This is a genomic window from Peribacillus sp. 05N428, from assembly GCF_056397085.1.
The window spans coordinates 57,672-115,342 of the sequence record NZ_JBFTMS010000013.1 but is presented as its reverse complement, the minus strand read 5'-3'; the positions used below and the strand labels follow the sequence as shown (position 1 = coordinate 115,342).

The following is a 57,671-nucleotide window of genomic DNA, read 5'->3' as shown; positions in this document are numbered from 1 at the left end:
CAATTTATTGCTTGTCGCGTTCAATCCGATTAACGCCCTTTTTCTAACCTTAATGGTGAATGCACGGCATTTGTTTTATGGCATATCCATGCTTGATAAATATAGGGGGACCGGTAAGAAAAAGCTGTATCTGATTTTTGGGCTTTGCGATGAGTCTTTTTCCATCAATTGTACCGTTGATGTACCGAAGGATGTGGATAAGGGCTGGTTCATGTTTTTCGTGACACTGCTCAACCATTGCTATTGGGTGATAGGAGCAGCGATTGGCGGCATTTTTGGCTCTTTTGTCAAATTCAATACAGAAGGACTCGATTTTGTTATGACGGCTCTCTTTGTCGTGATTTTCATTGAACAATGGATGAAAGAGAAAAACCATCATAGTGCTCTCGCTGGGCTTGGCCTGTCAGCTGTCTGCCTTATTATTTTTGGCGGAAGCAATTTCATTATCCCTGCCATGTTTGCCATTTTGGGGCTACTTACCTTACTTAGAAAGCCGTTAGAGAAAGTTGAGGTGAGAACCATATGACAATGACTTTAACGCAGCAAATCATTACAATTGCGATGGTAGTTTTAGGCACAATGCTTACAAGATTTCTTCCCTTCATCGTTTTCCCATCAGGTAAACCCACACCGAAGTATGTACAGTATCTCGGTAAAATGCTGCCATCCGCAGTAATTGGGCTTTTAATCATTTATTGTTTAAAGGACGTGAGCCTGCAATCCGGAAGTCATGGCATCCCTGAATTCATTGGGGTGGCGGTAGTTGCCCTGCTTCACGTTTGGAAGAAAATGATGCTCCTCTCGATAGCGGGGGGAACGATTGTCTACATGATGCTGATTCAATTGGTTTTTTAAATTGATAATAATTCCGTAAGGTCGATAAGTGGTAGTGGTTCAATGAATTTGATGAACAAGATTAATCAGTATAATAGTTTACGAGCAGAGCTGTCTTTAAGACAGCTTTTTCTTATGGCATTTTAGGGTAGGGTAGTTTACATGCATTTCTTTAGTTATTGAACATCAATCTATCTCCCTTCCAGTACTGATAGCTTTAGATAGAAACGTAAGAGGATTAGGCATTGATTTAAGAGAAATAGGACAGCGGCCGCTCTTTAATCTGTAGCATAATGAGGATGATTGTATTAGATGGAAATGATTCGGAAAGAAAATAGGAGGAAAATGATGAAAAAACGATTATTTATGTCCCTGGCTTTGGTCATGTCCTACACTCTTTCAGCATGCAGCAGCAATAATGACAGTAATGGGATATCCGAACAGGAAAAACAACCAGAATCCAATCGTGAATTGGTTGAATTCCCCGAAAACTACGATAAGGGCGTAAACTATACGACTGTTAATCGTGGAAATGTCAGGGAGGAACTCTACACGAGCAGGGAAGCGATCGAAGCGGTGCAGGACGGGCAGCCAATCCCTGACGGCACAATCATCACACTCGAAATCTATAGGGATGAAGATCTTGATGAAATATTCGTAATGGAAAAGCGCGCTGGCTGGGCTGATGGGAACCCATCTGAGATGCGTAATGGTGATTGGCTATACCAGGAATTCAATGGAGACAAGTCGGTGGATTACAAGGAAGAAATCGGTCGATGCTTTACTTGTCACGCGAACCAGGAACGGGATGACTTCGTGAACACGATGGATGAAATGAAAAGTTTTGACCTAGGGGAGTATACAGGATCGAAGGATGGCAATACAGAATCCCAGATCGCAGGTATCCCCACCGAACACTGGGAGGTAAATGCGGCAGATGATCTGGAGGGTTCTCAGGATATATTGCATGGAAACCGATTGATGGAAAAAGAAAAATCAGGAATTATCGAGAAGGTTCTTTTGATGGTTCATTTTAATAAAGAGACATAGGGAGTTAGCTTCGACGGAAAACCGACCTAGGAATAAATAAAAATCAGAAAGAGGAGAACTTTTTGAATCGAAATATGTTAATCCGGCTGGTGATTGATCTTTCTATGACAGTTCTGATGTTAGTAGCAATGGCTTACCAGATTACTGGAAATGCATTGCATGAACTGGCAGGAGTAATATTGTGTTTATTGTTCATTACCCACAATATTTTAAATCGACGATGGTATAGGACGATCTTTAAGGGAAAGCATAATGTACGACGTATTCTGAGCATAGTGGTCAATCTGCTTTTTCTAATATCCATGGCTGTTGTGATAATAAGTTCTGTACCCATATCTCGTGATATGATTCCTTTTATTCCTTTAACCAATGACACGGTTCTATTGCAGATACATGTAATGACTTCATATTGGGGATTTATCTTCATGGCAGTGCATATAGGAATGTCCTGGGCAACCATTATCAATTCAGTACGAAAGATGACGGGAATTACTGGCACCAACCGGATCCGAACCATTGCATTTCGTGTCATGGCGGTGTTGATTGTTGTTTATGGGGTTCAGGCTTCTTTCGAGAGAGGGATGCTTAACAAGTTAACCATCTATAATCCGTTTGGTTGGGAATCTTATGATTCCTCGATGAAGTTTTTACTAGATCATCTAGCTATCATGGGAATATATATCAGTGGGACTCATTATATTCTGAAATTTGTTCAGAAGCAGGATAAAACTAGGCTTGATACAACAGGTTTTAAAGAGAGGAATATTGAAAAAAATGAAAATCTCCAAAATAAAGAAGTGCATTAATCCATAATCGATTAATGCACTTCTTTATTCATATGTTGCCTTCAGGCGGTTAATATCTTCTTTTGGCGGTAAACCAAACAAGCGGGAATATTCACGGCTGAATTGGGAGGGGCTTTCGTACCCTACGCGGAATGCTGCTTCAGTGGCATCTGTTGACTCGGATAATAATAGGCGCCGGGCTTCCTGAAGCCTCAGTTGTTTTTGGAACTGAATAGGACTCATTGCTGTTACCTCTTTAAAGTGCCTATGAAGCGATGAAACGCTCATATTTGCAATTTCCGCAAGGTCATCAATCCGAAAAGACTGGTCATAATTATTCATTATATGGTCGACAACGTCGCCGATTTGATAGGCAGAACTTCCTTCTATCGCAATTTGGCCCAGAGTGGCTCCATGCTCCCCTTGTAAAACCCTATAGATGATTTCCTTCGTGATAAGAGGTGCGAGTACCGGTATATCATCAGGATTGTCCAGCAAACGAGCCAATCTGGTTACCGCATCCAACAGAGATAACTCTATTTGGCATACATACATGCCTCTTTTAGCATGTTCCTTCTGGTTAACAGCAAGTTGAGTATCCTGTAATACCTCCAAGATCTGGTTTGGTGTAAATTCGAGTTTGAGTGCCAAATAGGGGTTTTCGGAAGTGGCTTCTGTGACTATTCCGGTAATTGGCAAGTTAACAGAGGCAATAAGGTAATCGGCTGGACCGTATACATAGCGATCCTGTGCAAGTAATACCTCCTTCATGCCTTGAACGATAATGCATAAGGAAGGCTTGGAAACTCCGTAATTTGGTCCGGTAACAGTAGAGAATCGAGAGTAAAATAAAGAAGGAATAGCAGTCGGATGAGACCCGTCCTTACCTGTGTGACTTTCAATGAGTTGGGTGAGCTCAGCCCGCTGTTTATAGATTTGTTCAGACATAAAAACCTCCTGATTTCCTTATTCTTTCTAGTTCCATTCTAATACATATCGCTCTGGAGTTTAAGTGTTGTGAGAGGATTAGGCAATGATCTGGCAGGAATGGTATAAGAGTTTCTTATTTATTTATTGCATAATAAGGGAGTAGATGAAGGAGTTGAAGCGCACCATGACTAACTCTTATCAGTTTTTTAATTCGACTTTGTTAGTTCAGGCAAAGCAGCTGCTTCTGTGGGCGTAACGAGTTCTGCAGTCTTTGTTCTCCAAACCAGCGCATGATTAATCTTTTCTTCCATTATGATAACACAATCAGATTTTCTTAATGACACCAATGTGAACTTAACACCACATCGGCTGCGGATCAAATATAAAAGCAAAGTGACAATCAAAAAGAGGGGGGAATATAAGTAATGCAAAAACGCAAATTAGGAAGACGTGACTTAGAAGTTTCTTCTATCGGACTTGGATGCATGGGCATGAGCCATGGTTACGGTCCTGCTTCGGATAGGAAGTTGATGATTTCGCTGATTCATGAGGCAATTGACCGAGGTGTAACTTTTTTCGATACTGCCGAAGTATATGGTCCATATGTTAATGAGGAGTTGTTAGGAGAAGCGCTTGCTCCATTCAAGGGAAAAGTGGTTATCGCGACTAAATTTGGTATCCAAATGGAAAATGGCAAGCAGGTGCTCGACAGTAAGCCGGAACGTATTAGGCAATCCATAGAAGGCTCACTTAAACGGCTTAAGGTTGACACCATTGACCTTTACTATCAGCATCGGGTGGACCCAAGTGTTCCAATTGAGGAGGTTGCCGGAGTAATACAAGACCTAATCAAGGAAGGTAAGATTAAGCATTGGGGACTTTCTGAAGCAGGGGTGGAAACGATTCGTCGTGCACACTCGGTTTATCCACTCACTGCCATACAAAGTGAATACTCAATGATGTGGAGAAACCCTGAAGAAGAACTGCTGCCTGCCCTTGAAGAGCTTGGAATTGGATTTGTTCCTTTCAGTCCGTTGGGGAAGGGATTCCTTACTGGGAAGATCAATAAGGATGCAACGTTCGCCAGTTCCGATTTCCGCCATGTTGTTCCTCGCTTCAAACCTGAGAATATCGAAGCAAATCAGGTATTGGTCGAACTGATAAAGAAGATTGCTGCAGGAAAAGATGCAACGCCCGCTCAAATCGCACTAGCATGGGTACTTGCTCAGAAGCAATGGGTTGTTCCGATTCCAGGTACACGGAAGTTGGAACGCCTCGAAGAAAATCTTGCTGCAGCAGATATTGAAATGACCCATGAGGAATTGAATGATTTGAATGATGCGCTCTCGAAAATCGAGATTTCGGGAGATCGCTATCCGTCAGAGTATGCAAATAGAGTAGGGAAATAACAGATATTATTTGAGAACAGGAGGATTTCATATGCAAAAAGTAATGTTGAACAATGGTGTTGAGATGCCGATACTAGGTTTTGGGGTTTTTCAAATACAAGATGAAAATGAATGTGAACAAAGCGTTTATGACGCTATTATGGCAGGATATCGCCTTATAGATACCGCTGCCTCTTATCTAAATGAAGAAGCAGTCGGCAGAGCAATCAAGCGGAGTGGTGTGCCACGAGAGGAATTGTTTATTACTACAAAACTCTGGGTCCAGGATGCTGGTTATGAGAGCACCAAGAACGCATTCGCAAATTCGCTGAAAAGACTACAATTGGATTATTTGGATTTGTATCTAATCCATCAGCCATATGGGGACGTATATGGTTCTTGGCGTGCAATGGAGGAATTGTACCGTGAGGGGAAAATTAGGGCAATTGGAGTTAGTAACTTTCAGATGGACCGTCTAGTGGATTTGATTATCCACAATGAAGTAAATCCTGCGGTAAACCAGGTTGAAACTCATGTTTTTAACCAACAAATAGAAAGTGCGAAACTTATGCAAGAGAACAATGTTCAGATAGAATCGTGGGGTCCATTTGCTGAAGGAAAAAATAACATGTTCCAAAACGAAATATTAGTATCCATCGCCGAAAAGTATAATAAATCTGTGGCACAGGTGATTTTACGATGGTTGACACAAAGAGGAGTCGTTGCGATTCCAAAGTCTGTTCGTAAGGAAAGAATCATCGAAAACTTCAAAATCTTTGACTTCGAATTGGAGCAAGAAGATATGGAGAAGATTGCTGCGTTAGATACGAAAGAGAGCTTGTTCTTTTCTCATAGCGATCCTGAAATCGTGAAATGGCTCAGTACACGTAAACTTGATATTTAACGCTCTCTTCCAAAATGAAGCGAAGAAATAGCCGATTTCCTTTTTAGGAATATCGGCATTTCTTCGTTATAAACATCATGATGGGGATTGTAGAAAATTGGAATGGGATTTATGTACAAAAAGGAATACTGATTCTGAATCGCTGAAACGGCTAGGCAGTGGGCATGCCTAGCCTTTTCATACTCAAGAAAGTTGTTGTGTAGGAGTAAACCTGTAGTTTCTTAGGAAAATCATCAACGAACTTAATAACAATGATAGTAAACCCACGAATACCACGTATTGTGTCCCCAGCTCTGATATGAATAATCCACCTGCTGCAGCACCAATTGTCGTTCCCAAGTTAACCGCTGTTAAAAATAGTCCATTAGCGAAATCAGGAGATTCAGGGGCTGAAGACATGATCCAGTATTCTTCATTGGACTTACTAACGGGGGCGTTAGCTGAAGAAAAGGGGTGTCTTTAAGGCATCTCTTTTTTTATGGAACAAAAGGGATAGATTGGGTGTAGAAGGACTATTACAGGAATAGTGGAATTATAATAAATGGAATATATTTTTAACTGTAGTCCAAGGTTCCTTAAAAGTTGCTTGATTTTAAATCAATTGCATAGTAAGGAGAATTTTAATATGAAAATAAAATGGTTTGGACATTCTGCCTTTTTACTAACATCCGAAAGAGGAACCAGGATTCTTATTGATCCATATTATCGCTTCATCCGTTACCGTATGCCAAGCGTTGAACCAGATATAGTGGCCGTTACCCATAATCATTTCGATCACAATAAAATTAAAGCTGCAACAGGTGATTACTTGCTTGTGAATGAGCCGAAGGAATACATCCGCGAAGATGTAAGAATTAAAGGATTTAAGACATTTCACGACAAGGTAAATGGCGAGAAGAGAGGCCCCAATATTATATATCGTTTCCAAATGGACGATCTGACCATCTGTCATTGCGGAGATTTAGGGCATCTATTATCAGAAGAACAAATAAATGAAATTGGAAAAGTGGATATTCTCATCATTCCTGTAGGAGGTACAGTCACGATTAATGCCTTAGAAGCCACTCAAGTAATGCGTCAATTGAAATCTACTATTACGATTCCCATGCATTACAGAACAAAGTCATTGTCGGTTGTTGGCTTGATGTTTTCAAAGGTAGATAAGTTTCTTCAGATTTCCGGACAGCGAATAACCGAAGTCAAGACATTGGATATTTCCAAAGAAAATTTGTCGGAATATGCTGGTGTCGTTACCATGCGCTATGAATGAATATAAGGCTGCGATGTCTAAAAAATGGATAAGAAATCCTGTTAATAAAGAAAGGGCAGGTTAGTTCAAGAACAAAAAGGGAAGATACTAATCAATGAATTAAATCAATTAAGCTTCCTCTTTACGTTAGAAGGGGATAGAATATAAATAAAAAGGTGATGACAATAAAAAAAGTAAAAAGTATCCTATTCTTTCTTCTTGGGGCCATATCTCTTTTGATTGGTATCGCAGGGACTGTTTTACCAGTTCTGCCAGGCGGTCCGTTTTACTTATTTGCTGCCTTTTGCTTTGCCAAAAGCTCCAAGTCGATTGAAAACTGGTTCAAGAGCACCTCATTATATGAAAAATACGTTGAAGCATTCCTGCAAAAAAAAGGGATGACCCGAAGAGAGAAAATAAGAATCAATTTAATTGCCGATTTCTTCATCGTGATTTCTGTATTTTATGTGGACATCCTATTGGTGAAAATCTTATTGGTCGTACTCGCCCTCTACAAACATTATTATTTCATTAAAAAAATTAAGACAATTGATCGAAACGGTACGGAAAAAAGAGCGTTTTGAACCTTCAAATAACGGAGTTGCTTCGGCAGCTCTTTTTCTAATGGTTCTAAAGAAGTAGGATATTTCAATAATAAAAAATACATATATATAAATTTGGTAAAGAAGGGTGGGGAAGCATGAAAAAATATTTAGGGGTTATATCGTTTGCTTTAATGAGACTGGTATTCCAAGGTAATGGATTTTAAAAAGTTTATTCAACAAACAGGTACATAAGTTGGGAACCAGATCTTCCAAATGGTGGCTTTTTTTGCTAATAATGGGTGCGTTAGCTGAAGGTTAGAGCGTCTTTAAGGCAGCTTTTTCTTATGGAACTATCGGGACAGTTTAGTTAAACAAGCTATGATGAACCAACTGAATACTTAATGGAAAAAGGAATTTTTGACGGTTGTGTGAACAGGTAGGATTAGCAACTAGACATAAAGAATACCTATTTATAAAAGGGGGCTTCTTTAATGGAAAAAGAAAAATTACTAGCTGTGAAATGTTCGTGCTGCAAAAAAGAATTAGACGCAATAGACTTGGTCATCATAAATGAATCACTTCAGCTGACGCATATTCAATGCCCTTATAAAGGAGAAAAAGCAATTATTGATGTAGGATATTTTAATGATGTATTCCGAAAATACCTGACCTGTACTCATGAAAAAGCCCCTATAAGTGGGGGGATGTAAAGTCCATGGCTTTGCATTTTTAGCAAAAACCTTGTTAATTCGGTTCTATAAAGAGCTATGTCGATCAGTTATTATGGAACAAAAGGGGCAGGATAGTTCAACAAACGTAGTGGCTGGAACAGTGAAACGATGAAGATGACGTAACCAAAAGATGTTTGAGGTTAGAGGAGGAATTAACATAAAACTTCTTCCAGAATAGGGCGCGTTTCTGGAAGAAGTTTCGCTTTTCTTATATAGTACTATCATCAATATAGGTTCTTTGCGATTCATGGATGGCTAACGGGTGCGTTAGCTGAAGATCGGAGCTGTCCTTTAAGGCAGAATTTTTCTTCTGGGGTACCGCCAAAAAGGTCGGGCAAATACTGCCCGACCTTTCAACTATACTCCACGACATAGATAATGGGATATTAATAATTCGAAACTATAAATATCATTCCTCAATATGTATGTAGATTAGTTTTACTTTGCAAATAAGTGGTTGCCTATTCTAATGACTGTTTCCCTTGTGAAAATCCATTCATCTGTTGCCGACAACGGATTATAATAATAAACAGAACCATGAGTAGGATCCCAACCTTGTAATGCATCAATAACAGCTCGATAAGAATGGCTATTTGGGGTCAAATAATATTGCCCATCATGTACAGCTGTAAAAGCATTTGTCTGGAAAATAACATCGTAAGTATTTTTAGGAAAACCTGACGCTGACATTCGGTTCAAAATTACTGCAGCGACAGCTACTTTTCCTTCATAAGTTTCTCCTCGAGCTTCTCCATGAACAACCCTGGCCATCATTTCAATACTATTTAATTTTTGTTGTGTTTGGTATCCAAAAACTCCATCTGGCAATATTCCAGAATCTAGTTGAAGTTGTTTCACTGCATGATCAGTAATGGAACCATAATACCCTGTTGGTTGCCTGTTAAAGTAACCCATTTCCTTTAAATTTTCTTGTAAGTCATAAACTGCTTGTCCTTGACTTCCATTGTGTAAAACTTCTTGAGCAAAGATTGAATTGGGTATAAAAAACATGAAACAAATAAAAATAACAACCGACATTTTTTTTACATTTACCATCAAGTAATACCACCCTTCGATTCATTTTCCTACTATTCTACCTTATCATACAAGAAAAATAGATTTATCTTACATTATTCCTATTTTAAACCAAAGATTTGGGGAATTTTCAGACAAATTCATCTGTTTATTGGGTACCGCCTATCGCCATCAAGCTTAGTAAAAGGATTATACCCAAAACGAAAAATTAAGCTATATGCTGCTGAAGATAGCTTTTTTCGTTTTGGGGTGTAAAGAAATTTTAACTTGATGGGGTGCGACAAGACCCCTTATGGAACTATCGAGGCAGGATAGTTCAACAAAACATCGAGAGTTATAAAGTTTACAAGTGGATTCCTGCGTAACACTCATGTGCTTAGACGGTGCTGACAAATGGCAGTCTGTTATAGGATAATGGTATATATTTGGTGGGCAAAATAATAGGAGGAAACTCCCTATAGAAGGATGTGCTTAACGATGAATGTAGAAATGGTCATGCAGGAGCTTGAAGCCCTTGGCAAGGAACGAACTAAAAAAATGTACATATCCAATGGTGCGCATGAGCCGCTTTTTGGCGTGGCGACAGGCGCCATGAAACCAATTGTAAGGAAAATAAAAATAAATCAGGATTTAGCTGAAGAGCTTTATTCGACAGGCAACTATGATGCAATGTACTTCGCAGGCATCATTGCAGACCCAAAAGCCATGACTGAGTCTGATTATGATCGCTGGATGGATGCTGCGTATTTTTATATGCTGTCCGATTATGTAGTGGCTGTAACTTTATCGGAGTCAGATATTGCACAAGAAGTATCCGATAAATGGATTGCAAGCGGTGAAGAACTGAGAATGTCAGCAGGCTGGAGTTGCTACTGTTGGCTTTTAGGGAATCGAAAAGACGTTGAATTTTCAGAAAGCAAAATTTCCGATATGCTGGACCTTGTGAAACATACGATTCACGATTCGCCAGAACGAACGAAATCCGCTATGAATAATTTTCTTTACACCGTGGGGATTTCCTATTTGCCGCTCCATGAAAAGGCAGTCGAGACCGCAAAGGCAATAGGAATCGTAGAAGTCAAACGGGACAAGAAAAAAACCAGTTTTCTAAATGCATACGAAAGTATTCAAAAAGAAGTCGGTAAAGGAAAGCTCGGTTTTAAACGCAAGCATGTAAGATGTTAAAATTGGTTTTGCAAAATTGAAGGGTAATCCAGGAAAATCAATGTGTAAAGCTTCATTATTTTTCATGTTCACCAAGTTGAATACTATTTTGTTTGCAACCTGGTAAAGGGAAAAAATAATAAAGTGCCTACCAATCCAGATAGTCACCAAGTAGGGGTAGAATGGATACATATTAATGATTTACTTCAGTATAGGATATATCCTAAAGAACTAAGGAAATATATCATACAGCATGTTAATCATCAAAAGTCTCCAGTTTATTTAGGGGATATTAATTGAAGCCTTGTTCAACGAACGGGCGCGATGAATCAGCTAAAAGAGTGAATAAATTAAGCCATATTCTTTCGAAAAGGATATGGCTATTTAAATTGATTCGGTAGTTTTGAAAGATTGTTTTGCAGGATTTCCTTTAGCGGGACACTTCGCCGGAAGCAAATCATACACCTATTAATCTCGTCATAATACACTATTTTCATCTTATTCCATCTGTAGTATCGTTGTTTCACAGAATACATAAATGGGGAGAGTCCCACACAAAAGGAGGTCTTCCAAATGAATAAAGAATCAGTACTGATCGTGGAAGACGAAGAAAAGATCTTAAGACTGCTTGAATTGGAGCTTGAAATCGAAGGGTATCAAGTCGGAAAGGCAATGGACGGCAAGGAAGCCCTTGAAGCATACCAATCAAGAAAGTGGGATTTGATCTTATTGGATGTGATGCTTCCGGGCATAAGCGGGATCGAGCTGCTTCGGAAAATTCGAACGAAGAATACTATCACTCCTGTCATCCTGTTAACGGCAAAAGGCTCGGTTGAAGATAAAGTTTCCGGTCTTGATCTCGGCGCGAATGACTATATCACCAAACCTTTCCAAATTGAGGAATTGCTTGCCCGAATTCGTGCGGTTTTAAGAATGCGGCCTGCAGCACCTTCAATGGAAGCTGAAATCGGTGGATGGCTAAATACTGCCGATTTAAAAGTGAATGTCAAAACACGCGAGGTCATTAGAGGTGATAGTCATATTGAACTAACGCCAAAGGAGTATGATTTACTTCTTTATTTACTGAAGAATAAGCGTCAGGTGCTAAGCCGTGATCAAATTCTGGGAGCGGTTTGGGGGTATGATTTCCAGGGAGAAACAAACGTGGTGGATGTGTATATCCGATATGTTCGCAAAAAGCTCGAACATGGCTTTGAAACGCCGCTCATTCATACGGTAAGAGGCGTTGGCTACGTCATGAAGGAAGCAAAATGAGACTTCGCAAGAAAATAAACTTATATACAGCGGTGTTATTCATTTTCCTGCTGCTTTTGATGAATGTTTCCATTTATTTTGTTTTCAGTAATCTGATGATGGTGAATGAAATGAATCGTGCGAAAGCGGAGACAGGGAAAATTGCCTTTGATGTTAGTGAAAATGTTAATAATATATCTCCAAATGATTTACTTCGAGCCTATCTGCCTATAGATGGCATGATTGGTATCGTAATCGAAGGTCAACGAAAAGGAACAGCTGTTACATCCAATTCCGAAAAACAATTAAGCAATCGAAATAGCAGCTTTTACCCCGGTGAGAAGAGCGAAATCATCACTTATCAGCAGAAAAAGTATGTATTCGTTTCAAACCCGATCGTTTGGGGGGATGGAAGTGTAGTTAATCTTCAAATCACCAAAAGCATGTCAGCAACCGAAGAAATGCTCGCTGTTCTGCGCATCGTATTAATCGCTGTAACCATCATTGCCATGATACCTGTTCTGATATCAAGCACTATTCTTAGTAACTTCATCGCCCGTCCGATTCGATCGATGATCGATACGATGAAGGAAATTCAAACTAGCGGCCAATTTAAGCGACTTAGCCTAGAAGAAAAATCAAAGGATGAGCTTGTGGAAATGGGAAAAACATTTAATCACATGATCGATTTACTGCAGGCCAACTTCGAAAAACAGGAGCAATTCGTATCGAATGCTTCACATGAATTAAAAACACCGCTAACTGTCATCGAAAGCTATGCAAGCCTTTTGAAGAGAAAAGGGTTGGAGCGTCCTGATTTGTTTGATGAATCCATAGAAGCCATTCATTCTGAAGCCATTAGAATGAGAGAGATGACAGAGCAAATGCTCCTGCTTGCAAAGCATCAGGAAAAATGGAATATAGAGAAGGAAAACGTCAATCTGACTGATATCATGACAGAGTTAGCGAAAGTATATAAAAATGCGTACAATCGGACAGTGGAGATTTATAGTGGCGATGTAATTGAAGCAGTAACGGATGTTCAAAAGTTAAAACAGCTTTTGTTTATTTTTTTAGACAATGCCAGAAAGTATAGTGACGAGCTAATCTCCGTCTACATAGGACAAACAAGTAATGAAGCATATATCCGCATCGAAGACAGAGGGGATGGAATTCCAAAGGCTGAATTGCCAAAAGTGTTCGATCGTTTTTATCGTGTAGACAAAGCTAGAAACAGAAAGCAAGGCGGATCAGGATTGGGGCTTTCCGTGGCAAAGGAAATTGCTGATGCAATAGATGTGCGGATTGAAATGGACAGTCTCGAAGGCAGGGGAACGATCGTTACTCTTTTATTTAATTAAGCCAGAATGATGTTGGATGGGGGATACGATGAAGATTAGAAAAGTGCTGATAACAGCCGGATCGACTCTCGTTTTTGGTCTGCTATCATTCGTCGGATTTCAATGGTGGGCTCCATCATTATCCGCGGAAAGTTTGACGAAAGAAGAAGTGAACCAGACAGCAAAGGATAAATTTCCTGGAACCATTATAAAGACAACGAAAAGTGAAGGTGAAGAATATAAGATTGAAATGCAGCTTGAAACCGGGGTCTATCAAATTAGGATGGATGCGAAAAGCGGGGAAGTCCATTCTATAAAAAAAGAAACCATAGGTCATACAGCTGAAGCGACTACGGAAAAAATACCTCAAAAGCAACTGACCCAAAACGAAATAAAGGCGCGAATTTCCTCACAAGGTGACCTGGAACAAATTGATTTTGTACAGGAGAAAGACAACTCCTTTTATAAAGCAGTGGTAAATAAGAATAACGAAAAAATCACCTTAATACTCGATCCACATACAGGAGCTATAATTGACTCGACAATGGTGGCAGATAGTATCATTACAGAAAGCGAAGCAATTGCGATTGCCGAAAAACATGTAAAAGGAACAGGTGACGATACAGAATTTTATCAACCTCTAGATCAGACACCTTATTATTTGGTCGAAGTTGAATTGGAGAACGATCGAGACGCAGTCGTTCAAGTGGACGGCTACACGAAGGAGGTAAAAACAATCACATGGGAAGATGACGAAGAGAACGATAATGATGGCCCTGAATAAAATATTGGCTCATAAGGGTTTACTAATCTAGACGTAAATTGAATAAAGCATAAAAAGGGTGATGCTATTAGCTGTCTAATATGCATCACCCTTTTTGGCTTTAGTGAGTAAGAGAAATGCAAAAAAAAAAGAGAAGGAACTGTAATAATTCTCACCAATTTCTAATCCTTCTATCATTTAACTCTAATTAACTATCTCTAACATGGAATAAAGCACCAAATGATAAAACAGAGCCAAAGAAGTTAAGTGGATGAAAGGCATCTGGATTATTGTACATAAAACATTCCATCATATTTCAACACCTTAACAAAGTTTTGCAAAGAGAAAGGAGAATCAGTAATGTCAGTTATTTCTAGCATTCTGGATTACAACAAGACGTTTGTCGATCAAAACAAATATGAAAGGTTTCAAACGACAAAGTATCCAGATAAAAAGATCGTCATCATAACGTGCATGGATACCCGTCTGTTGGAATTGCTTCCAAAGGCGATGGGGTTAAGAAATGGAGATGCGAAAATCATTAAAAACGCCGGAGCTATTGTTTCTCATCCATTTGGCAGCATTATGCGCAGTATCCTTGTCGCCATTTATGAGCTGAAAGTGGAGGAAGTGTGTGTAATCGGACATCACGGATGCGGTATGGTGGGGCTTCAATCCTCTTCGCTGCTTGATGCCGCAAAGGAGAAGAAAATCAGCCAGGAGCAAATTGATATCCTTACAAACTCTGGTATTGATTTAACAAAGTGGCTGACAGGCTTTCAATGCGTTGAGGAGAGTGTAAGGAATAGTGTCCATTTGATCAAAAACCATCCATTATTACCGGATTCCATTGCCGTCCACGGTATGGTCATCCATCCCGAAACGGGTAAACTGGATCGAATCATAGATGGATATAGCAACATTGTCAGCAAGGACGAAATGCATATTCAATAAAAGAAGGAGCGATAAAATGAAGGGTTCTAGCAGGTTTGAAGGATATAACTTAGGCCATTTTCAGAAAGACCTGGTTGCCGGGGTGGTAGTTGGGATAGTAGCGATTCCTTTAGCGATGGCTTTTGCCATTGCATCTGGAGTAAGGCCGGAATACGGACTGTACACATCGATTATTGCAGGAATCATGGTCTCCCTTTTTGGCGGATCAAAATATCAAATTGCAGGCCCGACTGGAGCCTTTGTCCCGGTCTTGTTAGGGGTGGTCATGCAGTACGGATATGAAAAACTCTTAATCGCCGGTTTCCTGGCAGGTATCATGATTTTTCTTTTAGGCGTCTTCAAACTGGGAAGATTCATCAAGTTTATTCCGCGTCCAGTTACCATCGGCTTTACAGCAGGAATTGCCGTGATCATCTTCTCGGGGCAGATTGCCAATTTCTTTGGACTCAGTAACTTAAAAAAAGAAGAAGTCTTTCTTTTAAATATGAAAGAAATCTTAGTGAACTTCAATACAGTGAATATCTATAGTGTCCTGGTAGCTAGCATAAGTCTGACTCTCGTCATATTAACTCCCAAATATTTACCGAAAATCCCTGGAGCATTGCTGGGATTGATTGTATCAACCCTAGTCGCCAGCTTATTCTTTCCAGGTCAGGTAGCGACCATAGGATCGGCATATGGCGCCATTCCTAATGCATTGCCCCATTTTCAGCTTCCCCATATCACTGGCGGTCTCGTGATTGAACTCCTACCGGCCGCTTTGGTCATTGCCATGCTTGGAGGAATTGAATCACTCTTATCCGCTGTAGTGGCAGACGGCATGACCAACAGTAAACATAACAGCAATAAAGAGCTGATGGGACAAGGATTGACCAATATGATTACGCCTTTATTTGGAGGCATTCCGGCTACAGGTGCCATAGCCCGTACCGCGACGAATATTAAAAACGGTGCAGTCTCCCCCATATCAGGCGTGATTCATGGGTTGGTGGTATTGCTGGTGTTAGTCAGCTTGGCTCCTTATGCTTCGGCCATTCCTTTGGCCAGCATGGCCCCGATTCTTATGTTTGTCGCATGGAACATGAGCGAGCGCAAAGAATTTTCGCATATCTTAAAAGCCAAAACCATGGACTCGGTCGTATTGCTCGTTACCTTCGTGTTAACCGTAGTGATTGACCTGACAACAGGCGTCGGGATCGGATTACTATTAGCCATTCTATCGTTCGTTAAACTGATGAGCGGTACATTGAAATTATCAAAGGTATTACCAGATCCAGCTGATAAACTAGTTAAACCAGAAATGGTGCAACAAGGTTCAAGCTGCCCGCAGATTAACATTTATACGATAGAAGGACCTTTATTCTTTGGCACAATCGAAAGGCTGCAAGAAGAAATCGAGGAAATAATGCGATCAAAACCAAAAGTCCTCCTATTAAGAATGAGCAATGTGTCATTTATCGATACATCGGGGGAAGCACTGCTAACCGACATCGTGAAGCAATTCAAGTTTCATAACCTACAAGTGCTGATTTCAGGAATTCAACAGGAACCTAAAGAAATGCTGAGAAAAACCGGATTTATTGAACTGGTTGGTGAGGAACAGTTCTTTTCCAGTACGGGTGATGCCATCAATAAAGCTTTATCCAAACTGGATGAGAACCGTTGTAAAGGGTGTAAACAGTTTTCATTTGCTGAATGTACCGCACTCTCACAGCAAGTTCAAAAGCCTGCGTTATTAAAACAGAGCAGAAAACGGGAGATAGGGTTAACTTGACTCCTGTCAAGAAGAAAAGGCATCTGCTTTTGGCGGATGCCTTTCTCTTCAACTTCTTTTATTTTCGCTGCAAGATGGCGGATTATTGAAATCATTAACACATCGAGCTTGTTCGCTCAGGGATTTATCCTGACTATGCATGCGTGAACGTTTATTCCTCAATGATATCCAACTCTTTCAGGGCTTCAAGCGTAATCGTTTTGGCTTTGCTTCCGCTGCCGTCCATGTTCGTTGCGAAGGCCCATTTCCCTTTGTCCGTTTCGATGTACCCCACATACCAGCCCAATCCCATATCAGAAAGGCGTGTACCGGTTTTTCCATGGAGGACATATGAGTCAGCTTCTTCATTGATCATGATTCTCTTTACGGTTCTCATATGCTGCTTATCGATAGGCAGCTTTTCCTCTACAAGCTTTTCGATGAATTGGACTTGTTCCCGGGCAGAAATCTTTATGCTACTGTCCAGCCAGAACTGATCAATCCCGCCGGAGATATCACGATTGCCGTAATCGAGCAGGTTTACATACTGCTGCATGTTTGCCGCCCCGATATCGCGGGCCATTGCTTGATAATACCAAATCACGGAATGCCGCATGGCTGAAGCAAGCGTATGATCTCTGTTCCAATCTTCAAATTCCCTGATTACGCCATCCCAGCGCTTCACTTCATATTCATCGCTTACCGCTTTTGTCTGTAAACCGATTAATGCATTCGCCACTTTGAATGTCGATTCTGGAGTGTAGCGTACTTTACTTCTCTGTTTATTATAGATAAATATCTTATCATTTTTTAAGTTTTGGAGTACCATCGTGCCTTCCGCACCATCGAAGGAATCCCCGATATCCAGTTCTTTCACCTTTTGATCGTTAGCACTTGCATGAATCGTGCCCATGGAACCAGTGACTAGCAGGACAAGAATGAAACATAACGTTTTGATTTTCATTACACACTCTCCTTTAAGGCATGGATTGATCGATCATCAAATAATTTCCAAAAAATAGGTTGATAGCTAAAGTATACCTATTCCTGATAAAAAACGAAACCTTATTCTTCGATTCTATCTAGATAGTATCGATTAAGGAGGAATGCAGCGGGTAGCTAATGAATATATAGAGCAAACGATAGAATGGGAGGAATCTATCATGGAGGTTAACCAAAGAAAAATAAATAGTAATGAAAAAGAAATTACATACACACATATTGAAACCGGAAGTCCGGCCGTTTGTTTTATGTTTTCAGGTGCGGGGTACACGTATGAGAAACCGCTATTCTATTATTCGACAATGATCATGCTTCAAAATCAGTATGATGTCGTGCATATTCATTACGCCTACGACCAGGATATATTCAAGCATCCATTGGTAGATATCACAAAAGTGATCGTTAATGATATCAATCCCGTCATTGCGGAAGTGCTTCAAAATCATGAATATCAAGGAACTGTGTTTCTAGGCAAATCACTTGGCACCATCCCCATCATCAACGGAATCATGAAAAGTGAGCAGTTTACGAATGCCAAAATGATTTTGCTGACGCCTCTATTGAAGTTCGATTCTATTTTTGATGGGTTATTGAGCAGCAATCATTCAGCACATCTAGTTATCGGTGAAAAAGATCATCATTATATTCCAGATAAAATTCAAGCGATTGAAAATAAACCGAACATAAGCATGAATAAAATCCCGCATGCCAATCATTCCTTGGATATTGAACCTTTCGATACTTCAAGGACGATCATCGTGCTGGAAGGTGTAATGAATAGAATGGAAGAGTTTTTAAAAATATAGGTTAGTGAAATGCAAAAGGCATTCAATCCAGGGGGTAGCAGGTGAAGAATGTTATAATAAGAGTATTGTAGTTTGGAGTTCTGAAAGGAGAAATGATGGTGGGAACCAATACATTTCATTCAATTGATGAATATATCATACAATTTCCCGAGGAAGTTCAGGAGATATTAAAAACGTTAAGAAAAGTCATAAAGGATGCAGCACCGGATGCAGAAGAGAAGATAAGCTATCAAATGCCTACCTTTGTTTTATATGGAAATCTGGTACATTTCGCTGCCTATAAAAAACATATAGGATTCTATCCAACTCCAAGCGCGATCTCTGCGTTTGAATCTGCCTTATCTGAATATAAATGTTCAAAAGGGGCCGTTCAGTTTCCACTAAACAAGCCAATTCCTTATGAATTAATAACAGAAATGGTTATATTTAGAGTGGAAGCGAACAAAAAGAAAAAAGCAGAAGGCAAATCTCAAAAGAAAAAATAACATCGATTATTATCAGAATTAACAAAATGCTTAATATATGAGAGTATGAGCTGCAAGGATTCAATACCGAAAGAGAAAGGTGGAAATAATATGTTCAAAAAATTATTCAGTAAAAAAGAAAGTGTGGAACACCTGCTTGCTCCTATAAACGGACAAGTAATAAAAATAGAAGATGTTTCGGATCCGGTGTTTTCCGGGAAAATGATGGGGGACGGAATAGCGATTCTTCCTGAGGAAGGGTTGGTCGTATCTCCAATCGATGCAGAAGTGATCCAGGTTTTTCATACTAAACATGCTCTAGGCCTCCGTACGAAGAATGGCATAGAATTGTTGATTCATATTGGATTGGAAACAGTTAACCTTAAAGGTGAGGGATTTGAAGTCCATGTCGCAGAAGGGCAAAGGGTAAAAGCAGGAGACAAGCTTGTGACATTTGATATCGATTTTCTAAAATCCAAAGCTCCAAGCATCGTAACTCCGATCGTTGTCACGAACGGCGAGCTGGTTGAAAAACTGGAAAAAACAAATAATACCCAAGCAACTATTAACGATACGGAGATTATGAGTGTTTATTTGAAGTGAAAGAAAGAAATAAACAGTCTTGTCGGCGAATGCTGACAAGACTGTTTTTACTAAAAATCGATCACATACAGAGCAAGACTTTCGTTCACTTAGCTTAGTGAACTATTCAATTACACATGCCTTAAATCACTACTTAAAAGATCTAAGATTGTTAATTAACTGGTCAATATTTTGGCTTGGACCGCTGTCATATAGAGATTCTCTGAATTTTAAATACGTAGTTCCCTTTTCTATTATATTATTTAATAGCAAATTTTCAGGGAATTTTAGTGTGGTTTTAATAGGGATATCATTCCATTCTTTGCTAGCAAAACCATGGTACCATGTAAATAATATAGCTGGATTTTTTTCTATTAGCTTTTTCAATTGCCAATCCATAGAACGTTCGGAAAAGCCACTGTTGCCAATACCGGTATTTAAACAATCATACATTGCCTGTAAAATTGAAAGCCATATACCATCAACATCATCCCAATCATAAAAGCTAGAGAGAAATTGATGTTGATAAGATATAATGACTGTGCCGTAAAAGGTAGTTCCTTTTGAATTAATTAGCTGTTGATTTGCCAGTTGCTTAGCGTTTAAGTGATGGATTGGGATAAAATCTTCGTTATCTAATAATTTTTTATTATCAATAACATCATAATTATTTTTTGATATATATGTTTGAATGGTAACCATCTATGAACCACCTATCACATAGGGGAGTTTTCGTTTCCCATCTATTTTTTGAACTTGTGCTGCATTTGCAAAACGAGGATTGCTCTACTTGAATAATAGGTGGTGCTTCGGGAGTTTGGATAGCGATCGGAGGACGAAATGATTGGGATGAATCCTGGTAAAACAACTGAAATTGAAACCAAAACCAGTAAAGAAAATTTTCCGGATACTTCATGTTTTAATACTAATTTTCATATACATACCTCCTTAAAAGTAATTAATTTTAGTAAAGCATGGAATTATATAGTTTTTATTTCAATAAAGACACAGTGTGTTTTATTTTTGAAACCATTTGGTATACGAATTTCAATTTTTATGCGCCATCCAATGTTGAAGCAGCAAAGGGGGAGAGGCATATACTTCTTGAAATTTTTTAACGTAAACTCCCAGGTTGTTTTAAAATTGAATCAGCCTGTTTAATATTTGAAATACTTTAAGTATGTGAATGATGAATGTTCCCCTAAGGTTGTATGTGTTCAATGTGAATACAATAAAGCAGGAAAATCGAAAATTGCAGCGAATAGTAGGTGAGTGAACAAATAAAATCAAGCGAGGGTGAATTGGATGGGAATTCAAGCAGAAAAGATTTTTGTAAACTTGCCTGTTAAAGATTTGGATGCCTCAGTAGAATTTTTCACAAAGGTCGGTTTTGAGTTTAACGAGCAAATGACCAATGAAAATGCAACATGCATGGTTATCAGCGAGTCCATATATGTCATGTTGTTGGTGGAAGACTACTTTAAAACGTTTACCAAGAAGGAAATCCCTGATTCTGCAGCGAATACGGAAACCATCGTCGCCCTGTCCGTTAAAAGCAAGGAAGAAGTCGATGAGATCGTGAATAGGGCACTGGATGTTGGCGGAAAGCCTTTCAATGAAGCCATTGATCATGGTTTCATGTACGGTTGGAGTTTTCTGGATATCGATGGGCATTCTTGGGAAGTATTTTACATGGACGAAAGCGGATTTAATCAAGAATAAAAAGCAAGGCACAATCCTTCACGAAGGACTGTGCCTTTTTTAGCGATCTTAGCTGAATTTCATTCATAACAATACGGGGCTAATGTCTTTCCACTCATAAACCAATAGATTCAATTCAGCACCAGCTATTTTGATTTTTTCGGTTTTAAGCAATTCAGAACCAAATGCCTCATAGAAGTATCGAGATTTATTATCTTCAAGCACCTCTACGAAAATTGTCTTGAATCCCAGTTCTTCGAATTTAAAGAATAATTCTTTGATGAGTTTCTTACCTATCCCCATTCTTTGTGAATTTTCGAGAATATATATCGCAGTTAAATCGCCCGAATCCTCAACTTGATTCGTCTCCCTTTTCCCTCCACATATAAATCCTACTATTTTTCCTTCGTTATTTTCTGCGACATAAACATAATTTCCATTACTAGTTATATTCTTTATCCATATGTCTTTCCTTTTCTCATAAGAAAGTTTATCTAAAAAATCACTCGGCATTATGTCTTTATAAGTGGTTCGCCAGCAATCCACATGGACTTTCGCTATCCCTTCCGCATCAGCCAACGTCGCCTCTCTTATTAGCATAGTGGTTCCTCCTTTTTTAAGTTTGTTATACTTCTTATTTTTTACTAATATTATTCAATTGGCAACTGATCGGCCCAGGATATTCCAATAATTAATTTTGTATGTTACTATTTCCTATAGTTTGTTTAATGTGGGAGAAGGAATGGGATGAAACAGATTTTCCGTAGTAAAATATTTTATTTAATCATCTTCTTGGTTATCTTGGGGGTTGTGCTGGTTTTTAATAATGACGAAGAACCGACTGAGAAATTAACTGCCAATGATTTTTTTACAAATTTAGCGGATGGAAAAGTGACATTTATAGAGGTGGAGCAGCGAAAAAGTGTGATTGAAATAAGCGGTCGGCTGGCAGGGTATGAAAAGGATCAATACTTTGTCGCGTCTGTCCCAAATAGTGAAACTTCGCTTGATAGAATGAATAATGCTGCGGAGGAACATGATATAGAAAAAATGGAGTTTACACCATACAATGAGGCAAGCGAATGGGTCACCCTGTTTACAACGACCATCCCGTTCATAATCCTTTCCATCCTGATTTTAGTCTTATTACTATCTAGAGTTATAATAAAAAGATAGTTTTCGACGATATATTCCCATTTTCGGAGATAAAACATTAGTTTTCGACGATATATTTCTATTTTCGCAGATAAAACTGCAAGTTTCGTCGATATTTCTAGTGAGTTATGGTTTCTGCAAAAAAATATTGAAGATTGCTGAATAGTTTGATAGAATAAAATAAATGAAAAAGACTATGTGCAACTGGCGAAACACGGATAACCGTGAGGGAACACATAGTGTCGTAGCCGTTCGCCTGGGCAGAGGTAAGGGATTTTATCCCTTGCCTCTTTCTGTATATTAACAGATAGTGAAGCTTTAAAGTCAATATTTTGAAATTTCAAAACTATTATATTCAAAAGAGGAGCAAACAAAATGAGCACAATACTTTTAGAAAAAGTCAAAACGATCAAAGCGTTAAATAATATTGCCGAAAGCGGGCTGAATGTTTTCAATAAAGGCGATTTTAAAGTCGACAATGACAGTGAAAACCCTGATGCGATCGTTCTTCGCAGCTTTAACATGCATACTATGGAATTCGGCGATCAGTTAAAAGCAATCGCAAGGGCAGGGGCTGGAGTCAATAATATTCCGGTCGACAAATGCACTGAGCAAGGAATTGTCGTTTTCAATACACCTGGTGCTAACGCAAACGCTGTAAAAGAAATGGTGCTGACGACATTGATGGCTTCATCTCGTAACCTTTTTGCCGGTGTGGCTTGGACAAAGACGCTTGAAGGCGAAGGGGAACAAATTCCGAAGCTTGTCGAAGCAGGAAAGAAACAATTCGTTGGTAAAGAAATCAAGGGAAAAACTCTTGGCGTAATCGGTTTAGGAGCAATTGGTGCACTTGTAGCGAATGACGCGCTTGATTTGGACATGGATGTCATTGGCTTTGACCCGTTCATCTCTGTTGATACAGCTTGGAACTTATCACGCAATGTACAGCGCGCCATGACAATTGAAGAATTGTTTGCAGAATCTGATTATATTACAGTACACGTTCCATTAACTGACGACACAAAAGGAATGTTTAACCAAGAAACATTCAGCATCATGAAGCCGGGCGTACATATCTTGAATTTCTCACGCGGCGAGCTAGTGAATGAAAATGATATGCAAGCTGCACTTGAAAGCGGAAAAGTAGGCAAGTTCATTACTGACTTCCCGAATGAAAACGTGTTGAAAATGAAAAATGTCGTTCCAATTCCGCATCTTGGTGCCTCTACGCTAGAATCAGAGGAAAACTGTGCCATCATGGCAGCTCGTCAGTTGAAGAACTTTTTAGAAACAGGGAACATCAAGAACTCTGTGAATTTCCCAAACACTTCGCTTCCTTTTACAGGAAACCGTCGTGTGGCAACTTTCCACGAAAACGTTCCGAACATGGTTGGGCAAATCACGCTGGCTGTATCAAGCTTTAATTTGAACATCGCTGACATGGTTAACAGAAGCCGTGGGGGATATGCATATACGATCATCGACATTGATGGAGAAGTAAACGGCGATATCATTCCTGCCTTGGAAGAACAAATCAAACAAATCGAAGGCATCGTTACAACTCGTATTATCTAATTGGAACAAAAAGAAAGCTGATAAATAGTGAAAGCCTCAATTCCTTTAAGGAGTTGAGGCTTTTTTAGGCTTCATTATTGATTTTTGAACAAATATTGGGGTGGTCATAATAAACTGGCTCACGTGTTAACAACCCAGGGATTACAACGAACTTAGCCTGCGGACAGCTTGATACATTCAGTTGAAGTCAAAACTTCTTAGTATCGAAATTCTCAAAATCTATCATGGTTTCCTTCTGTGTTATCTTCATAATGTACAAAAAACATCAAGTAGATTGCGAATAGGAGATGCAAATAAAGTGGAACATCTTCATCATTTTGAATGACAACAAATATGTAAATTCCATATAGCAAAATGGGAATGCTTAAAAGGATTCTGTGCTTAGTCACATGTCATCCCCCCATACATCCTCAAATATTAATACATGAGCTGCTTGAAAATCCTTTTCTGCTAGAACATCTGCTAATTTCATAGCTTCATCCTCCTAATTAACCAAATATTCTGTCACTTCTATTAATACAATAGTATGAAGTACAGAGAAAATGCTGTCAATCTATATTCCATCTGTACTCATTTTAAGTTAACGGATTCATAAGTTATCTGCCAAAATAACCATCTCATATATAGGCAAAACGGTACCAAAGCGGGGAAGCAATGTGATCAACTGAACGCCAGGGAGCAACGTGCTGCGAACCTGAATCAATGGAGTCACTTGTATGCCTCCTTGCTTCCGTTCACTTCAGTGCATCTAAGTAAAAGAATCGCCCCTAATCCAGAGACGATTCCCTATCTTAAACATCCTTTCTACAAAAAAAGGATGACCCTATATTGTTCTTCCTCAAAAATTCTGGTGCTGATGAAGGATATTCGATGTTAAAAAAGCTCCAACAGGAGGCAATTGCCCGGTATACGCATTACCGCTAACAGGAAATTGATTCAGGGCTAAATCTGTAGTGGCAATCCACGATCCAGACTCACCTGCTTGCAGAGAGGGAGGCTTCATAAGAAAACGTCCTTGAAGAATGAAATGCCGGATTCTGCTCTGTTGATCATCAATTATGGTTAAGTTGCCAGAGAACGTGGCATAAGGTGAATCAAATGCGATTTGATTGGTGTTTTCATTCCAAAATCCATTAATCGGAATGGGTCTGCCACGAAAATTAACCGTACCAACCACCCTATTATCTATAATGGAATGAATGGAAAGTGTGCCCCAAATAATCGTTCTGCCAGCTATTGAAGAGTGGATACCCCATACAGATGGGAATGGAAAGCTAACCGAAGCAGTTCCCTGTGAAGTTACCAATGCTATGCCCTCCCTTAATGGTTGTTTATGTTCCGAGGAAGATTCCTTGTTTAAAGCAGTATATGCAGCACGAGCAGAATAATTTAATAAAGAAAGGTGAACTCTTGCATCCCCTGCCTGAAATTGCATGATGAGTTACCAGTACTGCTGGAAAATAGGATTGAACGGATCAGAGGAAGGAATGGAGGGAAATGAGGTAGAAGCGGCGAAAGTAGTCTATAGAAATGTGTTGAAGATAGGAAGAGCAGCAAATGTGAACGGATCAGATAAACAGCTAAGGAGCATGAAGAACGGTTTGAAAAACGAAATGATAATAGATCGTAAAAAAACATGAAGGAGTGACGCATATGCATAAAAAAGGTTGTTCCAAATTGAAGTGTCAGTGTTTCATCGTACCTAACTATATTCTTGAGAACTTGGCACAAAATGAAGTGGAAGAAGCACGGATCAGTTTAGCGAAAAGCCGTCAAATACGCAGGCGCAGAATATTGAAAGAATACGATATTGACGGTGTTGTCGCACTGACGGATGCAGGATCCGGACGTCAAGGTGAATCTGCCCGTCATGTTTACGATTGCAAGGGAGGGACGAAACTCCGGGAGAATGAGGCTAGGAAAGAAGGAGACCGATCAAGTGCAGATCCCATTGTTAATGCTGCATATGATTATAGCGGAGTTGTGCGTGATTATTTCAAGGATGTTTTGCACCGTAATTCAATTGATAACCAAGGTCTTGATCTTATTCTGAACGTTCATTATGGCAATAAATTCACGAATGCTTATTGGGACGGAGATGAAATGGTATTTGGTGACGGCGATGGGGTCATCTTTAGCAATTTTGCCAATTCACTCGATGTAATTGGACATGAATTGACACATGGGGTTACGCAGTTCACAAGTGGATTGGAGTATGAAGGTCAGTCCGGGGCATTGAACGAACATCTTTCAGATGTGTTTGGAGTTGCCATAAAACAATTTCACTTAAAGCAAACAGCAGGAGATGCCGATTGGCTGATCGGTGCTGATATTATGGGACCGACATTGAAAGGGCAGGCCCTCCGTTCGATGAAGGCACCAGGTACGGCATTCGACAATAAGTTAATGGGTAAAGATATTCAGCCTGATCATATGAAGAACTTCTATAAGGGAGAACGCGATAATCATGGTGTCCATATCAATAGCGGCATACCAAACAAAGCCTTTTATCTAGTATCCATGGAAATTGGAACGGACAAAGCGGCCTTAATCTGGTTCAATGCGATGCAGAATTTATTTGCGACGGCAAATTTCAATCAATTCGTTCAAATCGTCATAAAAGCAGCGCAAAAACTTGTTGATAGCGGCGATGTTACGAAAACAGCCATCAAGACGATTGAAAATGCTTTTAAAGCGGTTGGACTGCCTGAGTAGTCATATTCCATGAATAGGAGGCTTCATCTACCATGCATATCAAATTTAGCTGCATAGGGGGATTTGCCAACCTCGACTTGAATTTCGAAATAGATACGGATGAATTGCCGAAAGAGAAGTATGAGGAATTGCAGAACTTAATGAAACAAGCTGACCTTCCTAATGCTGTCCAAAGTAAAATGGTAAAAACGCAAGGGTTCGACTCGTTTTCATACCAGCTGGATATAGCCGATGAAAAGAAGAAGCAGTCTTTCTCATTTACTGACATTTCAGCTCCAGAGGAAGTCCGGCCCTTATTGGATTATTTACGGAACATAGCAATTGAAATAAAGATGGCAGAATAACCACGTCAAAAAAGTCTATCATCTTGATAGACTTTTTTGTTTGTCTTAAAACTTCACAAAAATGTCATTTCGTTTCACTTTTATCTGGATTTTGGCTGTTTGTTCTCTAAATGGACACAAAATAGCGATCTGCAGTAGCAAATTTGAAACGGAAATTATAGAGTATAGCCCTTTGATGAGATTTTGTAAAGAGTTAGCCAATCAAACAGGTAAAGCAGTCACAAAAGGGAACTAATTTTGAAAGAGGAAATACAAGAGCGGTTTTACAAAAAAAGCATAAAATAGGATAATGGTCGCAGAGAGGTGAAGTGAATGACATATCAAGAAATGAAAGTGACGATAGCCGGAAACAGCCTTACCCAATTCGGGAAAAGAATATTAATCTCGCAGATTCAATTCTCGACATTGGAGGCGATATTCGAGTCGATGAGGCGGTTCAAAGAAAGCTTGATCTCAATCGAAGGACTGAAATCAGGGAGTTCATCATCGATTCTGTATCGGAAGGGGACTTTTACTTTTCCCCATTCATCTTCTCGAGCAGGGGAGCGATCCAAGAAGTGCCCGTGGGCGGGGAACTGCCACCAGGAAGTAAAATATACATACTTGACGGTCAGCATAGGACCTACGCCCTCATTTCAGCCATCAGTCACCTAAGGGCACGGAAGGAAACGGAAGAAGAGATCGGTAACTTTCTTGAAGCGGCAAAGCTCCAAAACCAAATTGATAAGTTGAAAACCTATCCGGTCACGATTCAAATCTATTTAAATCTGGAAACGCATGAAGAAAGACAGCTATTCAATGATATTAATACGAAGCGAAAAGAGCCGCATAACGGCTTGGTGATGAAGTATGACCAGCGCGATGAATATGCAGAACTAACACGGAACATTGCCAGGATATTAGAAAGTAAGATGGAGATAGAGACCACCCTTTCGAGGATCACAGTGAGCTGTACGGCGCTGACTACGCTGACGATCATGAGGCGCTGCCTTATTGCTTTATTTGAAGGAAACGTCACCGCGAAAACGGGTAAAGCCAATTATGGTGATATAACCAAAGCCGAAATCATCAACACCGCGACCGCTTTTTTCGAGTCATGGCTGGAAATCTTCCCGAAGAAGATGACAGACCGGACCACATTCACATCAGGGTATTCCGGCATCCAAATAGCCCTTGCCCAAACGATCCACCAACTCCACAAACATCATGAAATCCCCTATGAAGAAGCAATAAATCATATGCTGCATTTGAAGAAAGCCTGCACTTGGAAGCATGATGATGTCCTTTATTCACACATTTACGATCCCTTGAAAAAAAGAGTCAAAAACCATTCGACTACAAACGCCATCCAGAAAACGGCTCTCGCGTTCAAACGAAAAATAGAACAAGAAGGAGGATGGCTGCATGATTCTAAGTGAATTGGACCGGAAAAGAAGGACGATGGTTTCCTGCTCCATCATCGAGCTGGTCCATATGTATCGCAACGGTCAGATCGCCACGAGGGAAATCAACCAACTGCGGGTCCGATCGATCAAAAACTATCTTTTGGACAATGCGTTAACGAAAAATATCTACCTGCCGCCGCTTGTTGCCAGCAGCAGGGAAGGAACCGCCCCTAATGGAGATCCCATCGAACTTTCGATCATCGACGGAACACAACGAATAGCGGCCTTCGCGCAATTGGAGGACAGTATCCTTAAAGCGTTAAAGAAGGATGAAGAAAAGGTGAAACAAGCATACGAACTGGATTCACTCATGAAGGACAGCTCGATTGCGATCCAAGTATTTGAAGGGCTAACAAGAGCGGAAGAATCCCAGCTCTACCTGGATCTCAATCTAAAAGGCAAGAAAGTGGCCCTTTCCAAACGGATATCATTCGACTCGCGAAACAACCTTAACGTCATTACCAATCAGGTGCTCCATACCCATCAATCGCTAAAAACAGCCGGTGTCGAACTTGAAAAGCGGTCCATCAATCGTCCAGCCAATAAAAACCTCTTATCGCTATCGCAATTGAGGCAGGTCATAGGCATCTTCATGACTGGGAAGGCACACGTAAACATCGAAGAAAAAGTATCACAAAGTCCGCTTTCGAACAGTGAATACATCACACTCATTCATCTCTATCTTAATGAACTATTCGACATATACCCGGCAGGACAGATGGGTGATTACACAAAGTGCATGCTTGCCAGTTACCCGCTTTTCATTGCCGTTGCCCTTTATGTCAATGACAAAGTGGAAAACCAGCCTATCGAACAAAGACAACAGCTGATTGCCACGAGAATGTCAAAATTGAAAGAGGTGGACTGGAGTCCTGATAATCCGATTTGGAAAGAGTTTAAAGGAACATACAAAGGGCGGCCGCCATTATTTCACCTAAGCAAAGATAAAAACAATATCGAAGAGCTAGTACGCTGGCTGTATAGCTGTTGAGGAGGTGAGGGGAAATGTGATAATGAAAAAGTGAAAAACCCCTAGGTGAGGACGTCCGGTCAGACAATCACCTAAGGGCTTGTGAGCAGGAGTATACCTGCCTCTATGTCCAGTATACTCCATAAAAAGGAATAGTGAAATGGGGAGTGAATGGAATGATGATACGAAAAAACTATTTATTGAATATGGAAACGGTAGGAATGATGGAGCGATACGACGCCAATGGTGTCGAGATGACTACGGTAGTGGAGGGAGAAAACACATTCCATGTTAGGCAACCGCGCCAGGAAATCCTGAATAACACGTTAAACCACTTTGGATTGGATCTGGATGGCGGACTAGCAGCAGCCAAATCCGTACTGGGCGGTAAATACAGACTGCCCGTCTGCATAAACGCCCAGCTGGGGATGGTCTGGTTCTCCTCCCGCTCATTCCGGAAAAGAGGAGGAGTCTGGTTTTCCTACATCCACATTCGTGACTTAGAGGAAATGAACGAAAAGGAAACACTCGTCCACACAAACTACGGTCATTGCCTACCAGTAAACTTAAGCAAAAATCAACTCGCCTTCAAAAGGGACCAAGCATCCTATCTGCATACGACCTTCCATGAACGCTCATTGGGTAAAAAGACCTTTTATTACGAACCGGGAAGCGGAATCACCTTTTGCAAAGAACCCGGGGAGGTCCATTACAGGGTGAAAGGAAAGGAATAATATAATCGATGAGACCGCTGAATGGGCGGTCTTTTCTTTGGAATGGATTAAGTGAGAGCAGGTTTTATTTAAAATCCAGAAATATAGTTATTGTGAAAAATGGAATGATAAGTAAAAAGTTAATTATTAGGAAAGGGAGTACATATTTTGAAACGAATATTTGCTATTTTACTATCTTTTGGACTAGTTTTAGGTCTCTCGTTTGGCGCAAATAATGTTGCCAGTGCCAAAACAAAAGTGAAGACTTATAAAAACTGTACAGCATTGAATAAAGACTACAAAGGAGGCGTAGCCCGTACATCTTCCGTTAAAAATAAAGGAGGAAAAACGAAATACAAGCCTCACGTTTCAAAGGCGCTTTATGATGCCAATAAAAAAAGCGATCGCGACAAAGACTTTATCGCTTGTGAAAAATAAGGATTATTAAAAGAGACCTCCTATAGGAAGGTCTCTTTTAATTTTTGTAGATAAAACGTGTTCCATATTGATTGGAGCGGGTGTGAGAGACTCCTGCGGAAAGCAAGTGCCTGGAGAGGACAGTTCATTTTGTACAAAACTAAAAAACGGAAGCTAAAGCCTAAACAGGTTTTTAGCTTTTTTCTCGTGGGTTATCTTTCAAACCGTCCAAAATGTGTATTTTCCCGATTTATAAGTGCATCCCCAAGATTGATTCTGCTCATAAGTCTTTCATGGTCCGAAGGAAAACGTTCTTTAACATTTGCAACACCCTCTGTTGTTGGGATATTACCATTAAGCATAGGACGTTCTTCTCTTTGAAACCCGGGGTTCAAACTATCATTATTAGTAGGGTCTCTACGTGCATCAAGGTTCCCGGCATTGTTATTTGGATCATTGTTATTATCTTGTGGCATATATTTCACTCCTTCGCTTATATTATCCGCTGATGACAGTAATCTATTCGCACGCTGTACTTATCCTTTATTTATCCTGTTTTCCCCAATTTGCAACAACGCCAATTCTCTTGAAGGGTCAACAAGTACGAATGTTCTTTTTTATGTTTTTTTAAAAAACTTCTAAATATTATGATTGACTTACATTTTAATTTGTCTTACAATTTCAATGTAAATAGTCGAAAGATTCAATCAAATGGAAGGAGAACTTTCTTAAGAGCTAATTCACTTCAACATGAAGCATGACAACATACTGCGCGTTAACTTTATGTCAATTCCGGAAATGACGTAAAGTTCTGTCATAATTTCAATATCTGAATGTCTAGAGTTATCTAAGTATTATTGCTTTAGAAAAAATGAAAGCGAATACATACTCTTTGGAATGGAGTGAATAACTTGAAAAATCAATCAAATCTTGCTGAATCCACTGTGATTGCTCCGGAGGTCGTAAGTAAGAAAACAAATTTCTTCACGAAATTTAAAACATCCTATGGTCCGGGAATCCTTGCCGTGTTAACGTGGCTTGGAGCCGGTGATCTGGTGACGTCTTCTGTTGCCGGGGCGGATTATGGATATAGTTTAATGTGGATTTTAGCTCTGTCATTAATCCTTCGTTTTCTTATCGTTAATGTTATCGCCCGGTTCCAGCTTTGTAACACAGAAGGTTTAACCATACTTGAAGGCTATGGACGTATCCACCCATTTTTCGGTTACTTCATGTTTGGTTATGCATTAATCATGGGCCATCTGTTTAATGCCTATATGATTAAGGGAGCGGGAGAGGTATTATCGACCCTATTCCAAGTCAATCAGCCATTCTTAGCTTCATTGGTAGTTGTGGGATTAGTTTTTATGCTTATTGGCAGGAATATTTATAATAGAATTGAAAGTGTAATGAAAGTGCTTTTGGCATTATTGACCATTGTCTTCTTGTTCCTGGCCATTCAAGCTACACCGGATGTGGGGCAAATCATTAAAGGAACAATTGGTTTTAGCATTCCAAGTGATACTGGCGTTCATGGAGCATTATTAGTAGCGGTTTCGATTATCGGTGCAGTGGCAGGCTCGATTTCGAACTTTGTTCATCCATATTTCATGAAGGAAAAGGGCTGGACGAAACCGAGTCATCTAAAGGTTCAAAGAAATGATTTGCTTTTTGCCATCGGAGTTTGCATCGTGATAAATTTGGCCATTTGGGTGGTTGGGGCAGAAATTTTAAAACCGAATGGAATTCATGTCGAAACGATTGATGACTTGGCAATGGCATTACAAATGTCGTTAGGGAAATTTGGCTGGTACATTTTCTATCTTGGTGTTTTTGGCGTATTATTCGCGAGTGTAGTAGGCAAGTCAACTGGTTTTCCAAGATTGATTGTAGATGCCTTTTACGTAATAAATAAGGATCGTCGCGAAAAGTACAATGGTAAATATGAAAAAGATCCAATGTATAAATGGGTTATGCTTTTTGTGTTGGTCACGCCAATCATTTGGTCCATTCCCGGCATGCCTGGTTTCATTGCCTTAACAATTGGCGTAAATGCAATAAATATAATCGGCTTTCCGGTAATCGCAATTGGCATGCTCGTGCTTTCAAATAAAAAAAGCTTGATGGGAAAATATAAAAACAATTGGTTCGAAAATATTATTCTAACGTTAGCTTCCGTTTTAGCAATTTGGTCCGCCGTTCAATTAGCTACTACCTTTTTTTAAAATAATGGTAGATTATAGATAGAGGCGTAAAACAAAAAGGTTATGTCAGCATTTGAACCCGATGGGGTCCTACTTTATTGGAAGTGAGGTATCAATGATGAAACCGAAAGTAATCGTTTATAAGAAAGTGGATCAAAAGGTGTTGGATTATATTCAAGAGACTTGTGATGTCGTTTATTTTGAGGGTCTTCATTCACAAAACTATCCTGAATTTCTTCAGGAGCTGAAGAACGCACAAGGTATATTAGGTTCAGGATTAAAGGTGGATAAAACTTTACTGGATCAAGCACCTCAATTAAAAATCGTCTGTAATTCATCGGTTGGTTACGACAATTTGGATGTAACCGAGTTGTCCAATCGAGGAATCATGGCTACAAACACTCCCGAGGTATTGAATGAGACAGTTGCCGATACGATCATGGGTTTGATTCTCTCCACAGCGAGAAGAATGCCTGAGTTGGATCAAATGGTAAAGTCAGGGCAATGGACATCGAATATCGGAGAAAAATCGTTTGGGTTGGACGTCCATCATAAAGTATTAGGTATTATCGGAATGGGCGGAATCGGATCTGCCGTTTCAAAAAGGGCCCGTTTTGGGTTCGATATGAACATCTTATATCACAACAGATCCAGAAACGAAGACGCGGAACAAAAGTATGGAGCTACATACTGTTCTCTGGAAGATCTGTTAAAGCAATCTGATTTTGTCTGCTTGATGACACCGCTGACTCCTCAAACCGAAAAGATGATGGGGGAAAAAGAATTCAAGCTCATGAAAGAGTCCGCCATCTTCATCAATTGTTCAAGAGGGAAAACAGTGGATGAAGAAGCGTTGATCGATGCGCTAAAAACCGGAGAAATTCACGCGGCAGGACTGGATGTCTTTGTACAGGAGCCCGTCCAGGAAGACAACCCGCTGCTTTCCATGAAGAATGTCGTCACCTTGCCTCATATCGGTTCCGCAACATATGAAACCCGCCTGAAAATGGCGATGCTGGCCGCAACCAACCTTGTCGCCGGATTACAGGGGGAAACTCCGCCTACGTTGATTAAAGCTGGCGTAAAGGTGAAGTGATCTTTTATAAATTAAGCTGGATAGCCTTATTTGGGGCTATCCATTTTTTAGTTCCGGATTATTATTTTTACTCATCCTGCAAAACAAATAAGCCCTCCCATAAAGGAGGGCTTTTATATCAATTCCCCAGACTTTTGTTATTCATCAACCACATCTGCCATTTCACCAAAATCGGAAATTACGATCTATCAAACAGTTCAGCACAAGAAATACCTGGGTTTGTCATCTCGTAAGGGTAACTTGTAATCGGAAAGTTTTCGACTGCACGCAATGTTGGGATACATAGTATGCATGCACTGGTACTTGTTTTGATCCCAAGAAGTCTTTCTTAATACGATCGTCATGATTTATTTGGATTGTTGACACCGTGTTTCCTCCTTTATAAGTTTATGCTACGTCTGATTGTTTAATTGAATCAACGTAATGGTTTGCTTTATCCTGGTCAAATTCCCCTTCCCATTTCGACATGACAATCGCCGCCAATGAGTTCCCTATGACATTAACCGCTGATCTTCCCATATCCAAAATTCGGTCGATACCGGCAATGAACGCAACACCTTCCACGGGCAGTCCCATAGAACCAAGTGTTGTTAAAACAACAACAAATGAGGCACCCGGAACGCCAGCCATTCCTTTTGAAGTTAACATCAATACTAGTAACAAAGTGATCTGTTGTGTAATGGATAAATCTATACCATACATTTGTGCCACGAAAAGTGAAGCAAGTGCTTGATAAATCGATGAGCCGTCTAGATTAAACGTATAGCCTGTTGGAATAACAAAGGAAGTAATGGATTTCGAGCAGCCAAACTTCTCCATTTTGTCCATAAGCCTTGGTAATACCGACTCTGAACTTGCTGTTGTAAATGCCAAAATCAATTCATCCTTTAACACTTTCAGGATAACAAAAATGCTTGTCCCTGACATTTTCGCTATAATTCCAAGAATGGCGAATACAAAGAATACCATCGTCACATAAACAGCAATTACTAGGTTCCCTAAAGGAATTAATGTTGCGATACCAAATTTTGCAACGGTTACACCAATCAGCGCAAACACACCAAAGGGGGCAAATTTCATGACTAGATTCGTCACCCAAAACATTACTTCCAACACACCTTCAAAGAATCCAAGAATAGGCTTTCCTTTTTCGCCTATCGCAGCCACACCTAAGCCGAATAAAACAGAAAAGAAGATAATCGGTAATAAATCCGCTTGAGCCATTGATTCAAATACATTTGAAGGAACAATATGAGAAATTGTTTCTCCAAAGCCACTGCTACCAGCGGTATTTGTTGTTTCTTCATATTTTGAAATATCACTTTTTTCAAGATTGCTTGTATCTAAGCCAGACCCTGGGTGGAACAAGTTTGCCGCCAGTAATCCAATAACAATGGCAATTGTGGTGACAATCTCAAAATAAAGAAGAGTCTTCCCGCCTAATTTACCTAGTTTCTTTATATCGCCGACTCCCGCTATGGAGACGATTAATGCAGCCATGACGATCGGGATGACGATCATTTTAATTAAATGAATGAAAATATCCCCGATAGGCACCAAAATGGCCATGACTGTTTCATTACCATGGAATAAAGCACCGACAACGATACCTAGTATAAGTGCAATAAAAATTTGAGTAGCTAAGCCAAACCTTTTCATTTGAATTCCTCCTTTGATAGTTGCCCTTTTGTTAACGCTTTCAATTTTTAGATTATTTCAAGTTTATGATCATCCTACTGGAACCTACTGAATCCTACTGATACTTACAAGGGGCAGAAAAAATAATAGTTTCAGTCAAAACCCTTCTCACTTTTTTACCTTTTCATGTGTTATGTTTTTAATATAGTGACTGGGGAGGGACCGTATTGAAAAAGAGTATAAGGATATTACTATTGATTATGATTGCGGTGCCTCTTGCGGGCGAATTCAAGTTTTACCCCTTCGATGATACATTCAGAGTCAGTTTGGGAACCCCCGTCTTCTTCTTGTTTTTACTATGGGGGAGGAGCATCCACCCGATTATTGCAGGCATAGTGACGGGAATGAGTGTGTTTTTTTTACGTTTTTCACTGGCTGTCGGGATACGGGACATATCCGTTGAGGATGCGATGTATCTTCATGTTCCCGCCTTTTTCTACTACTTCATTTACGCGTTGGCCTTTCATAAAACGAAATTGAACGAACGGCACGATCAGCCGTTTATGATCGGGCTTTTAGGGGTATTGATCGAGCTTTTTGCAAGTGTATCGGAGATGACGATCCGATCCATCCTGGCGAATCAGGACACACCCTTGCTAGCCATTGACCAACTTGTTTTAATCGCCTTTATTCGAAGCTTTTTCGTTCTCGGCTTTTTTAATATATTAAAGCTGAGAGAAGCGAAATCCGCAGAAGCGGAGCAGCGCATGCAAAAGGAACAAATGCTGCTATTCATTTCAAGTTTGTATGAGGAATCGGTTCAACTGAAGAAAACAATGCAAAATGCGGAAGAAATCACCCGCACTTGTTATGACTTTTACCGTCGGATAAAAACAAAGGGGACTAATGGAAGCGATGCGCAAACTGCGTTGCAGATTGCCGGTCTCGTGCATGAGATCAAAAAAGATAACCAGCGGATTTATGCGGGGCTGTCGAAACTTATGTCATCCGAAAACCTGCAGGAATATATGAAGATCGAAGACCTTGGTAACATCATGATCGTGTCCAATAGACGATATGCAGAGTCCCTTCGCAAAGTTATTACATTTTCCTTGCATATAGATGGTGACCATCCCCCCTATCATGTATATATGGTATTATCATTAATAAATAATTTATTGGCCAATGCAGTGGAAGCCATTGAAGAAGAAGGATACGTATCACTGCATGTGAAAAGGAAAGATCAATTCGTGGAGTTTTGCATCTGTGATAATGGCCCCGGCATTGCGCCGAAGCAGAAGGAAATCATTTTTACAGCAGGATATACAAAGAAATTCGATGCGGCGGGAAACCCTTCGACTGGAATTGGCTTATCGTATGTGAAACAAACAGTTGAAAAATTTGGAGGACATATCAGGCTAATGGACACCTATAAAGAAACCGTATTCATCGTAGGATTTCCGATTGATGCTATTATGGAGAAAGGGTTAACGAGATGAATTATTTCATTATAGATGACGATCCTGCCATTCGAGGAATGTTGACAGAGATAATTGAAGACGAAGATTTAGGCAAAGTGGTGGGAGAAGCAGAAGACGGAGCTTTAGTGAATAATGGCTTGTTGCTTTTAAAAAAAGCAGACGTTGTCTTAATTGATTTGCTCATGCCATTAAGGGATGGAATTGAAACGATCCGGTCTCTAGCTGATGGATTTCAAGGAAGATTTGTGATGATTTCGCAAGTGGAATCGAAAGAACTGATTGGAGAGGCGTATAGATTAGGAGCGGAATACTACATTACAAAACCGCTGAACCAAGTTGAAATTTCATGCATATTAAACAAAGTGAACGAGCGAATACTGGTGGATCAATCGATCCAGGGCATTCAAAAGTCGTTGAACGTGTTTACGGGCCGCCCGAAGTCTTCGAAAGTGCCCTCCATTCATACAAAAAGTATCATGGAAGCCGGACGGTCCTTAATTTCTGATTTAGGTATGATTGGCGAAGGGGGAAGCGAGGATTTATTAAACATTTTAGGATTCCTCCAAAATGAAAAGCAAAGACTCGGTCCTGCCTACACATTTCCATATTTAAAGGAGATATTTGCTGGGATTGCTGCTGAAAAGCTGGGAGGTCAAGCGAAAGAGGCCGAAATCCAGAAAGAAATGAAAGCTTCTGAGCAGCGTGTCCGTCGCGCACTTAACCAGGCACTCATCCATATCGCTTCATTAGGATTGACGGATTATATGAATCCAAAATTCGAAGCCTATTCATCCACATTTTTTGATTTCTCGGAAGTCCGCAAAAAAATGCTGGAGCTAGAAGACAAAAGCAAAAAAGTAAGCAGTCAGAGCCGCAATAATATGAAAAAGTTTATCCAAGTGCTGTTTATGGAAGCAAGGCAGATGATGAAATAATAAACCAGTAACACAAGTGGAATAGATTGAAAATTCACAAAAACATTTTCGTATTTTCAATGTAAGAAACATAAAGACAAATCCGTTTAGATGGATTTGTCTTTATCGCTATTTTCTCCGTATTTTTTTATTAACAGTATGGCTTTGTTTCAAATCTATAGTAAAAGAACTAGCGAAGCAATGAGGCTTTCAAATATGCATAAAAATAACCAGTCAAGCTGCTTGCTCAACTGGTTACTGACTGTACATGTTAATTAAAGTTTAAAATGACGATTCATTATGGCAACTGTTGTGCAAAATACATTGATATCATTCAGAATTTATGATAAATTAGTATAGAAACACATTTAAATATATACAAAAACAGTTTACCCCTTACTATAAGTATAAGGTAAAACTCACCTCTAGTCAACCCCTAATTTCTCATTTTTTAAAGGAGTGTCCGTTATGAACAATGAAATTCGGCAGGAGCAAGAACGTTTGAATGAGGTGATAGATACAATCACGAAACAAATCAGCAAAATAGAAGGAGAAACTTCAAAGCGTAAAAAAGAAGTTGTTAATATCCGTAAACACTTTTGGGATGACCTCAAGGTTAATATCGATACTTTCGATGATTACCTCGAGACGATCATTGGCTTAAGGCAGCAGGCTCAAGACTTGTCACAAAGCGAAGGCGCACATAGATATGCCTTCAAGAGGCTGTCAACATTGCGCCGTATGCAGGAAGTGCCTTATTTCGGCCGGATTGATATCACTGAAGAAGGGTCTCCCCTTACGGAACAAATTTATATTGGGACTTCCACTCTTACTGATGCAACAGGAGAAAACTTCATTATCTACGATTGGAGGGCCCCGATTTCGAGTGTTTATTATGACTATCCTCCCGGTCCTGTAGAATACTCCACTCCCGGAGGCGTAATTCGGGGAATGCTGGAGAACAAGTGGCAATACACCATCAAGGGAGGCGTTATCGAATCAATGTTTGATACGAGTCTCACCATTGGGGATGAGATCCTGCAGCAGGTACTGGGCAAGGGAACGGATAAGCATATGCACAGTATCGTGTCCACCATTCAACGTGAGCAAAATAGGATCATCCGGAACGATCGCGGACGTCTGCTTATTGTTCAAGGTGCAGCTGGCAGCGGGAAGACATCAGCTGCCCTTCAACGGATCGCTTACTTGCTCTACAAGAACCGAGAAAGGCTGAAAGCGGATCAAATCATTCTATTCTCTCCTAACTCCATGTTTAATAACTACGTATCCAATGTGTTACCCGAACTTGGCGAAGAGAATATGCAGCAGGTAACATTCCAGGAATACCTGGATCATCGTCTGACTGACTCTTTTCAAGTTGAGGATCCTTATGAGCAATTGGAATATTTGCTGACTGCAGCGGATGATCCTTCCTATAGCACCAGGACAGCGAGTATCCAATTTAAGGCATCCATTCGCTTCTTTGAAATCATCAAGACCTACAGACAATCACTTGAGCAATCCGGAATGATCTTTAGAGGGTTAAAGTTCCGAGGGGAAACGCTCGTCTCCGCCAAACAAATCTCAGAAAGATTTTATAACACAGACACCACATTAAGATTTCACAATAGGATTGAAAAGCTGAAAGAGTGGTTATGTGAGCTACTTGATGAAAGGGAAAAGTTTGAGTTGAAACAACCTTGGGTCGAGGAGGAAATCGAGTATCTTAGCAAAGAAGACTACCAAAAGGTATACACCTATTTAGAGAAAAAACGCGGTGATAATGAAGATTCCTTTGACGATTATGAGATAGAGAATAAGATGCTTGCGCGTATGATTGTTCGAAAGAAATTGAAGTCGTTACGCAAACGGATAAAAGCACTTCATTTTATCAATATTAAGGGCATATACAAGCAACTTTTTGACGAACAAATACGGTTCGAACTGTGGAATGAAGGTGAAACACCTGCCGAAAGGGAAATTTGCTTATCAACCCAAAAAATGCTGGACGAAGGTAAACTGTATTACGAAGACGCGACTCCATTTTTGCTGCTGAAGGAGTTAATTCAAGGATTCCAGTCGAATACTTCTATAAAATATGTGCTTGTTGACGAAGCACAGGATTATTCTCCATTTCAATTCGAGTTTTTGAAACGATTGTTTCCTTCTGCCAGGATGACCGTGCTCGGTGACTTTAACCAGGCAATATTTGCTCATGCCAGCGAACGGGTGGATTTCCAGACTCTTACCAGTTTATACGGAATAAGTGAAACCGAGAGCATAACCTTGGATCAAAGCTACAGATCCACAAAGCAGATTATAGAATTCACACGTGAACTAATTCCAGAAGGCCATCGAATTAAGGCGTTCAATCGTGAAGGCGAGAAGCCTGTACTCACTCAAGTGTCCAGCCGTGATGAATTGCACCGCAAAATCATGTCTAAAGTCAAAGACTTCCAAAGCCGTGAGTACAATACAATCGCAATAATCTGTAAATCTGCTGCCGAAAGTGCCGCCGCATACGATGCCCTTAGTGTCCACGGTGAAATTAAACTCGTACAGAAAGGCACAAATGAATATGAACAGGGTGTAGTTGTTATACCGGCTTATTTGGCCAAAGGCATCGAATTCGATGCAGTCATCATTTATGATGCATCCATGCAAACATACGGTGATGAGAGCCTGCGTAGATTGTTCTACACCGCATGTACCAGGGCTATGCATGACTTACAAATTTATACGGTTGGCGAACCCAGTCCCTTCTTGAAAAACGGTGCAACCGAGAGTTTACTTCTGACCTCCAAATAACAAAGAATGGAGTCATTATAGTGCTTCCTTTTTTCTCCTTTCATTTTATTGCTCTTTTATCGAAATACTATAAAAGAAAATCTTTAGAAAAGGAGGAGATGGATTGACTAACGATAAAGAAAATGGCGCGGAAACGGGAGCAAATCATGCAACTGGTGAAGCAACAACGCAATCAGTTAATGATGGTCATTATCATTATCCAGGGCCCATGGAAGAAGGCTATAGCGGAAATACAGGAAGAGCAGTACAGCCTGCCGGGAAAAAAGATCCTGATGTTCCTCAGAACAAAGACACATTTAATTACACCCGTAATGTAAAGTAGATCCGTCCAACATCATATACTTGGAGGTGAAGGAAATGAGTAAAAAGACAGGAAGAGGTCGCATCGCACCAAGTGTTAACCCGCAGGGACATGGAAAAGATGTGGAATTCTCCACCGAGCCTAAAAGCGATCTTGAAAACAAGGCAAAAAAGTCCAATACTAAATAAGCGTATTGGATAAAAATGCGGTCATACTTTATAAGGAAAGCCCTTCTCTTAGTCGAGAGGGGCTTTTATAATCTAGAAGGCTTTATCATCATATTGGTTTGGTTATGGAAAAAATCCAATCCTTACTCCTCGTTTTTTGTCGATGAATCATACGTTTTTGAAGCAGCGGAATGTGAAAGAATAAAAGGATGGGGTTACCGTTAAAAAAATACCAAATACATATACCGCTGTGCTAATATGAAAGACTGAGCTTAAAAAAATGAGAGGAGTTACAAATGAAAATAAATCGATTAATAGCGAACAATATAAGCCATTTAGATTCATCACTGCCAGACGACCAATCATTAGGAATTGCTGGTTTATCAGGTTCCGGGAAGACGACTTTTTGTCAAACCATTGGCGAAGAATCCAAGAAGCGTCTCGTTTCCTTATTGCCGAAGTCTGAATATCAGTATTTATTCCCTAATATTATGGAAACCAACTTCAGTGCCATCAAGATGGAGGAAATGCCGCTGGTCCTTTTTCTCGGCAAATCATCCATTTCAGCTAATCCCCGTTCGACCATTGGCACACATACTGGTGTGTTTAAAGAGATTCGTGTTTGTCTTGCAGAAAAATTCAATCTTTCTCCGGAAGTTTTTTCATTTAATAATGCCTTAGGCTGGTGCCCCACTTGTAAAGGACGCGGTACGACGAAAAACGTCGAATGTCCAAAGTGTGAGGGGAAGCGCTACAATCAAGAAGTCGAGCAATATACCATTGAATTATTAGATCGCCCGCATACTATATCCGATATCAACAACTTAAGCATCGAAACGATCCTTTCACTCGCAGAGACCTTACATATTAGTGAAGCTAAACAGCATATTCTCCAAAATATAATCAATATGAATATTGGTTATTTAGGCTTGAACCGTATTATGGGGACAGTGTCAGGAGGGGAATTAACCCGGCTTTATTTGGCCGAATTCATGGCAACAAGTGAAAATACCGTGATCATCATCGATGAAATCTCCGTCGGTCTTGATCATCAAACCCTTTTGAAAATTTTGGAGCAGATTAAGCAATTAGGTTATAAAAATCAAATTTGGCTCATTGATCACTCAGATACAGTGTTGGATAGCACGGATGACCAATTGTTCTTTGGACCCGGCAGCGGAAAATATGGCGGGAAAATCGTTGAGGAATCACCGCGGCCCAAACCAATCAGCTGGGAACGAAATGAAGCAGCACCAACGGAATACTATCAATTTCAGGATCTTTACTGCCGTAATATTCAAATGGAAGAAATCCGCATTCCCAAGAATAGACTCGTTACCTTTACGGGTGAGTCCGGCTGCGGTAAATCTACACTAGTCAATGAATGCATTTCCAAAGATTTTCAGAAGCGGTATCCAAAGGATAAGCTGGTCATGGTCGGGCAGGACCGAAATAAATCGATCACCAGCCGGTCAACCGTTGCGACGTTTCTTGATATTAAAAAGAAGCTAACCAAATACAGTGATGAAATTGATGATATTTTTCAGCGTTCGATCGAAGATATCATCGAAGAATTGCCATCTGAAGACATCGCACATAAACGTTTGAGCTTATTGATCAAACTTGGGCTTGGTTATTTAACGTTAGAAAGAAAAACACAAACACTATCGACTGGTGAATTTCAATGTGTCCACTTAGTTTCCGAGCTGTTTGCGAAGACAAGAAACCCGCACACGCTGTTCATTTTTGACGAGCCTTCAAAAGGGTTATCGCAAAATATTTTAAACCAATTCATTGACAGTGTCAGGGTCATTCTGGAGGATGAATCCGTCTCCATCATCATGATTGAACATAATGCCTATATGCTGGAAAGCTCGGATTATATCGTGGATTTTGGCAAAAGACAGCTAACGCCTGTCCAGCATCTTGACGTTGTCAGTCATGATGATTATTACAGTCACAAAGACAGTGACGATCGAGTGGAGCCGTTGCATATCTCTTCGACGCTCCGGTCAAAAACTGGTATCGATTATTTACAGGAAAATCATCTGGACTATTTCAAAAACGCAGAGAACGTCTATAAGGGCGGCATTTTAAAAAGCTTATCACCAATCGCTCGCGTGATTTATGGGGAGTATGAGTCCGACACGATTGCACCTGTCATCGCCATTGATCTTGAACGGCACTTGTACAGCCAATATACGTTTCTTTATGAATTGGGCGGAATGATCAACCATATAGTGGCTGCACATCCGACCAATAAAGATACAAGAAGCTTCGATTTCTATTCAGCAGAAAATCATTGTCCAAGCTGTTCGGGACGCCGGGTCATTGAAAAATTCGATTTCGATGTAGTCATACAAGACAAAAACGTGCCATTCTGGGATGGTTTATTACATCCGGACGTGATGGAAGTATTAAAATATTATCAGCATTCCAAACTGCAATTCCTGTTTGATGAGATCAAGAATGAACTCGGTCACGACATTAGTAAAAGCTATAATGAGATGACAGATGCCGAAAAACATACCTTCTTATATGGGTATTGGGAAAAGTCCTTTTACGATAAAGCAGGCAAGGCATCGCGAATTTGGGAAGGGTTCAATTTCATCATTGGGCGTTATATCTTCGTATCGAAATCAATCATTAAAGAGCAGATGAAAGAAACAAAAGAGATGATTGACTGTCCAGTCTGTCAAGGAACGGTTCTCAAACATCATAAAAAGCTGATGTTTGGTGATACGGACATTCGCGAGATCATCCAACAGCCAATTGATCAAGTCATCAAAATTGTAGGAAAGCTGCCGGAACTGGAAAAACTAAAAGCGATTGTGGGCGGCGATATCGCACTCACTGATGATGTCTCATTCCTTCCACGTGAAACAAAAGCAGCGTTGAAAATGCTCGAACTCGAACTAGCAAGCTTCGTCGGCTATGAAGTGGTTTTACAAAATACCCAACCATTCTGGGACAGCATTAAAGGCAATATCGAAGCAATCAGCAGCAAAAATCAGATCACCATCTGTGACTTTGCCAATATTAACGAAACAAGAGAAACCATTATTGATAAATATTTCACCAATGGCAAATACAAAAAACTAACCTATGTCTATGAAGCATTCGGCTACAAAAAAATCGTTACCCAAATCAATAAAATTAAAGCAAGTCATAAATGCCCATTCTGTAATGGCAAGAAAGTCATTTCAGAAGACAACATCCATGACGGTGTGTATAAATTAACGATCCCTTGTGTGAGCTGTCATGCCAGTGGCATCGATGATGAAGGGCGTAAAGAAATCGTCGAAAGCATCGACGTCCAGACCTGGCTGACAGGGAAAGTGAAGGATGTTGTGGCTGAAAGTGAACGTACCGAGGCCGTTGCCGATATCCCCATATTCGCCCGGATTCGTGAATTGAACAAACGAGACATGATGGCGGTTTATCAATGCCTTGACCAGAAAAAATAAATGTAACAGCACTCTATTGAAAATCAAGTTTGTCTACAGTTTTATAAAGGTTTGTACAATTTGACCGTTGATTTCCACTCCAGGCACTCGCTTTCCGCGGGCGGTCCGGGAGCCTCCTCGGCGCCTTTGCGCCTGTGGGGTCTCCCGTGGACTCGCTTTTCCCGCAGGAGTCTCGCACCTTACGTTCCAATCAACTTTGGTTTTAAATTTAAATAAAACCATATTTTTCTACAAACTAAAAGTCCGCCATTTACGGCGGACTTTGTTTATTATTTTCCAGAATGACCTTCATGATAAACGGGGAGTGTTATTGAAATCGTTGTTCCCCTATTCAAAGCGCTAGTTATATGAAGTGTACCATTCATCGTTTGGATGGTCTTGACAGCCACCATTGATCCCAGCCCAGTCCCTTTTTCTTTGGAACTGTAATAAGGCTCGCCAAAACGATTTATTTGTTCCTTGTTCATTCCCACTCCATTGTCACTGATTTCGATTATGATATCGAAATTATTTACATAAGAAACAATACTAAGTTCCCCGCCATTTGGCATTGCCTCTATACCATTCTTGATGAGGTTTAGGAAGCATTGCTTGAAATGTTGAATATTCCCCCGGGTAATGGCTGGAGCCAACTGTTCAGATATCGTAACTAAATTCATGCTAGCCAATGGTTTGATCATTTCAATTACATACCCTATTTCACGGTTAATTGAAATATTATCCACTTTCTCAAGTGCAGGTTTTGCAAATGCTAAGTATTCACTAATTATGGATTCTGCACTATTAAGCTCCCTGACAACATGCTCTATATATTGTTCTTTTACATCCTGAGTCAGATCAGGAGTCTTTAGCAGTTGAACAAATCCTTTCACAACCGTTAAAGGATTTCTAACTTCATGTGAAATGCTGGCTGCAAGCTGACTGACTACCTCCATTTTTTCAAGCCTTATCATTTGTGTCCGGATTAAAATGGCATCCTTTAAAATTTCCATGATATAAACAGCTAAACCAATAATGAAAGGAGGGAGGATGATAAAGTAAAATACATACGCCTCCGTTATTCGAAAATAATCAGACATAGCGAGTGAAATGAAGCTCGTTAGAATTCCAAGAAACAAAATTAATAGTATCGAGCTATTAAGCTTATTTTTCCGATTGAAATTTTTGAATTTGGAAGAAAATAGAGCCGTTATAATAAAGATTACGATATATACAATTAACGTAAGTAAATTAAAGCCATAAAAAGCAAACCTAAAAGATAATATGATGACTAACAGAGCAGCCCCTACAGGCCAACCACCATAAAGGGTCCCTATTATAAAAGGAATTTGCCTGAGATCGTGGACACAATATTCATCGATATAAATAGGAAACTTCATACTTAATATAATAGGAATGCTCATGCATGCAGTAATAAGGGTCTTGCCATACTGACTTAACCTTTTGCCATGATCTATTAAAATGTAATAAATCAAAATACTTACTAAGATATAAAAAAGATTATCTAATATGTTTTGATTGATATAAATAAAATTCATAGGATTCTCCTGAAAAAGTAACCGTTTGGTTTATTATACAAGAATAACACCAAAAAAGAGAATCTTAATAAGTAATTTATTTACAGAACGACATTTAAATTCAAAAAGAATTGGTTAATGTATCTAATAACTTGAATTATTTGCCGATTTATCAGTTGGAAATTTGGTTTTACATAATAAAGGAAATATAATAGGGGTAGAGGTGATTTTATTGAAAAAATGGACAAAAGAAATAGAAATAAATGCCCCAATTGAACAGGTATGGAAGTTTCTTGATGGTTCTGTAGAAAATATGCAAAAAATCATGCCTCAAGTAATTGAACAAAAGCCGGTTAAAATAACGGAAGAAGTGGTTGGAAGCGTATATCGTCAAACATATAGAGAAGGAAAACGAACAGAAGAGTATGATATAGAAACATTGGAATATTTGAATGAGACTAATGAGAAAAAGCTGAAAGTAGGCTTCATACTTGCTAAAATGTTTGATATTACAGCTTTATACGAACTAAATAAAATCAATGACAATAGAACTTCCTTTACATATACAGTCACCAGTCGCCCATTAAAGTGGTTTTTGAAATTACTTTTAGTATTTGCCACCGATAAAGTGGTCGTTGAATTTTTAGATCGTGTCAAAAAGGTAGCTGAAGCGGAAACAAGTACCAACTAGCTCCTCTTCGATAAAGCTAGAAAAATCTTCCCAGCCGGGCACGATTCTGGAGGAATACAGATAGAAAATGATTCATCTTTTTTTGTGAAATTGTGACGTTGATTTCCACTGCAGGCACTCGCTTTCCGCGGGCGGTCCGGGAGCCTCCTCGGCGCTTTGCGCCTGCGGGGTCTCCCTTGGACGCGTATTCCCGCAGGAGTCTCGTACCTTCCGTTCCAATCAACTTGTTTTAAACTTTTAGAACCCCTTTTGTCTACAGTCTTTTGAAGGTATGTGAAAATTAGATTTCCACTGCAGGCACTCGCTTTCCGCGGGCGGTCCGCCCTCGGCGCTTTTGCGCCTGTGGGGTCTCCCTTGGACGCGTATTTCCCGCAGGAGTCTCGCACACCTGCTCCAATCAACTCTGCGTGAAAACTAAGTCGACACAGCAACACAGATAGAAAATGATCCATCTTTATTCAAGGTGGATTCAAACTGAAATACAAGCCACATGGCACTATATGATGCCAATAAAAAAAGCGACCGTGATAAAGGCTTGATCGCTTGTGAAAGATATGGATTATTCAAAAGGCCCTTCCGAAAGAAGGGTCTCTTTATTTAAAGATGAAATGTTACTGCAAGCTTGAACGTCGCTTGTTTCGGGTTGTTATTACATACAGCGTTAGCAAAATGTATGGACTTCTGCTATACCTCGATCTCCATCCCGATGTTCCGTTCTTTCGATTGGCTGTAAACACCTTTTGCCACAGCGAGGTCAAAGTAAGCGGCACCGACTGATTTAAAGAAGGTAATTTCCTCTTCATTTTCCCTGCCTGTTTTGGTCCGCATGACAAGTTCATAAAGCTCCCCGTGTATATCATTAAACGACCAATTTCCCTGATTGGCTGCAGAAATGAGTTCTCCTGCTTCAGCCTTCACGCCCGCCAAATCGTCGACGATAATTTTAGCAGCGCGAGATACCGTGGTATTATCCACTTCTTTCATATACGGCAAGTAAGACCCGACCCCGTTAATGTGTGTACCCGGCTTTACATCCTGCCCATTAAATACAGGCTCGTTCGAGCGGGTTGCACAGCAAATGATATCTGCTTGACGAACAGCTGCTGAAACATCTTCGCAAACTTCAAAAGGAGCGGTTACTCCGAATGCCCGCAGCTTTTCACCGAATTTCTGTGCTTTCTCTGGTGTGCGATTTACTAATAAAATACGCTCAATGTCCCTTACGGCTAACACACCAATTGCTTGTTCAAATCCCATGGCCCCTGTTCCGATGATCGTGAGGACCCGGGCGTCTTTACGAGCAAGAAAGTCTGTGGCAATGCCGCTCAATGCCCCCGTTCTGAGACGTGTTAAATAGGAGGCATTCAACAATGCTAAGTGTTCGCCATTTTCTGCATCTGACAGCAAGATGACTCCTTGTGTTGTGGCCATCCCCCTTGAAGGATTCTTTGGAAAAATCGTAACAACTTTGACTGCCGAAACTTCTTCAGATAAATCAGCGCTTGGCATGTAAAGGGCCGATGCCTCGTGTTGAGGAAAATCAAGAACTGTGCGATGAGGGTTGTCTATTCGTTGAGCACCGTGAGCACGTAATACGGCCTTTATATCCGCTATTGCGTCTTTCATTCCATATGATTGTTGAATTTCCTTCTCGCTTATTACCAACATTCAATTGTCCTCCTTGAAGTGAAAAATCCATAGATTACATGGCACTAGTATTATGTGTTTCGTCTAATTTCTGATTGCTGCGATCCTTAACTGCCCAAATCGCTGCTAGTGACAGGACAGATGCAAAAATAATATAAAGGGCGACAGGAACATAGGAGTTATTAAATCTATTAAGTAAAGCCGTTGCAACTAGCGGCGCTGTTCCTCCTGCCAGAGCTGCTCCGATTTGATAGCCAAGCGTGATGCCGGTATAACGGATCTTTGCATCGAAAATTTCCGAGAACATCGTTCCAAGAACAGCTGTGATGGGAGCCCAAATAACTCCTAAACCTATCACTGTTGCAACGATTAATAGCAGTACCGATTTTTGCTGCAGCAACCAGAAGTATGGGAATGCAAACAGTGCCATCCCAATCGTTCCGCCTATAAACAGCTTTTTGCGGCCAATCTTATCAGATAAATTCCCCATGATAGGTATTAAAATCGTTGTTATAATTGTCGCAATCATGACTGCAGTTAATGTAGCTGTCCGGGAGAAACCGAGATTTGCAGTAGCATATGATACGACAAACGTGCTGAAAATATAAAATGGAGCTGTTTCTACCACTTTGGCTCCGACGGCGATAAGCACTTCACGCCAATAATTCTTAAGAGTTTCCACAATCGGCAGCTTTGGAACTTCTCCCGATTCCTTCACTTTCTTGAAAGACGGTGTTTCATCAATTCCTTTACGAATCCATAGGCCGAAAAATACTAGCAGAGCACTAAAAATGAATGGGATACGCCATCCCCAAGTCATGAATGCGTTTTCAGGAAGCAGTGTCATAATAGATAAGGCAACGGTTCCAAGCAGCATTCCTATCGTAACACCCATCTGAGGAATGGCCCCGAACAAGCCCCGTTTCTCAGCGGGAGCATATTCAACGGCCAATAAAAGCGCGCCTCCCCATTCACCGCCAATTCCCAGACCTTGTACTAAGCGCAACGTGATTAATAAAATCGGCGCCCAAATCCCAACGGCTTGATACGTAGGAAGAAGACCCATCCCAAATGTTGCGACACCCATTAAACTAAGTGTTAAAACAAGGGTTTTCTTTCTCCCGATACGATCGCCAATATGGCTGAAAATCACTCCGCCAAAGGGGCGGATGAAGAATGCTAACGCAAAGGATGCATAGGAAAGCAACAGCCCTATTGTCGGATCCTCATTCACGAAGAATAGCTGATTAAACACGAGAGCTGCAACGGTCCCATATAAAAAATAGTCAAACCACTCAATCGAACTTCCGACTAAACTCGCGACTAATATTCGCCGCATTTGTTTCTTCTCCATCATGAGTCACCCCGTTAAAATTGAAGTGTCACTTCAATTTATTATTTCCTTTATTGTAAATAATTTATAATTTTCTGTCAATTATTTTATTAATGACAGAACATTCATTAAAATTTGTACTGTATAATGAAGCTAGATACTATGTAAAAAAAGGGGGCATCTCTATGCCTTTTGATTCAATCGGGGAAAAAATGAAATCATTGAGGAAAGAGCGAAAACTAACATTAAAGAGCCTTGCTGAACAAACAGGCGTTTCGATCAGCTTTTTATCACAAGTAGAACGGGGTAAATCAAGCGTCACATTAGAGTCATTAAAAAAAATCGCTGATACATTGGATGTCAGCCCAAGTTTCTTTTTTTCTGAGGACCGCTCCCAGGAAAATTCAGATTATAATCATGAACAATTTCACTATCAGAATTTATCCAGCGGCATTCGTGATGCTGTTTTTTCGCCTATTCTTGTCACCTTAAAGCCAGGTGAAAATAAAGGAAGCGCCTTTTCTCATAGCGGACATGAATTCTTATTCATTATCGAAGGGAAGTTAACAGTGGAAATAGAGGGAGAAAGAATGGAACTCCATGAACAGCAGTCGTTCATGTTCGATGCTAGAAAAGCCCATTACTGGTTTAACTTCTCGGATCAAAATGTCCGGTTTTTGGTTGTGTCGTCGAAATAACGTCACGGTGCTGTGGAATAAAAGTATATCCAGTTAACGAAACATGTCGTACAAAAGGATAGATGTTACACAGCAAGGAATATGAGTAACACAATGTCGAATAAGAAAAATATGTTGTCTCCTCTTGTCTGATTACTGTAAATGAAACAAACAGTAAGCTTCGACGAACGGCTTCGGTAAAATCATGAAATTTTATTTAGGATATATTGAGTTCTGGAGGGAGCTGTATTATGCAAAAGGCAATCGTAGTTTATTATCTTACCGAAAAGAAGAATAACTTAAGTGATTTAAATCAACTTTTGCAAGAGGGATGGAAGGTTGTCTCTCAGAGTGCTATGTCAGGTGCAGGTGGCGGTGGAGCAGTTTATTCACTTGTTACAATAGAGAAAGATTAGGAAACAAAGCTTCGGGATTCATTGCCACTAACGGGAAACGATAGTTCAATTAACCGCCTATTCAAAGGGCGGTTTTCTTCCCCCAAGAGTGAAGGGAAATCACCACATTCTTGGGGGCTATTGTGATGCAGTCGATTAAGGCTAATCATCAATCCATCGTTTCGCTCCTATTTTCTATGCCAAATAACCAACGAAGTGACTGAATGAAGTAGTTAGTAAAGAATAGGTCATCATGAGTTCCTTTTGGATCTGACGCGAATAATAGATTAGATTCCGAATAGCCTTCCTTGATAAATTCAAGGTGGGCTTTCTTCGTGTAGTCAACCATATGCTTTTGTATCGTTTTTTTATAAATTCCCTCTAATTCCCCGACATATAAATAGAGTTGATGATTTTGACGATTCACTGTTGGTTTGAGATGGATATTTCCTTGCCGTTCAATCTTTTCTCCTTGAAGATAGCGAAGAACGTCCTCGTACCAAAAGGAAGATGATAATGAGATATATTGATGGAATACATCTGGATAATAATAGGAGGCGAAAATCGAAACAAGTCCTCCTAATGAGCAGCCGGAAATAGCTGTATGTGAAGGCTCGGGGTTGGTAGCATAATGGGCATCTATATATGGTTTTATTTCGGTTACGACAGTATGTAAATAAACCTGCGCTCGTCCTTCAAATGCGGAAGCATGCGGTGCAAGTGATGGTGCTTCCCACGGCGTATAGTCATTTTTGCGATCAATGGGTTCAATTCCAATAACGATAAGCGGTTCAATTTGCCCTGAAAGTATTAAATGATCGATATAGTTTGCAGCTTGCTTGGCAGTTTCTCCACCATCATGCATATAGATCGTTCGGTATTTCTTGGTTTGATCGTAACCTGAGGGCAAGATGACACATACCTCATAGTTGGCAATTTTCTCATCAAGGTATCGAATCATGTATTTTCCTCAACGTCCTTTTAGAACATTCGTATTTTTGAAGTTTAGAAAAAAATAAATGATAATGATAACCATTATCATTTATAATTATAATACACTCTCAGTAATTTTGAAAGGAATATCCGATTATCTAAGAATGGCAGCCAATAGAAAGCGGGAGCTTAATAGGGTTGGAAGTCTTTAACTGTTAATTTGTGTCTTTGCATTAGGTCCTCATTAGTTGATAAAATGATTTATCAGCTGTGTTTCTTTGATGAAACGATAATGTGGAGCGCTATACTTACCTTGCAACAAATAGAAAGTGGGATTTTATGATTAACCTGGATCAAGTGAGTAAAAAATTTTCACAATTTCAGGCTATTAAGTCTGTTACTTTAACCATACCTAAAGGTGAAATTCATGGAATAATCGGAGCAAGCGGAGCAGGGAAATCAACGTTGCTGCGGTTAATGAATTTGTTGGAGACCCCAGATGCGGGCGAAGTGGAGGTAAACGGCCAAAGGTTGACAACATTGAACAATAAAGCACTTCGAGGGGCACGGAAGTCGATTGGCATGATCTTTCAGCATTTTAATCTTGTGGCAAATAAAACGGTTTATGACAATGTGGCAGCCTCTTTAGAGCTGGCAAATTATCCAAAGAAGGAACGTCGGAGCCGTGTTGTAGAGTGTCTTCAATTTGTCGGATTGGAGGGTGAGATGGAGAGATATCCTGCACAATTAAGCGGGGGACAAAAGCAGCGTGTTGCCATTGCAAGGGCATTGGCAAATAACCCGCAAGTGTTGTTATGTGATGAACCGACCTCTTCCCTTGATCCAAATACAACGGCTGAAATATTAGATGTGCTAGAGAACATAAACAAACGCTTCGGTGTGACGATTGTCATTGTTAGTCATGAGCTGGATGTCATTAAAAGTGTATGCAATCGAGTATCGATCATGGCAGATGGAGAGATTTATGACACGGTCATAATCGAACCAACCGGGATTCAAAAAAAGGATAATCGTCCAGAATACTTTATCGAACAATTAGCAGAGAATGGTGGGCGAGGCCATGCCTGAGATTTTAATTCAATATGAGGCAGAAATTTGGCAGTCGATTGGAGAAACCATTACGATGGTTGGTGTGTCCATTTTAGCTGCGATTTTGATTGGATTGCCTGTCGGGACCTTGCTATTTCTTTTTAGGAAGGGTCATTTGCTTGAAAATCCGTGGGCTTTCTCAATTTTAAATTTACTTGTGAATATTATTCGTTCATTCCCATTTTTATTATTGGTTGTTTTTTTAATCCCGTTTACAAGGCTCATAATCGGCACAGCCATTGGTACAGCAGCTGCTTGCGTTCCATTAGCGATCATCGCCATTGCCCATTATTCGCGATTGGTCGAGCAATCTTTAATGGACGTGCCAAAGGGTGTGATCGAGGCAGCCATTTCCATGGGGGCTTCCGTTAAGGGTGTCATATTTAAATTTCTTTACGTGGAGGCTCGTTCAGGGCTAGTCCTCGGACTCACAACATCGATTATCAGCTTTATTTCCTATTCAACGATCATGGGAGTGGTCGGAGGCGGCGGTATCGGCGACTTTGCCATCAGGTATGGCTACCAGCAGTTTAAAACAGAGCTAATGATTTATATGATTATCATTATGATTATTCTAGTACAGCTTATCCAATTCATTGGAACAGCAATAGCCGGAATGATTGATAAAAGATAAATAATGGAGGGAAACATCATGAAAAAAATACTCTTTCTCATGGCAGCAATTATGTTGTTTTTAGTAGGATGTGGAAAGACGAATGAAGTAAAAGAGAAAGAAAATGCGCAGAATCAGGAGAAGGAAGAGGTTACATTGAAAGTGGCCTCACTCATTCCCCCAATGACGGAAATCCTTGAGCTTGTTAAACCAAAGCTGGCAGAGGAGGGCATTAACCTGGAAATGGTTGTATTAAGTGATAATGTGCAGCCTAACACCGCACTAGCGGCAAAAGAAGTGGATGTGAACTTCTTCCAACACGTTCCATATATGGAGGAATTCAATCGAAACAAAAATGCCGAGCTAGTACCGGTGAAACCCATTTATTTTGCCAATTATGGGGTGTACTCCAAAGAATACGATTCAATGGATAAATTGCCAGAGGGTGCCGTTATTGCCATTGCAAATGATGTGTCGAATATCGATCGTTCATTGGCCTTGCTGGCACAGCATAAAGTTATCACTTTAAAGGAAAAAAAGGGTCCATACTATACAATGTCTGATATCACGGAGAACCCTAAAAACTATAAGTTCAAAGAAGTGGATTTATTAATGCTAGCGAGAACGTATGACGAAGCAGATGCGATCGTGATAACACCTGCTTACGCTGCACCGCTTGGTTTGACACCAAAAAATGACGCCCTTCTCACAGAAGGTGTTGAAAATGACTTTGCGATTACATTAGTGGCACGCAAGGATAACGTGGATTCTGAGCCAGTCCAAAAGTTGGCCAAGGCCATGACAAGCCCGGAGGTACGCAAATTTTTAGAAGAGAAATATAGTGAAACGGCCATTCCGGCATTTTAATTTTGATACAAAGAAAGGGCTATTCCTTCAACAGGAATAGCCCTTATTTACGTTTCAGTTTAACTTTGCAAATTTTGTGGCTCCTGGAAAATTACAAAGCATAAAGAAATATTCTAATATCCTACCTTCTTTATACTATAAATCCGTTTAATAAAAAGTCCCTTCATTTCTTGAATAAATATAGAAACTCTTCTAAAATATATTTAGTCCATAATTTTACAGTGAATAAAAATATTACATAGAAATGAATAAGAAAAGAAGTTGAAAGGACTTTCCATTATGTCGATGATCTACGAATCTCAAACACTAGTTTCTGCCATACAAACGCGTGTCGGACAATATAAGGACCTGAAAGAACAGCTCACAGAATTAAAAAAAGGATTTGAGAGTATTGTTCATTTGGATGATGAGCTGCAGGGGCAAGGAGCAGAGGCCATCAAAGGGTTTTACAAAGCACAGATCGATGTCGTGGATTCTTGGCTGCGTCTGATCAATCGGCATGTTGCCTTTTTAAGTGGAATTCAAGGAGATACAATCGAAGCGAACCTTAGTGAAACCGTAGTTACGGTCCCTTTTTTAGAGGAAGAGCTGACAAATGCGACTCGAAATTCCAAGGAAATGGTCACAGCCCAGAAAAACGATCTGAAAAAAATATTAGCTGGAATTGATGATATCATTCAGTTAGAGCCTTTTTCCGATGATGCGTTCTTTGAAAATATCGAGAAGGCTGAAACAAAACGGACCGAAACGATAGACAAAGTAAACGAAATCGATCATAAGTGGACGACTGAATACGCTAAATCCGAAGCGGACCAAGCGGCAGTGACGGCACTCATGGAGCAATTGAAAGTATCCAGTACAAGGGGAGGAGTAGTATCCCCTCTCTATTTTAATGCAGCGGCTTATAAAAGTAGTGAAGCCTATAAAAACCTGGAAGTAAGGAAAAAAGAAACCGCGCAATATCTCAAGGTTAAGAAAGAGGAAGCAGAGAATCGCCGGATCAAAGACTTGAAGGCACAACTCGATCATGTAACAGATCCAGATGAGTTCCTCAAAATCGCCAAGCAGATCGGGTACGAAAACTTAGCGCCCACCCAGCAGCAATATGTCATGCAGCTAGAAGCATCCAAGCAAACCGCAGACATCGCAAAAGGAATCGGCGTAGGCCTGTATGATGTAGGTAAAGACTTTGTGACAGGAGTTTGGGACTTCGTCACAGATCCCGGGGAAACGGTTGAAGGTGTGGCAAACTCGATCATGCACCCGATTCAAACCTATAAATATATATCCAAATCCATCTCCGACTCATATGAACGGGATATGGTAAATGGAGATGCCTATTCGCGGTCTCATTGGGTAACTTATGCCCTCGGAACAGTCGTCACATCAGTAGTAGGAACAAAAGGCGCAGGTGCGGTAGCGAAGACTGGGGTAGCCACTACAAAAGCCGCTGCAGTAAAAGGCGTTACGAAAGCAAAAGAACTGGCCACAATTCCTAACCTATTGCCATACAATCCTAAAAACCAACTGTCGTTGGCAGGGGGAGTACCTTATAATGTGGTTAATGGTGTTGGGTTGAAGGATCAGCTTATATCTAAGGCTCAAAAAGTCTCAGATCCAACAAGAAAACCATTTACAGGGAAAAATATATCCCTACCTTGGTTGAATAATGAAAAATATAATGCTGTTGAAGTACAAGGGAAAGTTAAAGCAAAAGGTAAGATAAAAGATATAGACAGAAGAGTGTATCAGATTAAAGATTTAGACATTGATAGAGTTGATCCGAAATCTAACAAGACCAATTTACAGCTGATGAAGAAGGGGAATGCACCGTTTGCAAACGACGGATCTAAAATCAATTTACATCATTTAATACAAGAAGAACCTGGCACTATGTTAGAGATACCAGAGAGTCTACACAGACAGTATAGTAAAGTCATACATGGATTGAAAAATAATGGAGAAAGTTTTAGAAACTCTCCTGAACTTTCGAGTCAATATAAAGCTTTCCATAGAAAGTATTGGAAGTGGAGAGCCATGCAATACGATATCTAAGATTAGAAGGTGATTTAGTTGAATTATTCTGAGTTACAAGAACTTATAAAGGAATATGGTCAAGGCGATGATTTTACTGGTGGTGTAAGTGAAGACAAAGTTAAAGAAACTGAAAATAAATTACAGGTTTCACTTCCGGAAAGTTACAAATGGTTTTTAAGAAACTATGGCTCAGGAGGAATTTTTGGTGTAGATATAATAGGGTATGACTTAGTAGGTCCATCAGTAGTAGATGCCACTAAAGATTATCAAAAGTATTATAAATTAATTGACGGGATAGTGGTTATAGAAAGTGTTGATGAATTTGCTTACTGTCTCGATACTAATAAAATGCAAAATGGAGAATGCCCAGTGATTCTTTGGGATAACCAAGAAGGATATGGTTTTACCGCAGCTGATAATTTCCTAGACTACTTGATTGAAAGTCTTGAAGAGGCAAAAGAAAACTGGGATGAAGATGAAGAAGATTGGTAAAAGCTGAAGGTAATAGTTATTTATCATGAATTGTTATAAAGTAAGAAATGTTTTAATATAAGAAGAAGTGGATAGAGCCTTTCGAATTCAAAGGTACTATCCATTTTTTTGTTCATTAGGATTTACCTTAAACACCCATATCTTCTTAAGGCTGATAGAATGGAACGAAACAGCTTATTAAAACAATTGAAAGAAGTACTGGAAATGGCGTTCTAATAATCTAGAGTGGGGTGATTAATCATGAATAATGAACTATTAGAATTGATAAATCAATATATGGAAAAAGGAGACTTTATTGGAGAAGTTTCTGATGATGACATAGCGAGAGCAGAGAAATTACTGGAAGTGAATTTCCCACCAGAATATAAAGATTTTGTTAAAAAGTTTGGTTCCGGAGGGATATGTGGAGTTGACGTACTTGGTGTTGAAGGAGCAGACTACACCTCTGTAGTTGAAAGTACAAAGCGTTATAGAACGTTAGGTTTACCAAAAAAATATGTTATTATAGAGAATGTTGATGAGTTTGTTTATTGTTTAAGCACAATAGATGAACATAATGTAGTGCGATGGGATGATATAAGCAAAAAAGAATTAAATAGATATACAACTTTTAATGAATTTTTACAAGATAGCTTTAAACAGGCAATTGATAACTGGGATTGATGGTTGTATCATCATGGAGTTGTATGACGAAACTTAGTTATAAAAATAAGAA

Annotated in this window: 61 protein-coding genes, 1 pseudogene and 1 riboswitch (1 of these 63 only partly in view); of the genes and pseudogenes, 46 read left to right on the top strand and 16 right to left on the bottom strand. The window is 40.0% G+C overall.

Features of this window, described 5'->3' with window-relative positions; all coding sequences use genetic code 11:
* From azlC to AC1DIV_RS14495, 4 genes are all read left to right on the top strand, one after another.
* Window positions 1–526: the 3' portion of an azaleucine resistance protein AzlC gene (azlC, locus tag AC1DIV_RS14510; RefSeq protein ID WP_249595633.1), read on the top strand. Its footprint begins 230 nt before the window's first position; 526 of the gene's 756 nt are visible here — the last part of the coding sequence; the start codon falls outside the window, past its left edge; it ends in the stop codon at window positions 524–526.
* Window positions 523–855: a branched-chain amino acid transporter permease gene (locus AC1DIV_RS14505; RefSeq protein ID WP_034304141.1), complete on the top strand. Its 333-nt coding sequence runs from the start codon at window positions 523–525 to the stop codon at window positions 853–855. The genes azlC and AC1DIV_RS14505 overlap by 4 nt, the downstream gene beginning before the upstream one ends.
* Window positions 856–1,182: 327 nt before the next feature.
* Complete coding sequence (locus tag AC1DIV_RS14500) at window positions 1,183–1,884, top strand: cytochrome P460 family protein (protein WP_340877496.1); 702 nt, start codon at window positions 1,183–1,185, stop codon at window positions 1,882–1,884.
* Between the two features lie 62 nt (window positions 1,885–1,946).
* Window positions 1,947–2,690, top strand: coding sequence for a DUF4405 domain-containing protein (locus AC1DIV_RS14495; RefSeq protein ID WP_340877494.1), 744 nt, complete (start codon window positions 1,947–1,949; stop codon window positions 2,688–2,690).
* 24 nt (window positions 2,691–2,714) lie between these two features.
* On the opposite strand, the gene AC1DIV_RS14490 is transcribed toward AC1DIV_RS14495, so the two are convergent.
* Window positions 2,715–3,617, bottom strand: a complete 903-nt coding sequence (locus tag AC1DIV_RS14490) for an AraC family transcriptional regulator (protein ID WP_477576685.1) — start codon at window positions 3,615–3,617, stop codon at window positions 2,715–2,717.
* Window positions 3,618–4,024: 407 nt separating this feature from the next.
* Here AC1DIV_RS14490 and AC1DIV_RS14485 point away from each other — a divergent pair, with 407 nt between their 5' ends.
* Together AC1DIV_RS14485 and AC1DIV_RS14480 are read left to right on the top strand one after the other, a co-directional pair.
* The gene (locus AC1DIV_RS14485; RefSeq protein ID WP_477576683.1) at window positions 4,025–5,008 is read left to right on the top strand and encodes an aldo/keto reductase; all 984 of its coding nucleotides are present in this window, start codon (window positions 4,025–4,027) and stop codon (window positions 5,006–5,008) included.
* 31 nt (window positions 5,009–5,039) lie between these two features.
* Window positions 5,040–5,891 (top strand): aldo/keto reductase, encoded by an 852-nt coding sequence (locus tag AC1DIV_RS14480; RefSeq protein ID WP_340877489.1) that lies wholly within the window; start codon window positions 5,040–5,042, stop codon window positions 5,889–5,891.
* A gap of 183 nt (window positions 5,892–6,074) precedes the next feature.
* Here the strand turns inward: AC1DIV_RS14480 and AC1DIV_RS14475 are convergent.
* A pseudogene (locus tag AC1DIV_RS14475) lies at window positions 6,075–6,326 on the bottom strand (MFS transporter); the annotation flags it as partial.
* Window positions 6,327–6,516: 190 nt separating this feature from the next.
* Between AC1DIV_RS14475 and AC1DIV_RS14470 the strand changes: the two are divergent.
* The 3 genes from AC1DIV_RS14470 to AC1DIV_RS14460 all read left to right on the top strand — a co-directional run bounded on the left by AC1DIV_RS14470 (window position 6,517) and on the right by AC1DIV_RS14460 (window position 8,395).
* The gene (locus AC1DIV_RS14470; RefSeq protein WP_476109593.1) at window positions 6,517–7,161 is read left to right on the top strand and encodes an MBL fold metallo-hydrolase; all 645 of its coding nucleotides are present in this window, start codon (window positions 6,517–6,519) and stop codon (window positions 7,159–7,161) included.
* Between the two features lie 158 nt (window positions 7,162–7,319).
* Entirely contained in the window at window positions 7,320–7,724 is a 405-nt protein-coding gene (locus AC1DIV_RS14465; protein WP_048687144.1) for a YbaN family protein, read from the top strand.
* Window positions 7,725–8,176: 452 nt separating this feature from the next.
* Window positions 8,177–8,395: a hypothetical protein gene (locus tag AC1DIV_RS14460; protein WP_323598236.1), complete on the top strand. Its 219-nt coding sequence runs from the start codon at window positions 8,177–8,179 to the stop codon at window positions 8,393–8,395.
* Window positions 8,396–8,854: 459 nt separating this feature from the next.
* Here AC1DIV_RS14460 and AC1DIV_RS14455 read toward each other — a convergent pair whose 3' ends face one another.
* Window positions 8,855–9,472, bottom strand: a complete 618-nt coding sequence (locus AC1DIV_RS14455; RefSeq protein ID WP_477576681.1) for a cell wall hydrolase — start codon at window positions 9,470–9,472, stop codon at window positions 8,855–8,857.
* 456 nt (window positions 9,473–9,928) lie between these two features.
* On the opposite strand from AC1DIV_RS14455, the gene AC1DIV_RS14450 reads away from it, so the two are divergent.
* The 6 genes from AC1DIV_RS14450 to AC1DIV_RS14425 all read left to right on the top strand — a co-directional run bounded on the left by AC1DIV_RS14450 (window position 9,929) and on the right by AC1DIV_RS14425 (window position 16,700).
* Complete coding sequence (locus AC1DIV_RS14450) at window positions 9,929–10,636, top strand: DNA alkylation repair protein (RefSeq protein WP_251542264.1); 708 nt, start codon at window positions 9,929–9,931, stop codon at window positions 10,634–10,636.
* Window positions 10,637–11,188: 552 nt separating this feature from the next.
* Entirely contained in the window at window positions 11,189–11,890 is a 702-nt protein-coding gene (locus AC1DIV_RS14445; RefSeq protein ID WP_048687161.1) for a response regulator transcription factor, read from the top strand.
* Complete coding sequence (locus tag AC1DIV_RS14440; protein ID WP_340877484.1) at window positions 11,887–13,230, top strand: sensor histidine kinase; 1,344 nt, start codon at window positions 11,887–11,889, stop codon at window positions 13,228–13,230. Before AC1DIV_RS14445 ends, AC1DIV_RS14440 begins: the two co-directional genes overlap by 4 nt.
* Before the next feature lie 28 nt (window positions 13,231–13,258).
* Window positions 13,259–13,993, top strand: a complete 735-nt coding sequence (locus tag AC1DIV_RS14435) for a PepSY domain-containing protein (protein ID WP_251542261.1) — start codon at window positions 13,259–13,261, stop codon at window positions 13,991–13,993.
* Between the two features lie 339 nt (window positions 13,994–14,332).
* Window positions 14,333–14,926 (top strand): beta-class carbonic anhydrase, encoded by a 594-nt coding sequence (locus AC1DIV_RS14430; RefSeq protein ID WP_476109589.1) that lies wholly within the window; start codon window positions 14,333–14,335, stop codon window positions 14,924–14,926.
* A 16-nt stretch (window positions 14,927–14,942) separates the two neighbouring features.
* Window positions 14,943–16,700, top strand: a complete 1,758-nt coding sequence (locus tag AC1DIV_RS14425) for a SulP family inorganic anion transporter (protein WP_477576679.1) — start codon at window positions 14,943–14,945, stop codon at window positions 16,698–16,700.
* A 151-nt stretch (window positions 16,701–16,851) separates the two neighbouring features.
* Here AC1DIV_RS14425 and blaOXA read toward each other — a convergent pair whose 3' ends face one another.
* Window positions 16,852–17,643 (bottom strand): class D beta-lactamase, encoded by a 792-nt coding sequence (blaOXA, locus tag AC1DIV_RS14420; RefSeq protein WP_477576677.1) that lies wholly within the window; start codon window positions 17,641–17,643, stop codon window positions 16,852–16,854.
* Window positions 17,644–17,842: 199 nt separating this feature from the next.
* On the opposite strand from blaOXA, the gene AC1DIV_RS14415 reads away from it, so the two are divergent.
* The 3 genes from AC1DIV_RS14415 to AC1DIV_RS14405 all read left to right on the top strand — a co-directional run bounded on the left by AC1DIV_RS14415 (window position 17,843) and on the right by AC1DIV_RS14405 (window position 19,554).
* Window positions 17,843–18,487, top strand: a complete 645-nt coding sequence (locus AC1DIV_RS14415; protein WP_477576675.1) for an alpha/beta hydrolase — start codon at window positions 17,843–17,845, stop codon at window positions 18,485–18,487.
* Between the two features lie 95 nt (window positions 18,488–18,582).
* Window positions 18,583–18,972 (top strand): iron chaperone, encoded by a 390-nt coding sequence (locus AC1DIV_RS14410; RefSeq protein WP_412762710.1) that lies wholly within the window; start codon window positions 18,583–18,585, stop codon window positions 18,970–18,972.
* 90 nt (window positions 18,973–19,062) lie between these two features.
* A complete protein-coding gene (locus AC1DIV_RS14405; protein ID WP_477576673.1) occupies window positions 19,063–19,554 on the top strand; it encodes a PTS sugar transporter subunit IIA in 492 nt (163 codons plus the stop codon).
* A gap of 129 nt (window positions 19,555–19,683) precedes the next feature.
* Here the strand turns inward: AC1DIV_RS14405 and AC1DIV_RS14400 are convergent, their stop codons facing one another.
* Window positions 19,684–20,235, bottom strand: coding sequence for a hypothetical protein (locus tag AC1DIV_RS14400; protein ID WP_477576671.1), 552 nt, complete (start codon window positions 20,233–20,235; stop codon window positions 19,684–19,686).
* A 138-nt stretch (window positions 20,236–20,373) separates the two neighbouring features.
* On the opposite strand from AC1DIV_RS14400, the gene AC1DIV_RS14395 reads away from it, so the two are divergent.
* Together AC1DIV_RS14395 and AC1DIV_RS14390 are read left to right on the top strand one after the other, a co-directional pair.
* On the top strand, window positions 20,374–20,694 hold the full coding sequence (locus AC1DIV_RS14395) for a hypothetical protein (RefSeq protein ID WP_477576670.1): 321 nt from the start codon (window positions 20,374–20,376) through the stop codon (window positions 20,692–20,694).
* A gap of 144 nt (window positions 20,695–20,838) precedes the next feature.
* Entirely contained in the window at window positions 20,839–21,255 is a 417-nt protein-coding gene (locus tag AC1DIV_RS14390; protein WP_477576668.1) for a VOC family protein, read from the top strand.
* A 63-nt stretch (window positions 21,256–21,318) separates the two neighbouring features.
* Here AC1DIV_RS14390 and AC1DIV_RS14385 read toward each other — a convergent pair whose 3' ends face one another.
* Window positions 21,319–21,834, bottom strand: a complete 516-nt coding sequence (locus AC1DIV_RS14385) for an N-acetyltransferase family protein (RefSeq protein ID WP_477576666.1) — start codon at window positions 21,832–21,834, stop codon at window positions 21,319–21,321.
* Window positions 21,835–21,981: 147 nt separating this feature from the next.
* Here AC1DIV_RS14385 and AC1DIV_RS14380 point away from each other — a divergent pair, with 147 nt between their 5' ends.
* Both AC1DIV_RS14380 and AC1DIV_RS14375 read left to right on the top strand, forming a co-directional pair.
* Window positions 21,982–22,410, top strand: a complete 429-nt coding sequence (locus AC1DIV_RS14380; RefSeq protein WP_477576664.1) for an ATP-dependent metallopeptidase FtsH/Yme1/Tma family protein — start codon at window positions 21,982–21,984, stop codon at window positions 22,408–22,410.
* A gap of 169 nt (window positions 22,411–22,579) precedes the next feature.
* Window positions 22,580–22,658, top strand: a riboswitch (ZMP/ZTP riboswitch).
* Window positions 22,659–22,764: 106 nt separating this feature from the next.
* A complete protein-coding gene (locus AC1DIV_RS14375) occupies window positions 22,765–23,964 on the top strand; it encodes a phosphoglycerate dehydrogenase (RefSeq protein WP_048687182.1) in 1,200 nt (399 codons plus the stop codon).
* A gap of 212 nt (window positions 23,965–24,176) precedes the next feature.
* On the opposite strand, the gene AC1DIV_RS14370 is transcribed toward AC1DIV_RS14375, so the two are convergent.
* The 3 genes from AC1DIV_RS14370 to AC1DIV_RS14360 all read right to left on the bottom strand — a co-directional run bounded on the left by AC1DIV_RS14370 (window position 24,177) and on the right by AC1DIV_RS14360 (window position 25,270).
* Entirely contained in the window at window positions 24,177–24,353 is a 177-nt protein-coding gene (locus tag AC1DIV_RS14370; RefSeq protein WP_477576663.1) for a hypothetical protein, read from the bottom strand.
* Window positions 24,354–24,553: 200 nt separating this feature from the next.
* Window positions 24,554–24,676, bottom strand: a complete 123-nt coding sequence (locus tag AC1DIV_RS14365) for a hypothetical protein (RefSeq protein WP_477576661.1) — start codon at window positions 24,674–24,676, stop codon at window positions 24,554–24,556.
* 126 nt (window positions 24,677–24,802) lie between these two features.
* Window positions 24,803–25,270, bottom strand: coding sequence for a hypothetical protein (locus AC1DIV_RS14360; RefSeq protein ID WP_477576659.1), 468 nt, complete (start codon window positions 25,268–25,270; stop codon window positions 24,803–24,805).
* A 160-nt stretch (window positions 25,271–25,430) separates the two neighbouring features.
* Between AC1DIV_RS14360 and AC1DIV_RS14355 the strand changes: the two genes are divergently transcribed.
* The 7 genes from AC1DIV_RS14355 (at window position 25,431) to AC1DIV_RS14325 (ending at window position 30,589) form a co-directional block, all read left to right on the top strand.
* The gene (locus AC1DIV_RS14355) at window positions 25,431–25,604 is read left to right on the top strand and encodes a hypothetical protein (RefSeq protein WP_323598216.1); all 174 of its coding nucleotides are present in this window, start codon (window positions 25,431–25,433) and stop codon (window positions 25,602–25,604) included.
* A gap of 13 nt (window positions 25,605–25,617) precedes the next feature.
* Complete coding sequence (locus AC1DIV_RS14350; RefSeq protein ID WP_477576657.1) at window positions 25,618–26,679, top strand: M4 family metallopeptidase; 1,062 nt, start codon at window positions 25,618–25,620, stop codon at window positions 26,677–26,679.
* A gap of 32 nt (window positions 26,680–26,711) precedes the next feature.
* A complete protein-coding gene (locus AC1DIV_RS14345; protein ID WP_477576656.1) occupies window positions 26,712–27,023 on the top strand; it encodes a protealysin inhibitor emfourin in 312 nt (103 codons plus the stop codon).
* Between the two features lie 308 nt (window positions 27,024–27,331).
* Window positions 27,332–28,441, top strand: a complete 1,110-nt coding sequence (locus tag AC1DIV_RS14340; protein WP_477576654.1) for a DNA sulfur modification protein DndB — start codon at window positions 27,332–27,334, stop codon at window positions 28,439–28,441.
* Window positions 28,428–29,459 (top strand): DNA sulfur modification protein DndB, encoded by a 1,032-nt coding sequence (locus tag AC1DIV_RS14335; protein WP_477576652.1) that lies wholly within the window; start codon window positions 28,428–28,430, stop codon window positions 29,457–29,459. The genes AC1DIV_RS14340 and AC1DIV_RS14335 overlap by 14 nt, the downstream gene beginning before the upstream one ends.
* 155 nt (window positions 29,460–29,614) lie before the next feature.
* Window positions 29,615–30,172, top strand: a complete 558-nt coding sequence (locus AC1DIV_RS14330; protein WP_249595665.1) for a competence protein ComK — start codon at window positions 29,615–29,617, stop codon at window positions 30,170–30,172.
* A gap of 147 nt (window positions 30,173–30,319) precedes the next feature.
* Window positions 30,320–30,589, top strand: coding sequence for an excalibur calcium-binding domain-containing protein (locus tag AC1DIV_RS14325; protein WP_477576650.1), 270 nt, complete (start codon window positions 30,320–30,322; stop codon window positions 30,587–30,589).
* A 191-nt stretch (window positions 30,590–30,780) separates the two neighbouring features.
* Here AC1DIV_RS14325 and AC1DIV_RS14320 read toward each other — a convergent pair whose 3' ends face one another.
* Entirely contained in the window at window positions 30,781–31,044 is a 264-nt protein-coding gene (locus AC1DIV_RS14320; RefSeq protein ID WP_251542242.1) for a hypothetical protein, read from the bottom strand.
* Window positions 31,045–31,479: 435 nt separating this feature from the next.
* On the opposite strand from AC1DIV_RS14320, the gene AC1DIV_RS14315 reads away from it, so the two are divergent.
* Together AC1DIV_RS14315 and AC1DIV_RS14310 are read left to right on the top strand one after the other, a co-directional pair.
* Entirely contained in the window at window positions 31,480–32,793 is a 1,314-nt protein-coding gene (locus AC1DIV_RS14315; protein WP_477576648.1) for an Nramp family divalent metal transporter, read from the top strand.
* Window positions 32,794–32,890: 97 nt separating this feature from the next.
* Window positions 32,891–33,868 carry a 2-hydroxyacid dehydrogenase gene (locus AC1DIV_RS14310; RefSeq protein ID WP_048687212.1) on the top strand — a complete coding sequence of 326 codons (978 nt, stop codon included), beginning with the start codon at window positions 32,891–32,893 and terminating at the stop codon, window positions 33,866–33,868.
* Window positions 33,869–34,090: 222 nt separating this feature from the next.
* Here the strand turns inward: AC1DIV_RS14310 and AC1DIV_RS14305 are convergent, their stop codons facing one another.
* On the bottom strand, window positions 34,091–34,234 hold the full coding sequence (locus AC1DIV_RS14305) for a hypothetical protein (RefSeq protein WP_477576646.1): 144 nt from the start codon (window positions 34,232–34,234) through the stop codon (window positions 34,091–34,093).
* A gap of 21 nt (window positions 34,235–34,255) precedes the next feature.
* Complete coding sequence (locus AC1DIV_RS14300) at window positions 34,256–35,527, bottom strand: cation:dicarboxylate symporter family transporter (RefSeq protein WP_289350828.1); 1,272 nt, start codon at window positions 35,525–35,527, stop codon at window positions 34,256–34,258.
* 206 nt (window positions 35,528–35,733) lie between these two features.
* Here AC1DIV_RS14300 and AC1DIV_RS14295 point away from each other — a divergent pair, with 206 nt between their 5' ends.
* From AC1DIV_RS14295 to AC1DIV_RS14270, 6 genes are all read left to right on the top strand, one after another.
* The gene (locus AC1DIV_RS14295; RefSeq protein ID WP_477576644.1) at window positions 35,734–37,005 is read left to right on the top strand and encodes a sensor histidine kinase; all 1,272 of its coding nucleotides are present in this window, start codon (window positions 35,734–35,736) and stop codon (window positions 37,003–37,005) included.
* Window positions 37,002–37,922, top strand: a complete 921-nt coding sequence (locus AC1DIV_RS14290) for a response regulator (protein WP_048681949.1) — start codon at window positions 37,002–37,004, stop codon at window positions 37,920–37,922. The genes AC1DIV_RS14295 and AC1DIV_RS14290 overlap by 4 nt, the downstream gene beginning before the upstream one ends.
* A gap of 447 nt (window positions 37,923–38,369) precedes the next feature.
* Entirely contained in the window at window positions 38,370–40,709 is a 2,340-nt protein-coding gene (helD, locus tag AC1DIV_RS14285; RefSeq protein ID WP_477576642.1) for an RNA polymerase recycling motor HelD, read from the top strand.
* A gap of 103 nt (window positions 40,710–40,812) precedes the next feature.
* Window positions 40,813–41,031 carry a hypothetical protein gene (locus AC1DIV_RS14280; protein WP_252267611.1) on the top strand — a complete coding sequence of 73 codons (219 nt, stop codon included), beginning with the start codon at window positions 40,813–40,815 and terminating at the stop codon, window positions 41,029–41,031.
* Window positions 41,032–41,066: 35 nt separating this feature from the next.
* Entirely contained in the window at window positions 41,067–41,198 is a 132-nt protein-coding gene (gene sspL, locus AC1DIV_RS14275) for a small, acid-soluble spore protein L (protein WP_034304091.1), read from the top strand.
* A gap of 275 nt (window positions 41,199–41,473) precedes the next feature.
* On the top strand, window positions 41,474–44,644 hold the full coding sequence (locus AC1DIV_RS14270) for an ATP-binding cassette domain-containing protein (protein ID WP_477576640.1): 3,171 nt from the start codon (window positions 41,474–41,476) through the stop codon (window positions 44,642–44,644).
* A 269-nt stretch (window positions 44,645–44,913) separates the two neighbouring features.
* On the opposite strand, the gene AC1DIV_RS14265 is transcribed toward AC1DIV_RS14270, so the two are convergent.
* Window positions 44,914–46,182, bottom strand: a complete 1,269-nt coding sequence (locus AC1DIV_RS14265) for an ATP-binding protein (protein WP_477576638.1) — start codon at window positions 46,180–46,182, stop codon at window positions 44,914–44,916.
* Between the two features lie 211 nt (window positions 46,183–46,393).
* Between AC1DIV_RS14265 and AC1DIV_RS14260 the strand changes: the two genes are divergently transcribed.
* Window positions 46,394–46,852, top strand: a complete 459-nt coding sequence (locus AC1DIV_RS14260) for an SRPBCC family protein (protein WP_477576636.1) — start codon at window positions 46,394–46,396, stop codon at window positions 46,850–46,852.
* A gap of 684 nt (window positions 46,853–47,536) precedes the next feature.
* Here the strand turns inward: AC1DIV_RS14260 and AC1DIV_RS14255 are convergent.
* Both AC1DIV_RS14255 and AC1DIV_RS14250 read right to left on the bottom strand, forming a co-directional pair.
* Window positions 47,537–48,520, bottom strand: a complete 984-nt coding sequence (locus tag AC1DIV_RS14255) for an ornithine cyclodeaminase family protein (protein ID WP_477576634.1) — start codon at window positions 48,518–48,520, stop codon at window positions 47,537–47,539.
* A gap of 34 nt (window positions 48,521–48,554) precedes the next feature.
* Complete coding sequence (locus AC1DIV_RS14250) at window positions 48,555–49,853, bottom strand: MFS transporter (RefSeq protein ID WP_477576632.1); 1,299 nt, start codon at window positions 49,851–49,853, stop codon at window positions 48,555–48,557.
* A gap of 164 nt (window positions 49,854–50,017) precedes the next feature.
* Here AC1DIV_RS14250 and AC1DIV_RS14245 point away from each other — a divergent pair, with 164 nt between their 5' ends.
* On the top strand, window positions 50,018–50,530 hold the full coding sequence (locus AC1DIV_RS14245) for a helix-turn-helix domain-containing protein (RefSeq protein WP_096340110.1): 513 nt from the start codon (window positions 50,018–50,020) through the stop codon (window positions 50,528–50,530).
* A 230-nt stretch (window positions 50,531–50,760) separates the two neighbouring features.
* Complete coding sequence (locus AC1DIV_RS14240) at window positions 50,761–50,925, top strand: hypothetical protein (RefSeq protein ID WP_164855093.1); 165 nt, start codon at window positions 50,761–50,763, stop codon at window positions 50,923–50,925.
* Window positions 50,926–51,073: 148 nt separating this feature from the next.
* Here AC1DIV_RS14240 and AC1DIV_RS14235 read toward each other — a convergent pair whose 3' ends face one another.
* A complete protein-coding gene (locus tag AC1DIV_RS14235) occupies window positions 51,074–51,865 on the bottom strand; it encodes an alpha/beta hydrolase (RefSeq protein ID WP_477576630.1) in 792 nt (263 codons plus the stop codon).
* A gap of 311 nt (window positions 51,866–52,176) precedes the next feature.
* Between AC1DIV_RS14235 and AC1DIV_RS14230 the strand changes: the two genes are divergently transcribed.
* From AC1DIV_RS14230 to AC1DIV_RS14205, 6 genes are all read left to right on the top strand, one after another.
* A complete protein-coding gene (locus AC1DIV_RS14230; RefSeq protein WP_477576628.1) occupies window positions 52,177–52,926 on the top strand; it encodes a methionine ABC transporter ATP-binding protein in 750 nt (249 codons plus the stop codon).
* Entirely contained in the window at window positions 52,919–53,581 is a 663-nt protein-coding gene (locus tag AC1DIV_RS14225; protein ID WP_477576626.1) for a methionine ABC transporter permease, read from the top strand. Before AC1DIV_RS14230 ends, AC1DIV_RS14225 begins: the two co-directional genes overlap by 8 nt.
* 18 nt (window positions 53,582–53,599) lie before the next feature.
* Complete coding sequence (locus AC1DIV_RS14220) at window positions 53,600–54,427, top strand: MetQ/NlpA family ABC transporter substrate-binding protein (RefSeq protein WP_063594653.1); 828 nt, start codon at window positions 53,600–53,602, stop codon at window positions 54,425–54,427.
* A 279-nt stretch (window positions 54,428–54,706) separates the two neighbouring features.
* The gene (locus tag AC1DIV_RS14215; RefSeq protein WP_477576624.1) at window positions 54,707–56,482 is read left to right on the top strand and encodes a T7SS effector LXG polymorphic toxin; all 1,776 of its coding nucleotides are present in this window, start codon (window positions 54,707–54,709) and stop codon (window positions 56,480–56,482) included.
* Window positions 56,483–56,500: 18 nt separating this feature from the next.
* The gene (locus AC1DIV_RS14210) at window positions 56,501–56,956 is read left to right on the top strand and encodes an SMI1/KNR4 family protein (RefSeq protein ID WP_367240211.1); all 456 of its coding nucleotides are present in this window, start codon (window positions 56,501–56,503) and stop codon (window positions 56,954–56,956) included.
* A 240-nt stretch (window positions 56,957–57,196) separates the two neighbouring features.
* A complete protein-coding gene (locus AC1DIV_RS14205; RefSeq protein WP_477576622.1) occupies window positions 57,197–57,619 on the top strand; it encodes an SMI1/KNR4 family protein in 423 nt (140 codons plus the stop codon).
* Window positions 57,620–57,671 lie beyond the last annotated feature (52 nt).

Coding starts and splice junctions, on each gene's coding strand:
- AC1DIV_RS14505 (WP_034304141.1), top strand. CDS start 523: ATGACAATGACTTTAACGCAGCAAATCATTACAATTGCGATGGTAGTT.
- AC1DIV_RS14500 (WP_340877496.1), top strand. CDS start 1,183: ATGAAAAAACGATTATTTATGTCCCTGGCTTTGGTCATGTCCTACACT.
- AC1DIV_RS14490 (WP_477576685.1), bottom strand. CDS start 3,617: ATGTCTGAACAAATCTATAAACAGCGGGCTGAGCTCACCCAACTCATT.
- AC1DIV_RS14485 (WP_477576683.1), top strand. CDS start 4,025: ATGCAAAAACGCAAATTAGGAAGACGTGACTTAGAAGTTTCTTCTATC.
- AC1DIV_RS14480 (WP_340877489.1), top strand. CDS start 5,040: ATGCAAAAAGTAATGTTGAACAATGGTGTTGAGATGCCGATACTAGGT.
- AC1DIV_RS14470 (WP_476109593.1), top strand. CDS start 6,517: ATGAAAATAAAATGGTTTGGACATTCTGCCTTTTTACTAACATCCGAA.
- AC1DIV_RS14465 (WP_048687144.1), top strand. CDS start 7,320: ATGACAATAAAAAAAGTAAAAAGTATCCTATTCTTTCTTCTTGGGGCC.
- AC1DIV_RS14460 (WP_323598236.1), top strand. CDS start 8,177: ATGGAAAAAGAAAAATTACTAGCTGTGAAATGTTCGTGCTGCAAAAAA.
- AC1DIV_RS14455 (WP_477576681.1), bottom strand. CDS start 9,472: ATGGTAAATGTAAAAAAAATGTCGGTTGTTATTTTTATTTGTTTCATG.
- AC1DIV_RS14450 (WP_251542264.1), top strand. CDS start 9,929: ATGAATGTAGAAATGGTCATGCAGGAGCTTGAAGCCCTTGGCAAGGAA.
- AC1DIV_RS14445 (WP_048687161.1), top strand. CDS start 11,189: ATGAATAAAGAATCAGTACTGATCGTGGAAGACGAAGAAAAGATCTTA.
- AC1DIV_RS14440 (WP_340877484.1), top strand. CDS start 11,887: ATGAGACTTCGCAAGAAAATAAACTTATATACAGCGGTGTTATTCATT.
- AC1DIV_RS14435 (WP_251542261.1), top strand. CDS start 13,259: ATGAAGATTAGAAAAGTGCTGATAACAGCCGGATCGACTCTCGTTTTT.
- AC1DIV_RS14430 (WP_476109589.1), top strand. CDS start 14,333: ATGTCAGTTATTTCTAGCATTCTGGATTACAACAAGACGTTTGTCGAT.
- AC1DIV_RS14425 (WP_477576679.1), top strand. CDS start 14,943: ATGAAGGGTTCTAGCAGGTTTGAAGGATATAACTTAGGCCATTTTCAG.
- blaOXA (WP_477576677.1), bottom strand. CDS start 17,643: ATGAAAATCAAAACGTTATGTTTCATTCTTGTCCTGCTAGTCACTGGT.
- AC1DIV_RS14415 (WP_477576675.1), top strand. CDS start 17,843: ATGGAGGTTAACCAAAGAAAAATAAATAGTAATGAAAAAGAAATTACA.
- AC1DIV_RS14410 (WP_412762710.1), top strand. CDS start 18,583: ATGGTGGGAACCAATACATTTCATTCAATTGATGAATATATCATACAA.
- AC1DIV_RS14405 (WP_477576673.1), top strand. CDS start 19,063: ATGTTCAAAAAATTATTCAGTAAAAAAGAAAGTGTGGAACACCTGCTT.
- AC1DIV_RS14400 (WP_477576671.1), bottom strand. CDS start 20,235: ATGGTTACCATTCAAACATATATATCAAAAAATAATTATGATGTTATT.
- AC1DIV_RS14395 (WP_477576670.1), top strand. CDS start 20,374: ATGATTGGGATGAATCCTGGTAAAACAACTGAAATTGAAACCAAAACC.
- AC1DIV_RS14390 (WP_477576668.1), top strand. CDS start 20,839: ATGGGAATTCAAGCAGAAAAGATTTTTGTAAACTTGCCTGTTAAAGAT.
- AC1DIV_RS14385 (WP_477576666.1), bottom strand. CDS start 21,834: ATGCTAATAAGAGAGGCGACGTTGGCTGATGCGGAAGGGATAGCGAAA.
- AC1DIV_RS14380 (WP_477576664.1), top strand. CDS start 21,982: ATGAAACAGATTTTCCGTAGTAAAATATTTTATTTAATCATCTTCTTG.
- AC1DIV_RS14375 (WP_048687182.1), top strand. CDS start 22,765: ATGAGCACAATACTTTTAGAAAAAGTCAAAACGATCAAAGCGTTAAAT.
- AC1DIV_RS14350 (WP_477576657.1), top strand. CDS start 25,618: ATGCATAAAAAAGGTTGTTCCAAATTGAAGTGTCAGTGTTTCATCGTA.
- AC1DIV_RS14345 (WP_477576656.1), top strand. CDS start 26,712: ATGCATATCAAATTTAGCTGCATAGGGGGATTTGCCAACCTCGACTTG.
- AC1DIV_RS14335 (WP_477576652.1), top strand. CDS start 28,428: ATGATTCTAAGTGAATTGGACCGGAAAAGAAGGACGATGGTTTCCTGC.
- AC1DIV_RS14330 (WP_249595665.1), top strand. CDS start 29,615: ATGATGATACGAAAAAACTATTTATTGAATATGGAAACGGTAGGAATG.
- AC1DIV_RS14320 (WP_251542242.1), bottom strand. CDS start 31,044: ATGCCACAAGATAATAACAATGATCCAAATAACAATGCCGGGAACCTT.
- AC1DIV_RS14310 (WP_048687212.1), top strand. CDS start 32,891: ATGAAACCGAAAGTAATCGTTTATAAGAAAGTGGATCAAAAGGTGTTG.
- AC1DIV_RS14300 (WP_289350828.1), bottom strand. CDS start 35,527: ATGAAAAGGTTTGGCTTAGCTACTCAAATTTTTATTGCACTTATACTA.
- AC1DIV_RS14290 (WP_048681949.1), top strand. CDS start 37,002: ATGAATTATTTCATTATAGATGACGATCCTGCCATTCGAGGAATGTTG.
- helD (WP_477576642.1), top strand. CDS start 38,370: ATGAACAATGAAATTCGGCAGGAGCAAGAACGTTTGAATGAGGTGATA.
- sspL (WP_034304091.1), top strand. CDS start 41,067: ATGAGTAAAAAGACAGGAAGAGGTCGCATCGCACCAAGTGTTAACCCG.
- AC1DIV_RS14270 (WP_477576640.1), top strand. CDS start 41,474: ATGAAAATAAATCGATTAATAGCGAACAATATAAGCCATTTAGATTCA.
- AC1DIV_RS14265 (WP_477576638.1), bottom strand. CDS start 46,182: ATGAATTTTATTTATATCAATCAAAACATATTAGATAATCTTTTTTAT.
- AC1DIV_RS14255 (WP_477576634.1), bottom strand. CDS start 48,520: ATGTTGGTAATAAGCGAGAAGGAAATTCAACAATCATATGGAATGAAA.
- AC1DIV_RS14250 (WP_477576632.1), bottom strand. CDS start 49,853: ATGGAGAAGAAACAAATGCGGCGAATATTAGTCGCGAGTTTAGTCGGA.
- AC1DIV_RS14245 (WP_096340110.1), top strand. CDS start 50,018: ATGCCTTTTGATTCAATCGGGGAAAAAATGAAATCATTGAGGAAAGAG.
- AC1DIV_RS14240 (WP_164855093.1), top strand. CDS start 50,761: ATGCAAAAGGCAATCGTAGTTTATTATCTTACCGAAAAGAAGAATAAC.
- AC1DIV_RS14235 (WP_477576630.1), bottom strand. CDS start 51,865: ATGATTCGATACCTTGATGAGAAAATTGCCAACTATGAGGTATGTGTC.
- AC1DIV_RS14230 (WP_477576628.1), top strand. CDS start 52,177: ATGATTAACCTGGATCAAGTGAGTAAAAAATTTTCACAATTTCAGGCT.
- AC1DIV_RS14225 (WP_477576626.1), top strand. CDS start 52,919: ATGCCTGAGATTTTAATTCAATATGAGGCAGAAATTTGGCAGTCGATT.
- AC1DIV_RS14220 (WP_063594653.1), top strand. CDS start 53,600: ATGAAAAAAATACTCTTTCTCATGGCAGCAATTATGTTGTTTTTAGTA.
- AC1DIV_RS14215 (WP_477576624.1), top strand. CDS start 54,707: ATGTCGATGATCTACGAATCTCAAACACTAGTTTCTGCCATACAAACG.
- AC1DIV_RS14205 (WP_477576622.1), top strand. CDS start 57,197: ATGAATAATGAACTATTAGAATTGATAAATCAATATATGGAAAAAGGA.